The sequence below is a fragment of the Xanthobacter pollutisoli genome (assembly GCF_040044995.1).
Classification (GTDB): Bacteria; Pseudomonadota; Alphaproteobacteria; order Rhizobiales; family Xanthobacteraceae; genus Xanthobacter.
The window spans coordinates 1-56,688 of the sequence record NZ_JBDZDP010000006.1 but is presented as its reverse complement, the minus strand read 5'-3'; the positions used below and the strand labels follow the sequence as shown (position 1 = coordinate 56,688).

Annotated in this window: 54 protein-coding genes (1 of these 54 only partly in view); 29 read left to right on the top strand and 25 right to left on the bottom strand. The window is 67.0% G+C overall.

Annotated features, from left to right (window positions below; translation table 11 throughout):
- A protein-coding gene (locus ABLE93_RS13910; RefSeq protein ID WP_348840432.1) for an ATP-binding cassette domain-containing protein crosses the window boundary here: on the top strand, positions 1-275 show its 3' portion. Its footprint begins 532 nt before the window's first position; 275 of the gene's 807 nt are visible here — the last part of the coding sequence; the start codon falls outside the window, past its left edge; the stop codon is at positions 273-275.
- 6 nt (positions 276-281) lie between these two features.
- Here the strand turns inward: ABLE93_RS13910 and ABLE93_RS13905 are convergent, their stop codons facing one another.
- From ABLE93_RS13905 to ABLE93_RS13885, 5 genes are read right to left on the bottom strand one after another with little or no spacing between them, the layout of a single operon-like run.
- Entirely contained in the window at positions 282-1,127 is an 846-nt protein-coding gene (locus ABLE93_RS13905; protein WP_348840431.1) for a fumarylacetoacetate hydrolase family protein, read from the bottom strand.
- 35 nt (positions 1,128-1,162) lie between these two features.
- Entirely contained in the window at positions 1,163-1,900 is a 738-nt protein-coding gene (locus tag ABLE93_RS13900) for an SDR family NAD(P)-dependent oxidoreductase (protein WP_348840430.1), read from the bottom strand.
- On the bottom strand, positions 1,897-3,114 hold the full coding sequence (locus ABLE93_RS13895; protein ID WP_510183030.1) for an ABC transporter substrate-binding protein: 1,218 nt from the start codon (positions 3,112-3,114) through the stop codon (positions 1,897-1,899). The genes ABLE93_RS13900 and ABLE93_RS13895 overlap by 4 nt, the downstream gene beginning before the upstream one ends.
- A gap of 45 nt (positions 3,115-3,159) precedes the next feature.
- Positions 3,160-3,924: an acetoacetate decarboxylase family protein gene (locus tag ABLE93_RS13890; RefSeq protein ID WP_348840428.1), complete on the bottom strand. Its 765-nt coding sequence runs from the start codon at positions 3,922-3,924 to the stop codon at positions 3,160-3,162.
- 47 nt (positions 3,925-3,971) lie between these two features.
- A complete protein-coding gene (locus ABLE93_RS13885; RefSeq protein ID WP_348840427.1) occupies positions 3,972-5,162 on the bottom strand; it encodes an alpha-hydroxy acid oxidase in 1,191 nt (396 codons plus the stop codon).
- Between the two features lie 286 nt (positions 5,163-5,448).
- Between ABLE93_RS13885 and ABLE93_RS13880 the strand changes: the two genes are divergently transcribed.
- Positions 5,449-6,459 carry a GntR family transcriptional regulator gene (locus ABLE93_RS13880; RefSeq protein ID WP_348840426.1) on the top strand — a complete coding sequence of 337 codons (1,011 nt, stop codon included), beginning with the start codon at positions 5,449-5,451 and terminating at the stop codon, positions 6,457-6,459.
- A 55-nt stretch (positions 6,460-6,514) separates the two neighbouring features.
- Here ABLE93_RS13880 and ABLE93_RS13875 read toward each other — a convergent pair whose 3' ends face one another.
- Both ABLE93_RS13875 and ABLE93_RS13870 read right to left on the bottom strand, forming a co-directional pair.
- Positions 6,515-7,723 carry an ABC transporter substrate-binding protein gene (locus ABLE93_RS13875; protein WP_348840425.1) on the bottom strand — a complete coding sequence of 403 codons (1,209 nt, stop codon included), beginning with the start codon at positions 7,721-7,723 and terminating at the stop codon, positions 6,515-6,517.
- 97 nt (positions 7,724-7,820) lie between these two features.
- A complete protein-coding gene (locus tag ABLE93_RS13870; protein ID WP_348840424.1) occupies positions 7,821-8,600 on the bottom strand; it encodes a 3-hydroxybutyrate dehydrogenase in 780 nt (259 codons plus the stop codon).
- A gap of 598 nt (positions 8,601-9,198) precedes the next feature.
- On the opposite strand from ABLE93_RS13870, the gene ABLE93_RS13865 reads away from it, so the two are divergent.
- The gene (locus ABLE93_RS13865; RefSeq protein WP_348840423.1) at positions 9,199-10,623 is read left to right on the top strand and encodes a sigma-54 interaction domain-containing protein; all 1,425 of its coding nucleotides are present in this window, start codon (positions 9,199-9,201) and stop codon (positions 10,621-10,623) included.
- 15 nt (positions 10,624-10,638) lie between these two features.
- Here ABLE93_RS13865 and ABLE93_RS13860 read toward each other — a convergent pair whose 3' ends face one another.
- The 9 genes from ABLE93_RS13860 to ABLE93_RS13820 form a co-directional block, all read right to left on the bottom strand.
- Positions 10,639-11,781 (bottom strand): MFS transporter, encoded by a 1,143-nt coding sequence (locus ABLE93_RS13860; protein WP_348840608.1) that lies wholly within the window; start codon positions 11,779-11,781, stop codon positions 10,639-10,641.
- A 71-nt stretch (positions 11,782-11,852) separates the two neighbouring features.
- Positions 11,853-12,575: an arsenical resistance protein ArsH gene (arsH, locus tag ABLE93_RS13855; RefSeq protein ID WP_348840422.1), complete on the bottom strand. Its 723-nt coding sequence runs from the start codon at positions 12,573-12,575 to the stop codon at positions 11,853-11,855.
- The gene (gene arsB / locus ABLE93_RS13850; protein ID WP_348840421.1) at positions 12,572-13,627 is read right to left on the bottom strand and encodes an ACR3 family arsenite efflux transporter; all 1,056 of its coding nucleotides are present in this window, start codon (positions 13,625-13,627) and stop codon (positions 12,572-12,574) included. Before arsB ends, arsH begins: the two co-directional genes overlap by 4 nt.
- Positions 13,624-14,064, bottom strand: a complete 441-nt coding sequence (gene arsC, locus ABLE93_RS13845; RefSeq protein WP_348840420.1) for an arsenate reductase (glutaredoxin) — start codon at positions 14,062-14,064, stop codon at positions 13,624-13,626. The genes arsB and arsC overlap by 4 nt, the downstream gene beginning before the upstream one ends.
- A 7-nt stretch (positions 14,065-14,071) precedes the next feature.
- A complete protein-coding gene (locus ABLE93_RS13840; protein ID WP_348840419.1) occupies positions 14,072-14,611 on the bottom strand; it encodes an arsenate reductase ArsC in 540 nt (179 codons plus the stop codon).
- Positions 14,604-14,981, bottom strand: a complete 378-nt coding sequence (locus ABLE93_RS13835; protein ID WP_348840418.1) for an ArsR/SmtB family transcription factor — start codon at positions 14,979-14,981, stop codon at positions 14,604-14,606. The genes ABLE93_RS13840 and ABLE93_RS13835 overlap by 8 nt, the downstream gene beginning before the upstream one ends.
- A gap of 133 nt (positions 14,982-15,114) precedes the next feature.
- Positions 15,115-16,332 carry an extracellular catalytic domain type 1 short-chain-length polyhydroxyalkanoate depolymerase gene (locus ABLE93_RS13830; RefSeq protein ID WP_348840417.1) on the bottom strand — a complete coding sequence of 406 codons (1,218 nt, stop codon included), beginning with the start codon at positions 16,330-16,332 and terminating at the stop codon, positions 15,115-15,117.
- Between the two features lie 89 nt (positions 16,333-16,421).
- The gene (locus tag ABLE93_RS13825; RefSeq protein WP_348840416.1) at positions 16,422-16,841 is read right to left on the bottom strand and encodes a ribbon-helix-helix domain-containing protein; all 420 of its coding nucleotides are present in this window, start codon (positions 16,839-16,841) and stop codon (positions 16,422-16,424) included.
- 119 nt (positions 16,842-16,960) lie between these two features.
- A complete protein-coding gene (locus ABLE93_RS13820) occupies positions 16,961-18,208 on the bottom strand; it encodes an alpha/beta fold hydrolase (protein WP_348840415.1) in 1,248 nt (415 codons plus the stop codon).
- Positions 18,209-18,254: 46 nt separating this feature from the next.
- Between ABLE93_RS13820 and katE the strand changes: the two genes are divergently transcribed.
- Both katE and ABLE93_RS13810 read left to right on the top strand, forming a co-directional pair.
- Positions 18,255-20,411 carry a catalase gene (gene katE, locus ABLE93_RS13815; RefSeq protein WP_348840414.1) on the top strand — a complete coding sequence of 719 codons (2,157 nt, stop codon included), beginning with the start codon at positions 18,255-18,257 and terminating at the stop codon, positions 20,409-20,411.
- Between the two features lie 11 nt (positions 20,412-20,422).
- Positions 20,423-21,130: a DUF6766 family protein gene (locus tag ABLE93_RS13810; protein ID WP_348840413.1), complete on the top strand. Its 708-nt coding sequence runs from the start codon at positions 20,423-20,425 to the stop codon at positions 21,128-21,130.
- A 73-nt stretch (positions 21,131-21,203) separates the two neighbouring features.
- On the opposite strand, the gene ABLE93_RS13805 is transcribed toward ABLE93_RS13810, so the two are convergent.
- Together ABLE93_RS13805 and ABLE93_RS13800 are read right to left on the bottom strand one after the other, a co-directional pair.
- Positions 21,204-22,124 carry a hypothetical protein gene (locus tag ABLE93_RS13805; protein ID WP_348840412.1) on the bottom strand — a complete coding sequence of 307 codons (921 nt, stop codon included), beginning with the start codon at positions 22,122-22,124 and terminating at the stop codon, positions 21,204-21,206.
- 154 nt (positions 22,125-22,278) lie between these two features.
- Entirely contained in the window at positions 22,279-22,776 is a 498-nt protein-coding gene (locus ABLE93_RS13800; protein WP_348840411.1) for a YciE/YciF ferroxidase family protein, read from the bottom strand.
- Positions 22,777-23,202: 426 nt separating this feature from the next.
- Here ABLE93_RS13800 and ABLE93_RS13795 point away from each other — a divergent pair, with 426 nt between their 5' ends.
- The 22 genes from ABLE93_RS13795 (at position 23,203) to ABLE93_RS13690 (ending at position 45,533) form a co-directional block, all read left to right on the top strand.
- On the top strand, positions 23,203-23,805 hold the full coding sequence (locus ABLE93_RS13795; protein WP_348840410.1) for a TetR/AcrR family transcriptional regulator: 603 nt from the start codon (positions 23,203-23,205) through the stop codon (positions 23,803-23,805).
- A 67-nt stretch (positions 23,806-23,872) separates the two neighbouring features.
- On the top strand, positions 23,873-24,370 hold the full coding sequence (locus tag ABLE93_RS13790; RefSeq protein WP_348840409.1) for a hypothetical protein: 498 nt from the start codon (positions 23,873-23,875) through the stop codon (positions 24,368-24,370).
- Between the two features lie 244 nt (positions 24,371-24,614).
- Positions 24,615-25,235: a TetR/AcrR family transcriptional regulator gene (locus ABLE93_RS13785; RefSeq protein ID WP_348840408.1), complete on the top strand. Its 621-nt coding sequence runs from the start codon at positions 24,615-24,617 to the stop codon at positions 25,233-25,235.
- A 109-nt stretch (positions 25,236-25,344) separates the two neighbouring features.
- Positions 25,345-26,970, top strand: coding sequence for an ABC transporter substrate-binding protein (locus tag ABLE93_RS13780; RefSeq protein WP_348840407.1), 1,626 nt, complete (start codon positions 25,345-25,347; stop codon positions 26,968-26,970).
- A 19-nt stretch (positions 26,971-26,989) separates the two neighbouring features.
- Positions 26,990-27,943: an ABC transporter permease gene (locus ABLE93_RS13775; protein WP_348840406.1), complete on the top strand. Its 954-nt coding sequence runs from the start codon at positions 26,990-26,992 to the stop codon at positions 27,941-27,943.
- A 1-nt stretch (position 27,944) separates the two neighbouring features.
- On the top strand, positions 27,945-28,841 hold the full coding sequence (locus ABLE93_RS13770) for an ABC transporter permease (RefSeq protein ID WP_348840405.1): 897 nt from the start codon (positions 27,945-27,947) through the stop codon (positions 28,839-28,841).
- A 9-nt stretch (positions 28,842-28,850) separates the two neighbouring features.
- Complete coding sequence (locus ABLE93_RS13765; RefSeq protein ID WP_348840404.1) at positions 28,851-29,930, top strand: ABC transporter ATP-binding protein; 1,080 nt, start codon at positions 28,851-28,853, stop codon at positions 29,928-29,930.
- A complete protein-coding gene (locus ABLE93_RS13760) occupies positions 29,927-30,943 on the top strand; it encodes an ABC transporter ATP-binding protein (protein ID WP_348840403.1) in 1,017 nt (338 codons plus the stop codon). The genes ABLE93_RS13765 and ABLE93_RS13760 overlap by 4 nt, the downstream gene beginning before the upstream one ends.
- 97 nt (positions 30,944-31,040) lie before the next feature.
- Positions 31,041-32,240, top strand: a complete 1,200-nt coding sequence (locus tag ABLE93_RS13755; RefSeq protein ID WP_348840402.1) for a Zn-dependent hydrolase — start codon at positions 31,041-31,043, stop codon at positions 32,238-32,240.
- Positions 32,241-32,291: 51 nt separating this feature from the next.
- Positions 32,292-32,765 carry a RidA family protein gene (locus ABLE93_RS13750; protein WP_348840401.1) on the top strand — a complete coding sequence of 158 codons (474 nt, stop codon included), beginning with the start codon at positions 32,292-32,294 and terminating at the stop codon, positions 32,763-32,765.
- 147 nt (positions 32,766-32,912) lie between these two features.
- Complete coding sequence (locus ABLE93_RS13745) at positions 32,913-33,695, top strand: DeoR/GlpR family DNA-binding transcription regulator (protein WP_348840400.1); 783 nt, start codon at positions 32,913-32,915, stop codon at positions 33,693-33,695.
- A gap of 169 nt (positions 33,696-33,864) precedes the next feature.
- Positions 33,865-35,418, top strand: coding sequence for a glycerol-3-phosphate dehydrogenase (glpD, locus tag ABLE93_RS13740; RefSeq protein ID WP_348840399.1), 1,554 nt, complete (start codon positions 33,865-33,867; stop codon positions 35,416-35,418).
- Between the two features lie 39 nt (positions 35,419-35,457).
- On the top strand, positions 35,458-36,957 hold the full coding sequence (gene glpK, locus ABLE93_RS13735) for a glycerol kinase GlpK (protein WP_348840398.1): 1,500 nt from the start codon (positions 35,458-35,460) through the stop codon (positions 36,955-36,957).
- Between the two features lie 113 nt (positions 36,958-37,070).
- Complete coding sequence (locus tag ABLE93_RS13730) at positions 37,071-38,453, top strand: ABC transporter substrate-binding protein (protein WP_348840397.1); 1,383 nt, start codon at positions 37,071-37,073, stop codon at positions 38,451-38,453.
- Between the two features lie 4 nt (positions 38,454-38,457).
- A complete protein-coding gene (locus tag ABLE93_RS13725) occupies positions 38,458-39,384 on the top strand; it encodes a carbohydrate ABC transporter permease (protein ID WP_348840396.1) in 927 nt (308 codons plus the stop codon).
- Positions 39,381-40,220: a carbohydrate ABC transporter permease gene (locus ABLE93_RS13720; RefSeq protein WP_348840395.1), complete on the top strand. Its 840-nt coding sequence runs from the start codon at positions 39,381-39,383 to the stop codon at positions 40,218-40,220. Before ABLE93_RS13725 ends, ABLE93_RS13720 begins: the two co-directional genes overlap by 4 nt.
- Positions 40,217-41,269 carry an ABC transporter ATP-binding protein gene (locus tag ABLE93_RS13715; protein ID WP_348840394.1) on the top strand — a complete coding sequence of 351 codons (1,053 nt, stop codon included), beginning with the start codon at positions 40,217-40,219 and terminating at the stop codon, positions 41,267-41,269. The genes ABLE93_RS13720 and ABLE93_RS13715 overlap by 4 nt, the downstream gene beginning before the upstream one ends.
- 1 nt (position 41,270) lies before the next feature.
- Positions 41,271-42,047 (top strand): GntR family transcriptional regulator, encoded by a 777-nt coding sequence (locus ABLE93_RS13710; protein ID WP_348840393.1) that lies wholly within the window; start codon positions 41,271-41,273, stop codon positions 42,045-42,047.
- A 31-nt stretch (positions 42,048-42,078) separates the two neighbouring features.
- Positions 42,079-43,713: an arylsulfatase gene (locus ABLE93_RS13705; RefSeq protein ID WP_348840392.1), complete on the top strand. Its 1,635-nt coding sequence runs from the start codon at positions 42,079-42,081 to the stop codon at positions 43,711-43,713.
- The gene (locus tag ABLE93_RS13700; RefSeq protein ID WP_348840391.1) at positions 43,710-44,702 is read left to right on the top strand and encodes a formylglycine-generating enzyme family protein; all 993 of its coding nucleotides are present in this window, start codon (positions 43,710-43,712) and stop codon (positions 44,700-44,702) included. Before ABLE93_RS13705 ends, ABLE93_RS13700 begins: the two co-directional genes overlap by 4 nt.
- A gap of 92 nt (positions 44,703-44,794) precedes the next feature.
- Positions 44,795-45,190: a YidH family protein gene (locus ABLE93_RS13695; protein WP_348840390.1), complete on the top strand. Its 396-nt coding sequence runs from the start codon at positions 44,795-44,797 to the stop codon at positions 45,188-45,190.
- Positions 45,191-45,203: 13 nt separating this feature from the next.
- Entirely contained in the window at positions 45,204-45,533 is a 330-nt protein-coding gene (locus ABLE93_RS13690; protein ID WP_348840389.1) for a DUF202 domain-containing protein, read from the top strand.
- 63 nt (positions 45,534-45,596) lie between these two features.
- Here the strand turns inward: ABLE93_RS13690 and ABLE93_RS13685 are convergent, their stop codons facing one another.
- The 4 genes from ABLE93_RS13685 to ABLE93_RS13670 are packed head-to-tail and all read right to left on the bottom strand — an operon-like array spanning position 45,597 to position 48,705.
- Positions 45,597-46,613, bottom strand: coding sequence for an ABC transporter substrate-binding protein (locus tag ABLE93_RS13685; RefSeq protein ID WP_348840388.1), 1,017 nt, complete (start codon positions 46,611-46,613; stop codon positions 45,597-45,599).
- 40 nt (positions 46,614-46,653) lie between these two features.
- Entirely contained in the window at positions 46,654-47,490 is an 837-nt protein-coding gene (locus ABLE93_RS13680) for an ABC transporter permease (protein ID WP_348840387.1), read from the bottom strand.
- Positions 47,487-48,299, bottom strand: coding sequence for an ABC transporter ATP-binding protein (locus tag ABLE93_RS13675; protein ID WP_348840386.1), 813 nt, complete (start codon positions 48,297-48,299; stop codon positions 47,487-47,489). Before ABLE93_RS13675 ends, ABLE93_RS13680 begins: the two co-directional genes overlap by 4 nt.
- A 13-nt stretch (positions 48,300-48,312) precedes the next feature.
- Positions 48,313-48,705, bottom strand: a complete 393-nt coding sequence (locus tag ABLE93_RS13670) for a RidA family protein (protein WP_348840385.1) — start codon at positions 48,703-48,705, stop codon at positions 48,313-48,315.
- A gap of 228 nt (positions 48,706-48,933) precedes the next feature.
- Here ABLE93_RS13670 and ABLE93_RS13665 point away from each other — a divergent pair, with 228 nt between their 5' ends.
- Positions 48,934-49,668 carry a FadR/GntR family transcriptional regulator gene (locus tag ABLE93_RS13665; protein ID WP_348840383.1) on the top strand — a complete coding sequence of 245 codons (735 nt, stop codon included), beginning with the start codon at positions 48,934-48,936 and terminating at the stop codon, positions 49,666-49,668.
- An 86-nt stretch (positions 49,669-49,754) separates the two neighbouring features.
- Complete coding sequence (locus tag ABLE93_RS13660) at positions 49,755-50,705, top strand: fumarylacetoacetate hydrolase family protein (RefSeq protein WP_348840381.1); 951 nt, start codon at positions 49,755-49,757, stop codon at positions 50,703-50,705.
- Between the two features lie 309 nt (positions 50,706-51,014).
- Here ABLE93_RS13660 and ABLE93_RS13655 read toward each other — a convergent pair whose 3' ends face one another.
- From ABLE93_RS13655 to ABLE93_RS13645, 3 genes are all read right to left on the bottom strand, one after another.
- Positions 51,015-53,099 carry an ATP-dependent helicase gene (locus ABLE93_RS13655; protein ID WP_348840380.1) on the bottom strand — a complete coding sequence of 695 codons (2,085 nt, stop codon included), beginning with the start codon at positions 53,097-53,099 and terminating at the stop codon, positions 51,015-51,017.
- A 449-nt stretch (positions 53,100-53,548) separates the two neighbouring features.
- Complete coding sequence (locus ABLE93_RS13650; protein WP_348840378.1) at positions 53,549-54,940, bottom strand: GntP family permease; 1,392 nt, start codon at positions 54,938-54,940, stop codon at positions 53,549-53,551.
- A 50-nt stretch (positions 54,941-54,990) separates the two neighbouring features.
- Entirely contained in the window at positions 54,991-56,529 is a 1,539-nt protein-coding gene (locus ABLE93_RS13645; RefSeq protein WP_348840377.1) for an AMP-binding protein, read from the bottom strand.
- Positions 56,530-56,688: the final 159 nt, after the last annotated feature.

Here is a 56,688-nt window from a genome sequence, read left to right as displayed (position 1 = left end):
GCCCCGGCGTGCTGCTGCTGGACGAGCCCTTCGGCGCCCTCGACGCGCTGACGCGCACCGAGATGCACCGGCTGACCGAGCGCATCTGGACCGGGCACGGCTTCACCACCGTGCTCATCACCCACGATGTCGCCGAGGCGGTGGCCCTAGCCGACCGGGTGCTCGTGCTGCGGGCCGGCGAGATCGCCCTCGACGTGGCCGTGGACCTGCCCCGGCCGCGCGAGGAGACGGCGGAGGCCGCGGAGCTGAAGCGCCGCATCCTCGCCGCGGTGTAAGGACCCTCAGCCCTCCGCCACCACCGTCTGGCGCTGGCGGCCGAGCCCAGCGATCTCCAGCTCCACCACGTCGCCGGGATGAAGCCACACCGGCTCCGGCTTGATGCCCATGCCCACGCCGGGCGGCGTGCCGGTGGCGATGATGTCGCCGGGCAGCAGCGTCATGTAGCGGCTGCAGTAGGCGACGATTTCCTTCACTCCGAAGATCATGGTTCGGGTATTGCCGGACTGCATCCGCCGGCCGTTCACGTCGAGCCGCATGTCGAGGTCCTGGGGATCGGGCACCTCATCGGCAGTGACGAGGAACGGACCCACCGGGCCGAAGCTGTCGCAGCCCTTGCCCTTGTCCCATTGCGAGGACTGGAGCTGGAAGGCGCGCTCCGACACGTCGTTGACCACGCAATAGCCGGCCACATGAGACAGCGCGTCCTCTTCCTCCACATAGCGGGCGGTGCGGCCGATAACGACGCCGAGTTCCACCTCCCAGTCGAGCCGGGTGGAATGGCGCGGCTGGATGATGGCATCGTCCGGCCCCGCCAGGGCGGAGAGGGCCTTGAGGAAGATGATGGGTTCGCTGGGCACCGCCATGCCGGCCTCGGCCGCGTGGTCGGAATAATTGAGCCCGATGCAGATGAACTTGCTCATGCCGCTGTAGGGCACGCCGAAGCGCGGGCTGCCGGAGACCAGCGGCAGCGTCTCGGGAGCGAGAGCGGCGATGGCCGCGAGGCCTTCGGGCGAGAGCTCGCGCGGGCCGATGTCGGCGAGGACGGCGGAGAGATCGCGCAAGCGGCCGTCGCGATCCATCAGGGCCGGCTTTTCCGCGCCGGGCATGCCATACCGGCAGAGCTTCATGGGAGAGTGACCTCAAGCTTTCAAAGGAACAGGGCTCACGCCACCGTGGCGCCGGCATCCACCGTCCAGGCGGCGCCGTTGACGTGGGCGGCGTGCGGGGAGAGCAGGAAAGCGACGATGCCGGCCACGTCCTCGGGCCGGCCGTAGGCGGCCGCGCCGGCGCGGCGGATGCCGCCCGCGGCCTTCGCCTTCTCATCGAGAGCGTGAATCATCCGCGTCTCGATGGGGCCGGGCAGCACCGCGTTGACGCGGATGGCGGTGCCCGCCACGTCCAGCGCCGCCACCCGGGTCAGGCCCAGCACCGCGTGCTTGCTCGCCACGTATCCGGCAAGACCCGCCCGGCCGCGCACCGCCGAGGTAGAGGCGGTGTTCACCACCGCCCCCGTGCCCCGCGCCCGCATGCGGGCGAGGACGTGCTTGAGGCCGAGGAACACGCCGCGCACGTTCACCGCCTGCACGGCGTCGAAGGCGTCGTCGGGGTAGTCCCAGATGGGCGCCACCGCCCCCTCGATGCCGGCATTGTTGGCGAAGGCATCGAGGGGACCGAGCCGGTCCTCGGCGGCGGCGACGAACGCCGCCACCTCGGCCGCGTTCGACACATCGGCGGTGAGGGCGAGGGCGCGGCGGCCCGCGGCCTCCACCCGCTCCGCGGTCGCGGCGCACGGCGCCGCGTCGCGGTCCACCACCGCCACGTCGTGGCCCGCCTCGGCGAGCCGCACGGCGATGGCGCGACCGATGCCGCCGCCCCCGCCGGTGACCAGCGCGACGCTCACGACTTCACCAGCGAGCACCCGCCTTCCGACAGCGGCCGCCACACCTGCTCCGGCGGGATGGACTTGACCACGTTGTAATAGTCCCACGGCGCCTTGGACTCGGCCGGGGTCTTCACCTGGAACAGGTACATGGGGTGGATCTTGCGCCCGTCGATTCGGATCGAGCCCTTGCCGAACAGGGGATCGTCAGTCGGCAGGGCCTTCATCTTGTCCACCACCACCACGCCGTCCGTGGCATTGCCGACGGCCGAGACGGCCTTGAGGTAATGCAGGGTCGAGGCATAGGCGCCGGCATGCAGAGCGCTCGGATAGCGTCCGTCGTTGCGCGGGGCGAACCGCTTGGTCCAGGCGCGGGTGCCGTCGTTGAGATCCCAGTAGAAGGCTTCGGTGAACTGGAGGCCCTGCGCCGTCTTCAGCCCCAAAGAATGCACGTCGGTGATGTAGAGCACCGTCGCCACCAGCCGCTGCCCGCTCGCCGGAATGCCGAACTCCACCGCCTGCTTGATGGAATTGATGGTGTCGCCGCCGGCGTTGATGAGGCCCACCACCTGCGCGCCCGAGGCCTGGGCCTGGAGCAGGAAGGAGGAGAAGTCCTGCGTGTTCAGCGGCGCGCGCACCCCGCCGATCACCTTGCCGCCGGTGCGGGCGACCACGTTCTTCACGTCCTGCTCCATGGCATGGCCGAAGGCGTAGTCCGCGGTGAGGGTGAACCAGTTCTTGCCGCCGGATTCCACCACCGCCGTGGCCGCGCCGGTGGCGAGGGCATAGGTGTCGTAGGTCCAGTGCACCGTATTGGGAGAGCAGGCCTTGCCGGTGAGGTCCGAGGAGGACGGGCCGGAGGCGATCATCACCTTGTTCTTCTCCCGGGCGATGGAAGCCACCGCCAGCGCCACGGCCGAATTGGGCACGTCGACGATCATGTCGACGCCTTCGGTGTCGAACCACTTGCGCGCGATGCCCGCGGCGACGTCCGCCTTGTTCTGGTGATCGGCGGCGATGACCTCCACCTTCAGCGGCTTGCCGGCGGCGTTGAAGTCCTCGACCGCCATCTGCGTCGCCACCAGCGAGCCCTTGCCCGTCACGTCGGCATAGAGGCTCGACATGTCAGAGAGCACGCCGATCTTGATGGTCTTCTGGTCCTGCGCGGCGGCGAAGCCGGGCGCGGCGAGAACGAGCGCGCCGGCGGCAATGAGCGTCCGCCGGGACAACAGCATGGTCATGAATTTCCTCCCTTGGCTTTTCTTGTGAGGGTCAGCGACTCAGGGGATGAGCCGCTTGAGGAGCCGGCGGTCCTCCACGGCGAAGCCGCCGCCATAGACGTCGGACACCATGAACTGGGCGGAGAGAATCTCCGGCTCCAGCTCGGTCAGGGGATCGAACGCGCTTTCGTGCAGGTTCATGATCGCGCGGCCCGCGATCGGCGCGGAATAGGCGATGGGCGTGCGCCGGTAGACCACGTCGGCATAGGCCGTCTCCAGCCGCTCGGGATGGGGCAGCCGGCGCACGTGGATCTCGCCGCCGGGCTGCTCCGCCTCATCCACCAGGCGCACCACGGGGGCGGCGGGATCGGGCGTGAACGAGACTTCCGCCAGCGGCACGCCGCGGCGGATCACGGCGCTCTCGATGGTGCCGTTCTCGGCCTCGTCGAAGCGGAAGGTGCAGTCCTTCTTGGTATAGCCGAAGATCTCGCGACCGGCGGCGATGCCCATGGGGTCGGAGCAGTACATGTAGATGTGGGTCTGGGTGAACAGATCTTCGTAGCGCACCGCCACCGTCACCATCAGGTCGAACATGCGCCCCTGATGGACCGCCAGCGTGTGGCCGGGCGAGGCCATGAAGCGGAAGGCGACGCGATCGTTGACCAGCTCGAACGGTGTGTCGGCCAGGAGCGCCGCGACCTTCTTCTGGTCCACGCGGGTCATCACCTCCAGCGTGCGCAGGGCGCATTCCCACTCCACCGGATAGGCCGGCGAATAGGGCGGGTTCACCCCGCTGTTGGGATGCATCTTGTAATTGCCGAACATGGGTCCTCTCCTGTGGTCGGGCCGCCGGATGGCCGGCGTGGATGTCGTCAGGCCGGCGCGACGGCGCGCAGATGGGGCGGGACGGGCGTGGGCGTGTCGAGCAGAGCCCGCGCCGCGTCGCGCGGGTCGGTGATGCCGCAGAGCGCCATGGTGAGGTCCAGCTCGCGGCGCAGGATGTCGAGGCAGGCGGTGACTCCCGCCTCGCCCATGGCGCCGAGGCCATAGAGGAAGGCACGGCCGATGAGGACGCCGCGGGCGCCGAGACCCAGCGCCTTCAGCACGTCCTGCCCGGAGCGGATGCCGCCGTCGAACAGCACCTCGATGTCGCTGCCGGCCGCCTCGGCGATGCGCGGCAGCATGCTGATGCTGGAGGGGGCGCCATCCAGCTGCCGACCGCCGTGGTTGGACACCACGATGGCATCGGCGCCGGTGCGCGCGGCGAGGCGGGCGTCCTCTGGATCGAGAATGCCTTTCAGCACCAGCTTGCGGTCCCAGATGCGGCGCAGCCAGCGCACGTCGTCCCAGTTCAGCGTCTGGTCGAACTGGCCGGAGACCCATTGGGCGAGGGAGGACATGTCCTCCACCCCCTCCACATGGCCGACGATGTTGCGGAAGGTATGCCGCCGCGTGCGCGCCATGTTGAGGCACCAGCGCGGCTTGGACGCGAGATTGACGATGTTGCGCAGGGTGGGCTTCGGCGGCGTCGACAGCCCGTTCTTGATGTCGAGATGGCGCTGGCCCTGCACCGGCAGATCGAGGGTGAGCACCAAGGCGGAGCAGCCGGCGTCGCGCGCCCGCTTGACCAGGCGCTCCATGAAGGCCCGGTCCTTCATCATGTAGAGCTGGAACCAGAACGGGCGGCTCGTGTGGTCGGCCACATCCTCGATGGAGCACACGCTCACCGTGGAGAGGGTGAAGGGCACGCCGAAGCGCTCGGCGGCGCGGGCGGCGAGGATCTCGCCATCGGCCCACTGCATGCCGGCGAGGCCGGTGGGCGCCAGCGCCACCGGAATGGCCGCCGGCTCGCCGAGGAGCCGCGTCGCCTGGCTGCGCTCCGAAATGTCGATGCCAACCCGCTGCCGCAGGCGGATGGCGCCAAGGTCCGCCTCGTTGGCGCGATAGGTGGCGCCGGTCCAGGAGCCGCAGTCCACGTAGTCGTAGAACATGCGCGGCACCCGGCGGCGCGCAAGCTCGCGCAGGTCCGCGATGGACGTGATGGGGGCACCCGGGAAGCTCACGTTAGCCGTCCTGTCGTCTGCCTGCCTGAGGGCGGTGCGTCTGGCGGCGCCGCTCCGAACTGCGATTTTCGATCAAAACGTACATTGGATTCAAAGTACGTTTCTGTTAAAAGCCAAGTGCCGGTCGATGTCAAGCGCGCCGGCGGCAAATGCGCTGTCCCGCAGCCGCTCTTTCACTGGCGGCAGCGGGGCCGCCATGGTTGGTCGGCAGCGTGCTCTTGCGCGGCGGCCGGCCTGTCGGATAGGCGCGTGCCCGGTCCGCATGCGCGAGGGGAGAAGGGATGACATGAGGGGGGTCAGGGCGGGCGAGGCGGCGGAGGGCGCGCAGACGAGCGCCTCGCTTCAGGAGCGCACCTATCTGCAATTGCGGGACATGATCCTGCGCGGGCAGGTGCGGCCGGGCGAGCGGCTGCTGGAGGCGGAGGTGGTGCGCGCCTTCGGCATCAGCCGTTCACCCGCGCGGCTTGCGCTGGCGCGCCTGTGCGAGGGCGGCCTCCTGGAGGAACTGCCCGGCCGCGGCTATCGCGTGGCGGGGGCGGCCGAAAGCGACGGTGCCGGCCTTGCCGTGCTCGACCCCGTGGACCTCTCGGCACCCCGGCAATGGGAGCGCATGTATGAGGAGGTGGAGCAGGAATTGTTCGTTCGCACGCTGTTCGGCTCGGTGCGACTCAACGAACTGCGCCTCGCCGAGCATTTCGGCGTGAGCCGGACGGTGACGCGCGACCTGCTCGCCCGCATGCACGGCGTCGGGCTCGTCGCCAAGGACAGCGCCGGCCACTGGATCGCCGAGAAAATGACGCCGGACCGCATCCGCCATCTCTACGAGCTGCGCTGCCTGCTGGAGCCGGCGGCCCTACGCCACGCCGCGCCTCTGGTGCCGGAGACGGCGCTGGAGGCCATGCGCGCGCGCATCCTCTCCACCCGCGCCGACAAGCCCATCAGCAGCGCCCGCTTCGACGAGGTGGAGACCGACCTCCACATCACGCTCCTGAGCCACTGCCCCAATGCGGAGATCCTGCGCGCGCTGAAGCGCACGCATCTTCTGTTCGGCCCCACGCGCTATCTGTTCGATCCGCTGCTGGGCATCCCCATCCGGCTGATCGTGGCGGCGCTGGACGAGCATCTCGCCATCATCGAGCTGCTGCGCGACGGCAAGGCCGAGGCCGCCGCGCGCGCCCTCGAGACCCATCTTCAGGACGCGGTGGAGCGCTGGCTCGGCCGCTTCGAGAGCACCACCCGCGGCCAGCCCCTCGCCTTCCCGTCGTATCTGCGGCCGGCGGATCCGCTCCCCGCCTGAGGCACGGACCGCCACAGCGGAGGGGCCGGGCCGCAGCCCGGCCCATGCCGACTGCCTACTTCACCAGCGGGCAGCCGCTGTCCTTCGCCGGAATATAGGCTTCCGGCCCGGGGATGGTCTCCAGCAGGGTCAGATAATCCCACGGGCCCTTGGACTGGGCCGGCTTCTTCACCTCGAACAGATACATGTTGTTGAACACGCGGCCGTTCTCGCCGATGGAGGCGTTCTTCATCATCATGTCGTTGACCGGCGTGGCGCGCATCTTGGCCGCCACCTTGTCGGCATCGTCGGTGCCGACGTCCTTCACCGCCTGGAGATAGTGGCGCACAGCCGAATAGACGCCGGCCTGGTTCATGGACGGCTTGCGGCCGGTCTTGGCCTCGAACTTCTTCGACCACGCCCGCGTCTCGTCGTTCATGTCCCAATAGAACGAGTTGGACAGGGTCAGGCCCTGCGCCACCGGCAGGGTGAGGGCGTGGATGTCGTTGATGTTGAGCAGCAGGCCCGCGAGGGTCTGGCCGCCGGCGGGCAGGCCGAATTCGGTCGCCTGCTTCACGGAATTGATGGTGTCGCCGCCGGCATTGGCGAGGGCCACCACCTTGGCGCCGGAAGCCTGCGCCTGCAGCAGGAAGGAGGAGAAGTCGGAGGTGGCGAGCGGCACGCGCACGCCGCCCTTCACCGTGCCGCCGAGCGCCTTCACGGTCTTTGACGCCTCGTCCTCCAGCGAATGGCCGAAGGCGTAGTCGGCAGTGATGAAGAACCAGCTCTTGTCACCCTTGCCCACGAGGGCGCGGGCGGTGGCGGCGGACACCGAATGGGTATCCCACGTCCACATGAAGCCGTAGGGGCTGCACGCCTTGCCGGTGAGATCCACCGAGCCGGGGCCGGACATGAGGAAGATGCGCTTGCGTTCCTTGGCGATGCCCTGCACCGCCAGCGCGGCGGCGGAGTTCGGCACGTCGGCGATCACGTCCACCTGCTCGGTGTCGAGCCATTTGCGGGCGACGCTGGCGGCCACGTCCGCCTTGTTCTGGTGATCGGCGACCACGATCTCCACCGGCACCCCGGCGACGGAATTGCCGAACTCTTCCGCCGCGAGGCGGGCGGCGAGTGCGGAGCCTTCGCCGTTGATGTCCGAATAGACGCCGGCGAGATCGGAGAGGACGCCGATCTTGATTTTGCCGTCCGACACCTGCGCCGAGGCGCCGGTGACGCCCCCCGCCGCAGCAAGACACAGCGCGGCGGCCAGAACCTGAGCTTTCATGTGTTTTCTCCCGCTTGTTATCGTCGTTGCTCCGGAGCGCGTGCGATCCGGTCGTCCGGCCGGGATCTGCCCGGCATTCTCTTGCGTGCCCTCGATTTCAGCGCGCCACATAGCCGCCGTCGACCGAGAGGGCGGTGCCCGTCACGCCGGAACCGGCCGGCGAGCATAGGAATACTACGGCACCAGCGATTTCCTCCGCCGTGACGGGACGGCGGATGGGCTGGTTCTCAAGGAAGACCTCGCGCACCACTTGATCGGGCGACAGGCCGGTGACCTTGGCCTGGTCGGCGACCTGCATCTCGATGATGGGCGTCATGACCATGCCGGGGCAGACCGCATTGCAGGTCACGCCGGTCTCCGCCACCTCGATGGCGATGGATTTGGTCAGGCCGATCAGACCGTGCTTGGTGGCCACGTAGGCCGGCTTGTGCGGCGCGCCCACGAGCCCCAGCGCCGAGGCGATGTTGACGATGCGACCGAAGCGCCGCTCCGTCATGGAGGCGATGACCGCCTTGCTGGCGTGGAAGGCGGCGGAGAGGTTCACCGCCAGCAGCAGGTCCCATTTCTCCTCGGGAAATTCAGCGAGGGCCGAGACGTGCTGGAGGCCGGCATTGTTGACGAGGATATCCACCGGCCCGAGCGTCGCCGTGGCCTCCGCCACCATGGCGCGGACGTCCTGCGGGCGGCTCATGTCGGCGCCGCTGTAGACCACCTTGGTGCCGGACGCCGCAGCGATGGCCGCGCGGTTGGCCTCGATCTCGCCGGCATCGCCGAAGCCGTTGAGCATCACGTTGCACCCCTCGGCGGCCAAGGCCTTCGCGATGGCGAGGCCGATCCCCGAGGTGGATCCGGTGACGATGGCGTTGCGTCCTCTCATGGTCCTGCTGTCTCGCTTGGGTTTCGCCGGGTCGGCCGGCATCTGGATCGGGAAGGCGACCGGCGGCCGCGTGCGCGGCGGCAACCGGCGCGTCTGTTAGGGACGAAGCCGGGGCGCGGCCGTGGCGGGGGTGTCGGTTTGCAGCGTGCGGAGGGCGGGAGCATGCGGCGCGCGCGCCCGCCGCGGCCGGAGGCGCTGAACAGGCGCACAGGACCGGGAGCGACCCATTGGGCCGGCGCCGGCGAAGGCGATCCTTTCTGGCTGCATCTCGATTTGGCGTCCCCTCGGCCCTCAGCCGGCCTCTTGGAGGTCCGGCACGCAAGGGCTCTTGCTTGCGTCGTCTTGCTTGTCGTTCTCGTGAGCAAGCCACGTGCCAGCCCGTCGCAGGGCGAGCAAACCGTGTCGCCACAACGCCCCGGCCGATCGTGCGACCGCAAACGGGGCGACACCCTGTCCCAATGTCTGGACAGCGGCGCGGGGCCCATCGTCGCTGGGTCGGCGTCCAATGCCTTCCCATCGCTGAATCACGCCCCAATGGCGCTGGTCCAAAAATTTGGACATAGTGTCCCTACTTTGGACACCGCCCGGATGCGCCACCATGCAGACCGCCGCCCTGACGGCCGCGCACACGCCCGACGACGACGCGCGCTTCGCCGCCGCGCGGACGCTGCTCATGATGGTGGAGGAGATGATCGACGGCGCCACCCTGGTGGATCGCCATTCCCGCATCGTGTGGCTCAGCGAGGGTCAGCTTGCCCTGCTGGGCGGCCTTACCCTGGACGACGTGGTGGGCCGGGAGATCGAGCGCATCATCCCGCACAGCCGCATGCGCGAGGTGGTGGAGACCGGCCGCCCCCATCCCCTCGACATCATCCAGTACAACGAGCGCTCGCTGCTGGTGACGCGGCTGCCGCTGCGCGACGAGGCGGGCGAGGTGATCGGCGCCGTCGCCTTCGCCCTCAAGAACAGCATTCCCCATCTGCGGCCCATCGCCGAGCGGGTGCACCAGCTCCAGTCGCGCCTCGCCCGCATCGAGCAGGCGCTCTCCACCACGCGCACCTCGCGCTTCAACCTTCAGCACATCCTCGGCGCAAGCCCCGCCATGCGCCAGCTCAACCGTCTGGTGCGGCGCGCCGGAGACGTGCGCTCGCCGGTGCTGCTGCTGGGCGAGACCGGCACCGGCAAGGAGATGGTGGCCCACGCCATCCATGCCGCGTCCGGTCGCGTCAGCCGCCCCTTCGTCGCCATCAACGTGGCGGCGGTGCCGGAAAATCTGCTGGAGGCGGAATTCTTCGGCGTCGCGCCCGGCGCCTTCACCGGCGCCGCCCGCCAGCACCGGCCGGGCAAGTTCCAGATCGCCCACGAGGGCACGCTCTTCCTTGACGAGATCGGCGACATGCCGCTCGCCCTCCAGGCCAAGCTCCTGCGCACCCTGCAGGACGGCGAGGTGGAGCCGGTGGGCTCGAACCAATTGGCGCGGGTGGACGTGCGCGTCATCGCCGCCACCAGCCGGCCGCTCGCCGCCATGGTGGCGGCGGGCACCTTCCGCAGCGATCTCTATTACCGCCTGAACGTACTCTCCATCCGCCTGCCGCCGCTGCGCGAGCGCACCGGCGATGTGGACCTTCTGGCACGGCGCTTCTCCGAGCAGACCGCGTCCACCTTCGGCACCAGCGTGCGGCCGCTGACCAGCGAGGCGGTGGCGCGGCTCGAAGGCCACGACTGGCCCGGCAACGTGCGCGAGCTCGCCAACGTCATCGAACAGATCTATGCCCGTACCGACGGCCCGCGCATCGAGGCCCGGGACGTGGCGGAGGCTCTGGCGCCGTCCGATCTCGCCCCAGCGGCGGAACAGGCGCCCTCCGGCGACCTCGCCCAGGCGGTGGAGCGGCTGGAGCAGTCGATGATTGCCGATGCGCTGGCCCGCTCCGGCGGCAACAAGCGCGAGGCCGCGCGCCTCCTCGGCCTCTCCCGCAGCAGCCTCTATGCCAAGCTCCAGCGCCATGGCGCGCCGGCCGACTGAGAGGGCGGGCGAGGCTCAGGCGTCGCGCGCCCGCCACAGCAGGGCGACGAGGGCCGCCGAGCCGAGCCACAGCGTCACCAGCATCACGAGCACCGCGTCGGCCCCGCCCGTGGCGAGGAGATAGCCGGCGCCCAGCGGCGCCAGCGCCTGCGCGAGCAGCGCCGGCCGGGCGAGCCGCCCGGCGAGCACCGGATAGCGCTCCGCCCCGAGCACGGCGAGGGGCACCGTGCCCTTGGCGATGGAGAAGATGCCGTTGCCCGCCCCATAGGCGGCGAGCGCCACGGCGATGATGGGGAAGCCGGCCGCCAGCAGGATGAGGCCAAGCCCCATCAGCCCCACCGCCCAGCTCATGGTCCACATGGGATGATGCCGGCCGCCGCTGAGCTGCTCCACGATCCGCGCGAGCACCTGCGAAGGGCCGATCAGCGCCCCGACCGTCACCGCCTCCGCCAGGCTGAAGCCGCGCGACTGGAGCAGGGCGAGCACCTGCACCGACATGGCCGAGGCAATGGTGCCGCACAAGGTGCCGATGCCGGCGAGGAGAAGGAACCGCGTCAGGTCCCGCCCGTGAAGGGTCGTTCCCTCGGCGATGCGGGACGCGCGCCGCGGCGCGTCCTCGCCCACCTCCCCCCGGCCGCCCCCGGGGAGGAAGAAGGCCAGCAGCGGGATGCAGACGACAAGCTGGATCGCCGCATAGGCGAGACACGCGCCGCGCCAGCCGAGGTGCAAGGCGAGGAAGGCCGAGAGCGGCCAGCACACCGTGCTGGCGAAGCCGCCCCACAGGGTGAGGAGGGTGATGGGGCGCCGCGCCGCCGCGCCATAGAGATGGCCGAGTGCAGCGAAGGCCGCGTCGTAGAGGCACGCCGCCATGCCGACGCCTGCGAGGCACCAGCCCAAAGCGAAGATCGCAAGGTTTGGCGCGACGGCGAGCACGCCCAGCCCCGCCGCAAGGAACCCGCAGCCGCCCATCAGCACCCATCGCCCGCCATGGGCGCCGATGAGAAGGCCGACGCGCGGCGATGCCAGCCCCGCCATCAGCAGCCCGAGGGAGAGGCTGCCCATGATCCAGGGCAGCGACCATCCGGTATCGGCGGCGATGGGCGCGGCGAGGACCGCCAGCAGATAATAGGACGAGCCCCAGGTGAGGATCTGCACCATGCCGAGGGCCGAGATGAGCCGCAGGTCCGCGCCCCGCCCCTCGGCGGCGGAAGCGGCGGCGGCGCCCGGCGTCACCGTGCGGCCGCGCCGATGGAGAGCCGCGCCTCGAGCGCCGCCGCCGCTTCCTTGCGCTCGCTGTAGCGGTCGGTCAGGTAGGGGGCGATGTCACGGGTGAGGAGGGTGAACTTGATGAGCTCCTCCATCACGTCCACCACCCGGTCGTAATAAGGCGAGGGCTTCATGCGGCCGTCCTCGTCGAATTCCTCGAACGCCTTCGCCACCGACGATTGATTGGGGATGGTGAGCATCCGCATCCACCGGCCGAGGATGCGCATCTGATTCACCGCATTGAAGGACTGGGACCCGCCGCAGACCTGCATCAGGGCCAGCGTGCGCGCCTGGGTGGGGCGGATGGCGCCCAGCGCCAGGGGGATCCAGTCGATCTGCGCCTTCATCACCGCGGTCATGGCGCCATGGCGCTCCGGGCTGCACCAGACCTGACCTTCGGACCACAGGGACAGCGCGCGCAGCTCCTGCACCTTGGGATGCTCGGCCGGCGCATCGTCGGGCAGGGGCAGGCCGGCGGCGTCGAAGACCCGCGTCTCCGCGCCGAGGCGCTGCAGCAGCCGCTCGGCCTCCAGAGTCAGGAAGCGGGAGTAGGAGCGCTGCCGCAGCGAGCCGTAGAGCAGGAGAATGCGCGGGGGATGGCGCGACGGCGCCGCCGGGACAAGCCGGTCGAGGCTGGGGACGTCGAGCAGGGAGGCATCCAGATTCGGCAGGGACGGATCGCTCACGGCAGGCTGCCCGCCGCAGGCTGGGGCCGCGTGTCCGCCTCATACCAGCGTTTGGAGCGGTTCACGATCCAGACCACGGAGAGCATCACCGGCACCTCGATCAGCACGCCGACGACGGTGGCCAGAGCCGCCCCCGACTGGAAGCCGAACAAAGAGATAGCCGCCGCCACGGCGAGCTCGAAGAAGTTCGACGCGCCGATCAGGGCGGACGGCCCGGCGACGCAGTGCTGCTCGCCCGCGATGCGGTTGAGCAGATAGGCGAAGCCGGCGTTGAAATAGACCTGGATGAGGATCGGCACTGCAAGCAGCGCTATGACGAGGGGCTGGGCGATGATCTGTTCGCCCTGGAAGCCGAACAGCAGCACCAGCGTCGCCAGCAGCGCCACCAGCGACAGGGGCCCGAGCCGGCCGAGCAAACGATCCAAGGCGGCAGGCCCTCCCCGCGCCAGCACGCGGCGGCGCAGGAGCTGCGCGGCGATCACCGGAATGACGATGTAGAGCACCACCGACAGCACCAGGGTGCCCCAGGGCACGGTGATGGCGGAGAGCCCCAGCAGCAGGCCGACGATGGGGGCGAAGGCCACCACCATGATGGCGTCGTTCAGCGCCACCTGCGACAGGGTGAAGTGCGGCTCACCCTTGGTCAGGTTGGACCAGACGAAGACCATGGCCGTGCAGGGCGCCGCCGCAAGGATGATGAGGCCGGCGATGTAGCTGTCGATCTGGTCGGCCGGCAGGAGCGGGCGGAACAGCCAGCCGATGAAGAGCCAGCCCAGGAGCGCCATGGAGAAGGGCTTGACCGCCCAGTTGATGAAGAGCGTGACGCCGATGCCGCGCCAGTGCCGGCCGACCTCGCCGAGGGCGGCGAAGTCGATCTTGAGCAGCATGGGCACGATCATCAGCCAGATCAGCGCCGCCACGGGCAGATTGACCCGCGCGATCTCGACGGCGCCGATGGCGTGGAAGACGCCGGGGACCAGATGGCCAAGGGCGATGCCGGCGACGATGCACAGCCCGACCCACACTGTGAGGTATCGCTCGAACGTGCTCATGCGTCTGGCTTTGCAGGGTTGGCGATGGGGCGGCCGGCGGCGTCAACCACCTGCTCGCCGTCTTCCTTGGTGAAGGCGCCGCGCTGGGGTGGCAGCAGGTCGAGCACCAGCTCGGACGGCCGGCACAGGCGCACGCCCTTGGGCGAGACCACGAACGGACGGTTGATGAGGATGGGATGATCCATCATGGCGTCGAGCAGGGCATCGTCGCTCAGCGTCGGGTCGGCAAGGCCGAGTTCGGAGAAGGGCGTGCCCTTCTCCCGGAGGGCGCCGCGCACCGAAAGGCCGGCGCGGGCGATGAGATCCTTCAGCTCCGCGCGCGCGGGCGGAGTCTTCAGATATTCCACCACCTTGGGCTCGATGCCGGCATTGCGGATCATGGCCAGCGTGTTGCGCGAGGTGCCGCACGCCGGGTTGTGATAGATCACCACATCCATGGCGGCCTCACGCCACGTCCGGACGGGACTGCGAGGCGCCATCCATCCGGCCGATCTCGCGCAGCTTCATGCCGAGCGCCAGCTGGTCGAGCCGGGCGATCGGCAGGGCGGCGAAGACCGAGATGCGGTTCCTGAGATAGCGGAAGGCGGCGTTGAAGGCCGCTTCCTTCTCCAGCTCGGACCCCTCCACTGCCGCCGGGTCCTCGATGCCCCAATGGGCCGTCATGGGCTGGCCGGGCCAGATGGGGCAGGTTTCGCCGGCGGCGTTGTCGCAGACGGTGAAGACGAAATCCATCACCGGGGCGTTGGGCTCGGCGAATTCCAGCCAGCTCTTGGAGCGGAAGCCGTCGGCCGGGTAGCCATAGGCTTTCAGCACGTTGAGGGCGAGGGGATTGACCGCGCCCTTGGGCGCGCTGCCGGCGGAAAAGGCGCGGAAGCGCCCCGCCCCGTCCTTCGCCAGAATGCTCTCGGCGAGGATCGAGCGGGCGGAATTGCCGGTACACAGGAACAGCACGTTGTAGACGTGCCCGTTGGTTTTCTCAGGCATGGGCGACCTCGGACATTGTGTCTTGAGAGTCAGGCGCGCAACCGCAGGAGAGGGCGGCGACGGCCGGGGCGCAGACCTCGGGATGACCGCTGCAGCAATCCCTCATCAGGAAGGCAACGAGATCGGAAAGGGCGCCGTAGACGGCGCTGTAGATGATGGACCGCCCGTCCCGCCGCGAGCGCACCAGACCGGCCTGCTCCAGATGAGCTAGGTGGAACGACATGCGCGAGGAGGAGGCGCCGCCCATGGCCTCGCCGATGGCGCCCGCGGGCATGCCGTCCGGGCCCGCCTGAACCAGGAGGCGCACGATGCGCAGGCGCGTCTCCTGCGAGAGGCCGGCAAAGGCAGCGAGGGCTTGGGTTTCGTCCATATCTCAACGTTTCAATTGATATTGAGATATGATCAATAGCGCGGCCGCCCAAAATACGCAATCCCCCCGAGCCGGGGCTCGGAGGGATCGGGCAGAAGACTTGGATGGCGTCCGGACGTTCGCCCGCCGCCGCTCAGGCCGGCGCGCTCTCCAGGAAGAACCGCACCATCTCCCGGCTCGCGTCCGGGCCGCGCGGCTCAGTGTAGGAGCCGGACGGACTTCCACCGGACCACGCATGGCCGACGCCGTGGAGCACCCACTGCTCCAGCAGGCTCCGCCCACTCTCATCGCTGTGGACCTTGCGGGTGAAGCCGACGCCGCCCGGCGCCTCGCCGGTGGTGACCTTGGTGTCGAGACCGCCTTCGGCCTTCGCCTCGCCTGCGACGTGAGCCACCACCTGGGCCGCCACCTGGTCGCCATTCAGCGGATGGACCGTGTTGTCGCGGTCGCCGTGGAAGACGATGGTGGGGACCGCCTGCCCGTCGCCCCGTGGGGCGGCGGGGCTGCCGTGGCGCATGGCGGCAAAGGCGGACTGCACGTCCCGCGCCGCGCCGCAGGCAAGGCCCGAATGCACCCCCACCGCGCGGAAGAGATCAGGATAGGTCGCGCCCATGATGGCCGCCGTCGCGCCTCCGGCGGAGAGCCCGGCGGCGAACACCCGTGCGGGATCCACGGGGAATTCCGCCATGATCTCGCGGGTGATGCCGGCGATCAGCGAGGGCTCGCCGCGGTCGCGCCGCTGGTCCGCGGCATTGAACCAGTTCCAGCAGCCCGAGCCGTTCGCCTCCCGGCTCTGCGCCGGATAGGCGACAAGAAAGGTATGCTCCTCGGCCAAAGCGTTCATGCGCGTGCCGGCGGCGAAATCCTCGGGCGACTGGGTGCATCCGTGCAGCATCACGAGGAGCGGCAAGGGCTGCCCGTCGAAGCTTGCCGGAATGTAGAGCTTGTAGCTGCGCCGGCCCGCCGCATTGGAAAAGCTGCGGTCCTCGAAGCGCCCCGCGCGGGGCGCCACGGGCGCCTCGCGGGTAATGGTGCTCAGGGCGCCCGGCACGCGGTCGCGGGCGAAGTCCATCAGGCCGTCGAGCCACGATCCGGTTGGCGCACGGGCGGGCCCGGAAGACTTGACTGACCCGGCCTCACCGCGGGACGGCGCGGTCCAGGCGTCGCCGGTGGCGGCCGAGGGGGGCACCAGATCGACGAAGGGGCGGCCGCGTTGGTTTGCGTCTTCCGGCGCATCGCCGGACGGCGCGCCGGACAGCCCGTCGCGCAGGATGGCCATGGCCTCCTCCAGACGACCCTGGCGGGTGAGGCGCGTGGCTTCCATGAGGTCGATCTTGGAACGTAACGCCATTGGAATGGCTCCTGTCGAATGGTCGGGCCGGCGCTGAGCGCCGCCCTGCAACGAGGGCCGGGCCGGGGGGCTCGGGATGTGCGATAGGGTCAGAGGATCCGATCGGCCAACGCAGCCTTGACCGGCGCACTCGCCTGCAGGGCGCCGAGCACCTGGAGGGAAGCTATGGTCGAGCGCGCCAGCTCGGCAGAGACGTCCTCGGCGATGACAGCCATCCCGAGGACCTGGATATTGAGCATTTCCCCGGCTTTTTGTGCGGCCTCGAGATCCATGCGGCTATAGCGCCGCAGGCCGAGGTCGAGCTGGTGGCGTGCCAGCGAATTCTTCAGCGCCGCATCGTGGCGGTCGATCTGATTGCGGATGGCGGTGCGGATGAAGTCGGTGCGGTTGGAATAGAACCCCTCCCGCACCAGCAGGTCGATCTGGCCCAGATCCACGTAGCCGAGATTGATGGTGATCTTCTCGCTCTCCGGCGGACGGGATCTCAGCTCGTGGACTTTATCGGCCATTTTCCATCCCCTCACCATCCGTGTGGATGGTAGATGGCCCCTTTTCCCGTCCGCCGCAAGGGCGAGCAAAGGGAAATGTTGCGATGCGGCGCCGGCCCCAGCGCCACAGCGGCGCGGCCTCACACGGCCACCGGGGTCATGACGGGCGTGCGCACGCGACGCTCTTCCATGCCCCGTGCTGCGGACTTGATTGCGGCCATCACCTCCGCCGTCGCGGTTTGATGCACCATATGGCCGGCGCCCTTGATGCGCATGAACGTGCTGCCGGGGATATCCGCGTGCAGCTGGGCGGACTGTTCATCGATGGCGATGATGCGATCGCCCTCGCCGGCGACGATGACGACCGGCATCTTCAAGTCGCCGTAGCGGTCGCTGGCATCATAGGCCGCGGGGATCATCAGAACCGATTCCGCGGCTGCTGCCCGCAATTGCGAGGGGCGCAGTGCCATGGCCTTGGGGAAGGCGGCGAACTTGGCCGGCACCGCCGCCGGACCAAACATCTTGCGCAGCATCGACGGCCACATCAGCCATCCGAGGAGCGGCGAGACGGTGTAGCGCATCGCGTCGCCCACGACCGGGACCGCCGGCCCCGAAAGCGCGATCACGTCGAGGCGGACGTCCGGGTAATAATAGCCCGACGCGAGGATCAGCCCGCCCACTGCTTCGGGATGGTCGAGCGCAAGCCGCGCGGCGACGCAGGCGCCCCAGGAATGACCGAACAACAGGAAGCGCGAGACGCCGAGCCGGCGCAACGCCTTGTGGAAGAGATCGGCCTGCGCCTCGGCGGTCCAGATGGTCGATCGCGGCCGCGCGCTGTGGCCGAAGCCGGGGCGATCGAACACGATGACCCGGTGGGTTGTGGCAGCGAGGTCGACGAGGCCGCTGGAGTGAAGATCCTCCATGGACACGCCATTGCCATGCAGCATCACGAGCGGCTCGCCGGTGCCGCGCTCCCTATAGTGCAGCTTGACGCCGTCCACCTCGATGAACTTTCCCGAGGGAGGATTTTTGCGCTCGGTGTCGCGGGCGATCAAATAATTCGCCACCGCCGCCGCAACGCCTGCCGCCACGGCAGCAGCAACCGCAACCTGAACATTGGAAGATCGTGAAGACGAGGAACCATAAGACATGTCGAGCACTCCTTGAAAGGCATGCTCGATGACTCGGGGATCCTGAGAAATGTCGCAGCGTTCAGGAACGCCCCCTTCGAGATCAAAGTTCCTGCCGCTTCCCGCGCCGCAGCACAACCCACCCAATTCTTCGATGGCCAGCGCTTTCCTCGTCCTCCCGGCGAACGTCGGGTGCGACCCACCCGCGCACGCGCGGTGATTGCTGCCCGCGGCGGAACCGCCCGGCAGGAGGGGCATTGTGAGCACGCACGACGCGCGTGCTCATCCTCAAAGGACAGCAATCATGGCCAAGAACACGAGGGCCAAGAACACGGGGGCCAGGACCACTGGCACCGGGAGCGCCGGCTCGCCGATCGACAAGCAGGCAACCATCCACGATCAAAAGCTGCAGCGCGGGTCCGGCGGCGAACTCCACCAGATTGCGGACGCCGATACGCCGGTGCTCACGACGGCCCACGGCACCCCCATTTCCGATGACCACAATTCCCTGAAGATCGGCGTTCGCGGTCCCACCGCGCTCGAAGATTTCCATTTTCGCGAGAAGATCTTTCATTTCGACCATGAGCGCATTCCGGAGCGCGTGGTGCATGCCCGCGGCTATGGCGCCCACGGCTTCTTCGAAACCTACCAGTCGCTTGAGCAATACACCCGTGCCGACCTCTTCCAGAGGCCGGGTGAACGCACGCCGGCCTTCGTGCGCTTCTCGACCGTGGCCGGCAGCAAGGGATCGGCGGACCTCGCGCGAGATGTCCGCGGCTTCGCGGTGAAGATCTATACCAAGGAAGGCAATTGGGACCTGGTGGGCAACAACATCCCGGTCTTCTTCATCCAGGATGCCATCCGCTTTCCCGACCTCATCCACGCCGTCAAGGAAGAGCCGGACCGGGCGTTTCCGCAGGCGCAGTCGGCGCACGACAACTTCTGGGACTTCATCTCTCTGACCCCCGAAGCCATGCACATGATCATGTGGGTCATGTCCGACCGCGGCATTCCGCGCTCGTTCCGCTTCATGGAGGGCTTCGGCGTTCACACCTTCCGCTTCCTCAACGCGAGGGATGAATCCACCTTCGTCAAGTTCATCTGGAAGCCCAAGCTCGGCCTTCAGTCGGTGGTGTGGAACGAGGCGGTGAAGATCAACGGCGCGGATCCCGATTTCCACCGCCGCGATCTGTGGGAGGCCATCCAGTCCGGCAATTTCCCGGAATGGGAATTGTGCGTTCAGCTTTTCGACCAGGATTTTGCCGACCGCTTCGACTTCGACGTGCTCGATCCCACCAAGCTGATCCCGGAGGAGATCATCAAGCCCGTCCCCGTGGGGCGCCTGGTGCTCGACCGCATGCCGGACAATTTCTTCGCCGAGACCGAGCAGGTTGCGTTCATGACGCAGAACGTGCCACCCGGCATCGACTTTTCCAACGATCCGCTGCTCCAGGGCCGCAACTTCTCCTATCTCGACACCCAGCTGAAGCGCCTCGGCAGCACCAATTTCACCCACCTGCCGGTGAACGCGCCCAAGTGCCCGTTCGCGCATTTCCAGCAGGACGGCCACATGGCCATGCGCAACCCGGTGGGGCGCACCAATTACGAGCCCAACTCCCGGGGCGACGGCCCGCGCGAGGACCCGGCCCGCGGCTTTCGCTCGTTCCGCGAGGAAATTCAGGGGCCGAAGGTGCGACTTCGGGCGGAAAGTTTTGCCGACCACTACAGCCAAGCCCGGCAATTCTTCAACAGCCAGACGGTGCCGGAGCAGAAGCACATCGCCATGGCGCTGACCTTCGAACTGAGCAAGGTGGAGAACGAGGTCATCCGCGAGCGGGTGGTGTCGCACCTGCTCAATATCGACGAGGCGCTCGGCGCGACGGTCGCCGACAAGCTCGGCATGGAGCAGTTGCCGACGCCGGCGGATCCCGCCGTCGCCCCGCGGGACGACCTGCCGGCCTCCCCTGCCCTCAGCATCATTCAGAACGGCCCCGAGAGCTTCGCCGGCCGCAAGGTGGGTGTGCTGGTGAGCAACGGCTGCGACACGGCGGTGCTGAAGAAGCTGCAGGCCGCCGTGGAGAAGGAAGGTGCGACGCTCGAGCTTATCGCCCCCAAGGTCGGGGGGGTCACCGCTGCCGACGGAAGCCGGCTGGTGGCCAAGCACATGATCGACGGCGGGCCGTCCGTGCTGTTCGACGCGGTCGCGCTCATCCTGTCGGAGGAAGGGGCCGAGCGCCTCGCTGGCGAGGCGGCAGCCCGCGACTTCGTGGCCGATGCCTTCGCCCACTGCAAGTTCATCGGCTTCACCGCCGGTTCGGCTGCGCTGCTCGCCAAGGCGGGCGTCGCCAGTGATGCCGATGAAGGCCTGATCCGTCTCGATCGGAACGGCGCGGCGGCAAAGTTCATCGCCGCCTGCCGCAAGCTGCGGCTCTGGGCTCGCGAGGCGAGCGTCAAACTCTAAGGGAGAGACAGATGGCGGTTGAGGATGTCATGCAGCCCCGACGTTCTCGACCGCCATCGGCGGTCGCAAAGGCGCCGTCGGAGCCGAACCGATCCTTCCTGCGCGACAACGGGCTTACCCTCGCGCTCGCAGTGATGTTTGTGCTGTCGTTCATCGGCATGGTGGGCACCGGGGAAGCGGCCAACAACGCCACACGGCTCGAGCACGGCCAGCCTGCGCTGACCCTGCTTGCCTATCTCGCCAGCGGCGAGTTCCTCTCGGCGCTGTTCGAGAATTGGGAGAGCGAATTCCTGCAGATGGCCACCTACGTGGTCCTCACCGCCATGCTCTTCCAGCGCGGATCCTCGGAATCGCGCGATCCCGATACGCCGCACCGGCCGGATGACGCGCTGCCGTGGCGCGAGCGATATCCCCTTCTTGGATGGCTGTATGCCCATTCCCTCGGACTGACGCTGGCGCTGCTGTTCGTCGCGTCCTTCGTCCTGCATTGGGCCTTCAGCATGGTCGCGGCCAATGCGGAAGCGGCGCGCCATGGCGCCGAGGCGGAAACGCTCTTCAGCTATCTCTTCGATGCACAGCTCTGGTTCGAGTCGTTTCAGAACTGGCAATCGGAATTTCTGTCCACAGCCGTCCTGGTGGTGCTCTCCATCTTCCTGCGTCAGGAAGGCTCGCCGGAATCCAAGCCCCTGGCCGCCTCCAATTCCCAGACCGGAGAGTGAGACCGCGCCCTGTCGCCAGGGCGCAAAAAAACCGGCCGGCCTCGCAGGGAGGCCGGCCGGCTTGTACGTCAGATCAACGGCGCTGGCTGAGATAGAGGGTTTCTTCCTCGTCCCGCTGGCGACCACCGAAGGCGGCCGCCACGCCGGCAATGAAGGCACCGATGACCAGCGACAGCGCGCCGAGCAGAGCGAAGGTTGCGCCCGCCTTGCGTGCCGTATCGGCCGCCTGCTTGGCCTTCTCCTTCGCCTTGTCCACCTGAGCGAGCACCTGGTCCACGCGGGCCGTCGCGTCCTGCTGGGACAGGCCGGTACGGGCCGCGACCAGCTGACCGAGGTAGGTCCGGTCACCGGGCGAGACTTCGCCAGCCGCCGCGCTCGCAACCAGGATGCGCGAGGCCTGAGCCGCAGCAGCCGCGTCGCCCTCAGCACCCGGAGCCGTCAGGCGGGCCGGATCCGTGGGGCGGAACAGAGCATCGACGAAATAGGACGTCGCGCCGCTGCTGTCGGAGCCTGCATTGGTGGAGGCACCCGCGGAGGCGCCCATGGCCGCGCCGGAAGCAACCGTCGAGGCAGCCTGAACGCCCGTCCCGATCGCCGATGACATCGCCGAGCCGAGCACGAAGACGATCAGCAGCGTCGCCAGGGCCCAGGCCATGAAGCCATGCGCCGTGTCGCGGAAGAAGGTCTCATCGGTGTGGATGCCAACCCACTTGGTCCGCAGACGGCCGGTGAGATAACCGCCGACGCCCGAGGCCAGCCACTGCACGATGACCAGCCACACGGCAGCCGAGACCGCAAACGTGGTCGCGGTCGCACCCTCATGACCCCAGGGGGACACGATGGTGAGGCCGAGGCCTGAGCCCAGCATCATGAGGATGAAGGTGAGGGTCGCCGCGGCAAGGGCGCCGGCAACGATTGCCCCCCAGCTGACGGCAGACGACGACGATTCGACGGAGGCGGCGGCGCCGCCTCCGACCGGATAGGTTGATGCCATCATCTCCCCCTATCGCATGAACAGCGCGAGAAGGATGATGATCGGAATCGGAACGCCCAGCAGCCACAGTAGAATGCCTCGGCCCATTTTGGCCTCCTGTTGAAAGTTTGCGATGCCAAGCGTGCGGCCACCGGAACGCCCGATGGCCGGAAGATCAGGCCGCCTTCGCCATCTCGTTGGCGGAAGCGTCGGCCAGAGCCGTGAGGGAGGTGTCCGTCATGGACTCTTCGGCGAGGGTCTGATCGAGCAGAGCGGCCGCCTCGGTCATGCCGAGAACTTCAGCCCAGCGCTTCAGCGTGCCGTAGCGCGCGATCTCATAATGCTCCACCGCCTGGGCGGCCGAGATGAGACCGGCGTCGATAGCGGGCGTACCCTTGAACTCCTCGATGATCTCCTCGCCTTCGGCGACGATGCCCTCGATGGCGTCGCAGGTCTTGCCCTGGGCGCGCTTGCCCATGAGCTCGAACACCTGCTGGAGGCGGTCGATCTGGCCTTCGGTCTCACCCTTGTGCTTCTCGAAGGCGGCCTTCAGGTCCGGCGAAGACGCGGCCCGCGCCATCTTCGGAAGGGCCTTCAGGATCTTCCGCTCGGCGTAATAGATGTCCTTGAGCGTGTCGTGGAAGAGGTCTTCCAGCGTCTTGTCTTTGGTCATTGGAGTTGTCCTTTGTCGCGCAACCATCCGCTGCCCGTGCGGCGGCGTTAAAGAGCACGACGAACAACCGAAAATGCAGAAAAAAGTTCCTCTGACACCCTGCACAAGTGCTGTTAAGGCCAAGCTGAAACTTCTGACCGCCAAGGCCAAGACGCCTTGTGCAGCGCACATCTGGCGCTCCAAAGTATTTACGATGAAGAAAGCGATTACCATAGGGAAGCAGGCGTTTTCCGGGCGTGCACCGGCCATCACGCAAGTCGAGCAATCACCCAAGCGAAGATCCGGCGCTCTCGTCCGGCCCAAGGCGTTCCTGCGGGGCATCGAGCGATCGCCCCCGACCAGCGCGGATGCCAGACGTTAGCAGGACGGACGCGACAAAAGACATCCGGAATTGACAGCCTATCTACTAGAAGGTAGACATCAAACATGACCGGCGGCTCCAGCACCTCGACCGACATCCTCGATTGCGCACGCGCCCTGATCATCGCGGGGGGATACAACGGTTTCAGCTATGCCAACATCGCCGAGGTGATCGGCATCCGCAAGGCCAGCATCCACCACCATTTTCCCACCAAGCTGGATCTGGTCTGCACTCTGGTGTCCCGCTATCGCGCCGAGGCGGCGAAGGGGCTCGCGACGCTGGAGCAGGCCATCCCCGACCCGCTGGAGCAGCTTCGTGCCTACAGCGGCTATTGGGAGGCCTGCATCGCCGATGCGCAGCGTCCCTTCTGTCTTTACGCGCTGCTGGCGACCCAGATTCCCGTGCTGCCCGAGCCGCTGGTGCTGGAGATCCGCGCCTATTTTCATGTGCTGTCGGGCTGGCTGACGCAGGTGCTTCAGCGCGGGGTCCAGCAGGGCATTTTCCACCTCGCCGGCGAAGCGAAGGCGGAAGCCGAGATCTTCATGGCATCGGTGCACGGCGCCATGCTGTCCGCGCGCGCCTACGGCGATCCCCGCGTCTTCGGCGCCATCGTCAATCCGATGATCCAGCGGCTCGCGTCGCCTCCCGCAGTTGGCGCGCGATCCTGAGATCGGGCGGCGCAGCATCCCCATTTCTCCGCGGCCGCCCGGCCGTGCCTCCATGAAGGAACACAGGATGTTTGGCATCTCACCCCTGGGCTGGGTCCATACGCTGGGGAGCCTCCCGGCCATTCCCTTCGCCATCTACATGTTCGCCCGCCACGGGCGGATCGTGCCGCGGTCGCTGCCGGGCGCCTTCTATTTCGTGGCCATGCTGATCGGCGCGCTCACCGTATTCCTCGTGGCGCACCAGCCGATCAGCAACGTGATCGGCGCCGCCACCCTGGTGCTGCTGCTGGTGGGCTTCGGCATCGGATGGCTGCCCTGGCTCGGACGCGCCGCGACCTATATCGAGACCATCTGCCTGAGCCTGACGGCCTTCCTGTTGATGGTCCCGACCGTGAGCGAGATCCTGCGCCGCGTGCCCGACGGCCATCCCATCGTGACCGATCCCAAGGCGCCGCTGCTGCTGGGCGCGCAGGCCACGCTGCTCGCCATGCTCATCATTGGCGTGACCGCGCAGGTCATCCATCTGCGCCGGCAAGGCCGGGCGCTCCGCGCGCAAAGCGCCTGAGAAACGTCCGTCGGTTTCGCCGCGTCGGACCAAGGCACCCTCGGCGTCGGCCGGTCGCGCATCGACCGGCCGACTCAGCCGGGCATGCGGTGAGCCCGAAGGTCTGTGGGCTGCCGCAATCAACCTAGCCAGCCGCATTTCCGGCCGAAGCCACGCCCTTTGATCGCGCACCGATGCTCGGGCACAAAGAGCCTTGCACCGCGCGTATAGATATGACACTCATAGTGCCATGAGTAGCTCTTCGGTGTCACAAAAGGCTCGGGTATCCCTGCGCGACGAGCAGGCGCGGGTGACGCGCGAGCGCATTCTTGAGGCGGTCGGCGCGATCTTCGAGCGGGAGCCGGACGCGGCCTTCTCGTTCGACGATCTGTCGAAGGAGGCCGGTGTCGGCCGGCGCACCATCTTCCGCCACTTCAAGGACAAGGACGAGCTCCTCGACGCCTTCCTGTCGCGCACCAACGAGCGGCTGGGCGTGCCCGTGTGGCCGACCTGCGAGGCCGACCTCGTCGATCTGCCGCCCGATCTGTTCGAGGCCCTGGAGAAGAACAGCGGCACGGTTCACGCCCTGAACGTGTCCGTCGCCGGCCGCGAGGTCCGCCTCAGGGACAACGCCGCCCGCCAAGCCGCCTTCCGCAAGAGCCTGAAGGCCGCCAGCAAGGGCCTGAGCCCGCAGGAGAAGGCCTATCTGGAAGCGGTGGTCCACCTGCTCTTCACCACCTCGGCGTGGCAGATCATGAAAGACCACTGGAACCTGCAGGGCCGCGATGCCGGCAAGGCTTCGGCCTGGGCCATCGGCATCCTGCTCGATGCCATAAAGAACAAGAAGACCAAACTCGAACTTCTGAAGAAATCCGACCCGGACTGATCCAGTCCCAACGGCGACGCACAAACATTTCCGCAAAGACGAAGCAATCGTCACGGACACCCGCGCCGTCAGCAGCAGTCAAAAAACATCCCCTTCCAGGAGACCGAACATGCGCGTAACCCGGCGCTCTGCCCTGAGGCTGTTGGCGAGTGGCTCGCTCGGAATTGGCGCTGCCGCGCACGGCGACATGAGCGCCTTCGCGCAGCCAAAGCCCAGCACCCTCCGCGTCGCCATGAGCGTCGGCGACATTCCCCTCACCACGGGCCAGCCGAGCCAGGGCGTCGAAGGCATCCGCTTCATGGGCATCACCGTCTATGGCGGGCTGACGCGGTGGGATCTCTCGAAGAGCGATGCCTCGGCGCGCATCATTCCCGAGCTTGCGGAGAGCTGGGACATCGACCCGCAGGACAAGCGCGTGTGGCGCTTCAAGCTGCGCCGGGGCGTCAAGTTCCACGACGGGTCCGAGTTCACCGCCGACGCCGTCGTCTGGAACTTCGACAAGCTCCTGAACAAGAGCGCGCAGCAGTTCGACCCGGCGCAGGCGAGCCAGGGCAGCCTTTACACGGGAAGTCTCGCGGCCTGGCGCAAGATCGACGACTATACGGTCGAGATCACCACGCGCGTGGTGGATTCCGTGCTCCCCTACGGCCTGGCCAACGTGTTCATGTCCAGCCCCGCCCAATGGGAGGCCGTCGGCAAAAGCTGGAGCAAGTTCGCCGAGCAGCCCTCCGGCACCGGGCCTTGGAAGCTCACCTCCTTCAAGCCGCGCGAGCGCGCGGAGCTGGTGCGCAACGAAACCTATTGGGACAAGGCGCGCGTGCCGAAATCCGAGCGTCTGGTGCTGCTGCCGATGCCGGACGCCAATGCGCGGGTCGCCGCGCTGCTCTCGGGACAGGTCGACTGGGTCGAGGCGCCGCCGCCCGACGCGATCCCGCGGCTGAAGCAGAGCCGGATGCAGATCTTGACCAACGTCTATCCGCACGTCTGGCCCTACATGCTGAGCTTCGAGGACGATTCGCCGTTCAAGGATGTCCGCATCCGCAAGGCGGTGAATCTCGCCATCGACCGCGAGGGCCTCGTCAAGCTGCTGGGCGGGCTGGCGGCGCCGGCGAAGGGCATGGTCAACCAGGGGCACCCCTGGTTCGGCAAGCCCACGTTCGACATCGTCTTCAATCCCGACGCGGCCCGTGCGCTCGTCAAGGAGGCCGGTTACAGCGAGGCAAAGCCCCTCAAGGTCAAGATCATCATCGCGCCCTCCGGCTCTGGGCAGATGCAGCCCATGCCGATGAACGAGTTCATCAAGGAGAACCTGCGCGACGTGGGAATCGACGCCGAGTTCGAGGTGATGGACTGGGAGGCCCTGCGCACCCGTCGCCGCCTGGGGGCCGGTGCGCCCGAGAACAAGGGCCGCGGCGGCATCAACAACAGCTGGGCCTTCTGGGACCCGGACATCGGTCTCATCGGCCCGTCCACCGAGTTCATGAAGGCCACCGGGTTCAACTGGGGCAACTACCGCAACCCCGAGGCGGAGCGTCTCGGCAAGGCGGCGAAGGAGGAATTCGATCCGGCGAAGCAGGATGCGCTTCTTTCCCGCCTCCACGAAGTCATCGTGAACGACGCCATGTGGATCTGGGTGGTGCACGACCTCAATCCGCGCGCCCTGGCACCGGGCGTCAAGGGCTTCGTCCAGGCGCAGAGCTGGTATCAGGACCTCACGCCGGTGACCGTCAACTAGAGCGAAGACGAGACCGCGCATGTTCATCTACACCTTGCGCCGTATCCTCTATACGGTTCCCATCGCCATCGGCGTCTCGATCGTCTGCTTCGCGCTCATCCACATCTCGCCGGGCGATCCGTTGTCCGCTGTCCTGCCCGAGGGCGCATCGCCGGAGATGATCGCCCAGGTCCGGCAGGCCTACGGCTTCGACCAGCCGCTCATCGTGCAATACCTGCGCTGGCTGGCGCTGGTGGTGCAGGGCGACTTCGGCATCTCCATCGTGAACCGCCGGCCGGTGCTGGATGAAGTGATGACCGCGGCGGCCAACACTTTGATCCTCGGTGGGGCCGCGGTTCTGCTGGGGTTCGCGGTGGGAACCGCCATGGGCATTCTGGCCGGCTACACCGCAGGCACCGGCAAGGACAAGGTGGTCACGGCGGCCGCCATCTCCGGCGTCTCGATCCCGCACTATTGGCTCGGTATCGTCCTCGTCATCGTCTTCGCGGTGAACCTCAACCTGCTTCCGGCCACGGGCATGGGCGGCAGCGGCACCGACGGCTTCCGTCTCGACTGGGAGGGCATCCGCCACATGATCCTTCCGGCGGTGACCCTCGCCGTCATCCCCGGCAGCATCATCGCCCGCTCGGTGCGCGGAACGGTGGCCGACGTGCGCAAACAGGAGTTCGTGCAGACGCTGACTGCCAAGGGCCTGCCGCCGGGACGTATCTTCGTGCACATCATGCGCAATGCGCTACCCTCCGTGCTGGCGATCATGGGGCTTCAGCTGGCGCAGCTGCTCGGCGGGTCGATCCTGGTCGAGACCGTATTCGCGTGGCCTGGCACCGGATTTCTTCTGAACAACGCGATCTTCAGCCGCGATCTTCCGGTGCTTCAGGGGACCATTCTCACGCTCGCGATGATCTTCGTCGCCGTCAATCTCATCATCGACATCGTCCAGGCGATGTTCGACCCTCGCATCAAGCGCGCCTGACATGAGCGACGTTGCAACCACCAAGGCGGACATCGCCATCGTCGGCCGCCGGCCGCCCTCACGCAGCTTCTGGAACAATGTGGGGCGCCGCATCGTGCGCGATCGCGTCACGATGATCTGCGCGGCGATCATCCTCGCCATCGTCCTCGCCGCGCTCTTCGCGCCCTATGTGGCGCCGGCGGATCCGTACCGCACCAGCATGGCGCGGCGCCTGCTTCCCGTCGGCGCGCCGGGCCACCTGCTCGGCACCGACGAGCTCGGACGCGACATCCTCTCGCGCCTCATCTACGGCGCCCGCCTGTCCCTGGTGATGGGCATGGCGCCGGTGGTGATCGCCACTCTGGTCGGGGGCCTCCTCGGTGTCGTCGCAGGCTATGCCGGCGGCTTCAAGAACATGGTCATCATGCGGGTGATCGACATCTTCTATGCCTTCCCGTCCGTTCTGCTCGCCGTGGCGATCGCGGGCGTGCTCGGAGCGGGAGTGGGGAACACCATCTTCTCGCTTGTGCTCGTCTTCGTGCCGTCGCTCGCGCGGGTGGCGGAAAGCATCACCATCCAGATCCGAAACCAGGACTATGTGGAAGCGGCGCTCGCCACGGGCGCATCGGACTGGAGCGTGGTGCGCCATCACATCATCCCCAACGTGACCGGCCCGATCATCTCCTACGCATCGAGCCTCATCAGCGTCTCCATCGTGCTGGCCTCGGGCCTGTCCTTCCTGGGCCTCGGCATCACCCCACCCGAGCCGGAATGGGGACTGATGCTGAACGCGCTGCGGCAGGCGATCTACGTGGCCCCGATGAATGCGGTCATTCCCGGACTGATGATCTTCGTGACGTCGATGTGCTTCAACCTCATGAGCGAGGGGCTGCGCGCCGCGATGGACGTGAAACAGTAGAGCCCGCCCATGCCCCTTCATTCCGACATGGCCACCGCGCACGGGCGGGACCTGCCGCGCCCTGCCAGCGAGGACGCCGGCCGAGCTGGCCGGCCCATTATCGCCGTCCGCGCGCTGCGCAAGCATTTTCCCATTGCAGGCGGCCTCCTCGGCCGGCCGCAGGCGTGGGTCCAGGCGGTGGACGGCATCGACTTCGCGGTGGCTCCCGGCGAGACGCTGAGCATCGTCGGGGAATCCGGTTGCGGCAAGTCCACCACCGCCCGCCTGCTCATGCATCTCATCGTCCCGGACAGCGGGCAGGTGGAGTTCGAGGGTGAGGTCATCGGCGAGCGCCAGGGCATCAGCGTGCGCGACGTGCGGCGCAGGATGCAGATGGTGTTCCAGGATTCCCATGCATCGCTCAATCCCCGCCTGACCATCGAAGATTCCATCGCCTTCGGGCAGCGGGCGGCCGGGGTGGCAGACGCCGCGGCGAAGGCGCAGGCCCGCCGCAGCCTCGACATGGTAGGACTGACGCCGTCCATGTTCGCGCAGCGCTATCCGCACGAGCTCTCGGGCGGGCAGCGCCAGCGGGTCAACATCGCCCGCGCCCTGGCGCTGGAGCCGCGCCTGCTCATCCTCGATGAATCCGTGTCGGCGCTGGACAAGTCGCTTGAGGCACAGATCCTCAATCTTCTGGAGGATCTGAAGACAAGCCTCAACCTGACCTACATCTTCATCTCGCACGACCTCTCCGTGGTCCAGTACATCAGCGACCGCGTTCTGGTCATGTATCTGGGTAAGATCGTCGAGATTGCCCCCGTGGCCGACATCTACGGCGCGCCAAGCCATCCCTATACGCAGGCGCTGCTCGCCTCGCGGCCGACGCAGAACCCCCGCCTGCGGCGCAGTGCGCCGCCTCTCACTGGCGATCCCCCGAACCCCATCTCGCCGCCCAGCGGCTGCCGGTTTCGCACCCGATGCCCGCTTGCCAAACGCATCTGCGCGGAGCGCGAGCCGTCCCTCGCGCCGGCGGTGAGCCACGGCGGCCATCTGGTGGCGTGCCATGCGCGCCATGGCGGCTCGAACTACGAGGCGAGCGCAGCGTGACGAGCGAACCGTCCCACTCCAAGAGCCCGGTCGTGCTGGTGGACGACCTGCGCGTCCGGTTCGTGTCCCGCGACCTCGACCTGCCGGTGGTCAGCGGCGTGTCCTTCGCCCTGCACCCGCACGAGACCCTGTGCCTCCTGGGCGAATCCGGATCCGGCAAGAGCGTCACCATGCGCGCCTTGATGCGACTGCTGCCGGAGACGGCCCACCTGTCGGGTCGCATCGTCGTCGACGGCCAGGACGTTCTCGCACTGGACGAACCCGGGTTGCGCGCCCTGCGGGGCAAGAGCGTGGCGATGATCTTCCAGGAGCCGATGACGGCGCTGGATCCCGTCTTCACCGTCGGACGGCAGATCGCCGAAACCGTGGTCTGCCACGAGGGCGTGTCCTACGGCGCGGCCGACCGGCGGGCACTGGAGCTGCTGGAGATGGTGCAGGTGCCCTCGGCCAAGCGCCGGCTGGCGGCCTATCCGCACGAACTGTCCGGCGGGCTGCGCCAGCGCATGATGATCGCCATGGCCCTCGCCTGCCGCCCCAAGGTGCTGCTCGCCGACGAGCCGACCACCGCCCTCGATGCCACGGTGCAGATCCAGATCCTGTTGCTGCTGCGCGAGCTTCAGAAGGAGCTGGGCATGGCCACCATCGTCGTCACCCACGATCTCGGCGTGGCCTGCGAGACCGCGGACCGGGTGGCGGTGATGTATGCCGGGCGCTTCGTCGAAACGGGGCCGGTCGAGGCGCTGATGGAGGCCCCGCGCCACCCCTATACGCTGGGCCTTCTGAACGCCACCGTGCACGGCCAGTCCCGCGGCGCGCGTCTGAAAACCATCGTCGGCGCCCCGCCCGACCTCGCCGCCCTTCCGCCTGGATGCAGCTTTGCGCCCCGCTGCGGCGATGCCTGGGACACCTGCACCGCCGAGACGCCGCACGCCCGCATGTCCGGCGGTCGGATGGTCCGGTGCCACAAATACAACGAGGCCGGCCTGGACCTGCTGTCGGCGACCGCCCCCTAGGCCCTCCAGCATCACGCACCCGCGCAAGTTCGAGCTCGGCCATCACCCCCCGAATGCGCACTCCGCTTGGTCCGGGGGCGCAATGGAAACGCACACGATGACACTTGATACCGAACGCTTTTTGCAGGACCTGGACACGCTGCGCCAGATCGGCAGGTTCAACGACACCGGCGTCCATCGGCCGACCTTCAGCGACGACGACATGGAGACGCGCCGCTGGCTCGCGCGCGAGATGGAGGCGGTGGGCCTGGAGGCGACGATCGACGGCATCGGTAATGTGCTTGGCCGCAACCCGGGGCCCGGCCCCTTCGTCCTCGTCGGCAGCCACCTGGAGACGCAGAACTACGCCGGCTGGCTCGACGGCGCGCTCGGTGTCGCGGCAGCCCTGGCGCTGGCGCGCGCCGGCATGGCCGTGGACGTCTGCGCCTATTGCGACGAAGAGGGCCATTTCGGCGATTTCATCGGCTCGCGCAGCCTCATCGGCGAGTTCGACGACAACGACATGGATGCTGCCCGCAACCGTCACGACGGGTCCCCCCTGCGCGATGCCCTGAGGCGGGTCGGGCTCGATGGCCTTCCGCGCCTGCGGCTCGATCAGGCGCGCTACAAGGGCGCCTTTGAAATGCACATCGAGCAGGGCACGCAGCTCGAGCGCGCCGGCGAGCGCATCGGCGTCGTCACCGGCATCGTCGGCATCCGCCAATGGAAGATCATCGTGGAGGGCAAGCAGGATCACACCGGCGGCACCACCATGGTGGAACGCAAGGATGCCGGCCTGTCCGCCGTGCGCGTCCTCGCGGCCATCGACACCGAATTTCCCCGCGTCTGCGGCCCGCGCAGCGTATGGACGACCGGCAAGATCGCGCTCGAGCCCAATTCCCCGCAGATCATTCCCGGGCGGGCGGAGCTCTATTTCTCGTTCCGCGATCTCGATCCCGACATCCTCGACGCCATGGAAAAATGCCTGCGCGCCATCTGCCAGGAGGCCAACCGGCGGGAACGCTGCACCGTCTCCCTTCAGGCCATCGGCCATTCCTTGCCGTCGCCCTGCGATTCCACCATGCAGGCGGCCCTGCGCGAGGCCGCGGACGAGCTTTGCCCCGGCAAGTGGCAATCCATGCCGAGCGGAGCCATTCACGACAGCCAGATCCTCGCCCGGGCGCTTCCCGTCGGGATGCTGTTCGTGCCGTCCATCGACGGCATCAGCCATCACTATCGCGAGGACACAGCGCCCGACGATCTGCGCCTCGGCCTGAAGGTGCTGGCGAGGGGCGTCGAGCTGCTTCTCGCGCGCTGATCCTCTGCGCGATCCCGCCGTGAGAACACCACCGCCCATCCGGAGGCCCCGATGAACGATATCGAAGCCAATCTTGCCCTGCTCGGGATCACCCTGCCCTCCGGTCCGGCTCCGGTGGCGAACTATGTCCCCTCGGTCATCACGGGCACGCTGCTCGTTGTTTCCGGCCAGATCTGCTTCGGCGCCGACGGCCGTCTGGCGGAGGCCCACAAGGGCAAGCTCGGCGCCGACGTCTCCGACGCAGACGGGCGCGAAGCGGCGCGCCTCTGCGCCATCAACATCCTGGCCCAGGCGAAGGCCGCGCTGGACGGCGACCTCGGCCGGATCAGGCGCTGCGTGCGGCTCGGCGGCTTCATCAACGCCGCCCCCACCTATGCCGGCCTCGCCGCGATCATGAACGGCGCCTCGGACCTGATGGTCGAAGTCTTCGGCGAGCGCGGCCGGCACGCCCGCTCCACGGTCGGCGTCGCCGAACTCCCCGCCGACGCGGCGGTGGAGGTAGAGGCGATGTTCGAGATCGGGTGACCGGTGTGCGCGACCGAGGTCTTCGTTAGCGCCAAGCCCCTCATCCGCCCCGCCGTCGGTGGAGCCGGCTTCCGGCACGTTCCCATTGATCGGGTGGGCGAGGGTTGCCATCGTGCAGCGACGAATGTCGTCGGCGGGGTGTCAGGCGTGCTTGCGTTGAACGATCGTCAGAACACCATCCTGTCCCTTGCCCGGGCCAGCGGCCACGTGGATGTGGAGGATCTTGCCGTCCGCTTCGGGGTGACGCCGCAGACCATCCGCCGGGACCTCAACACCCTGTGCAGCAGCAATCTGCTGGCGCGCACCCATGGCGGGGCCGTCGTGTCCTCGTCGGTTGAAAACCTGTCCTACGAGGCCCGGCGGCAGATTGCGGCCCCGGCCAAGCGCGCCATCGGCGCGGCGGCGGCCGCGCTCATCTCGGACAATTCCTCCCTCTTCATCACCATCGGCACGACGACGGAGGAAGTGGCGCGCGCCATCACCACGCATCGCGACCTTCTGGTGATCACCAACAACATCAATGTCGCCCTGAGGCTCTACCCTTTTCCCGAGATCCGCGTGATGGTCGCCGGCGGTCAGGTGCGCCACTCGGATGGGGCCGTGGTGGGGCCGGCGGCCGTCGACATGATCCGCCAGTTCAAGGTCGACACCGCCGTCATCGGCGCCTCCGCCATCGACGAGGACGGCTCGCTGCTGGACTTCGACCCGCTGGAGGTAACGGTCGCGCGGGCCATCATGGACAACGCCCGCCGCGTGATCCTGGTGAGCGACAAGAGCAAGGTCGGGCGCGTCGCGCCGGTCCGCCTCGGCCACCTCTCCCAGGTCGCCGCATTCGTCACCGACCATCTGGCATCCGATCGTTTGCGCGCCGTCTGCGCCGCCCATCGCGTCCGCCTCGTGGAAGCGCCACCGGAAAACGAAAATCGCTGATCCATTGATTTTGAAAGATATATCCCCCCAATAATGTTCGTCGTTTTCGATTGCGAACATCGCATCGTTCATTTTAGCCTGACCCCCGACCACGGATGCCCGGCTGGCTTAGGGCCGGCGCCGCACGGCGCAGACGACACGCGCGCATTGGGGCGCGGAGGCATGTTCAATGGAAGGACGCACGTCCACGCAGGGGTCGGCGGCTGAACACAGTCCGTTCGATATCGCCATCATCGGCGGCGGCGTGAACGGCTGCGGCATCGCGCGTGACGCGGCCGGCCGAGGCTATTCGGTCTATCTGTGCGAGCAGGGCGATCTCGCCGGCGCCACCTCCTCCGCCTCCACCAAGTTGTTGCATGGCGGCCTGCGCTATCTCGAATATTACGAGTTCCGCCTGGTCCGCGAAGCGTTGACCGAGCGCGAAGTAATATGGCGGATCGCACCCCACATCGTGCGTCCGTTGCGCTTCGTTCTGCCCTACCGCCGAGGCATGCGGCCGTGGTGGATGCTGCGCCTCGGGCTTTTCCTCTACGACCATCTGGGTGGGCGCAAGCTGCTGCCTGCCACCCGCGCCCTCGATCTGGGGCGCGATCCGGCCGGAGTCCCCCTCAAGGCCGAGCTGCGCACGCGCGGCTTCGAATATTCGGACTGCTGGGTGGATGATGCCCGGCTGGTGGTTCTCAATGCCTGCGACGCGCGGGCGCGCGGCGCCGTCATCGAGACGCGGGCGCGGGCGGTAGACATCGCGCGCGCGACGGATGGCTGGGCGCTGCGGATCGAGGACGCGCAAACGCGCCAGCGCAAGGAGGTGCGCGCCCGCGTCCTCATCAATGCTGCCGGGCCGTGGGCCGATCGCCTCGTCGGCGAAACGCTCCCGGCGCTCGCCGGGCGCCTGCGGCTGGTCCAGGGCTCCCACATCATCGTGCCGCGCCTGTTCGATCACGACCGCTGCTACATCTTCCAGAACCCCGACGGCCGGATCGTGTTCGCGATCCCGTATGAGGAAGATTTCACCCTCATCGGCACCACGGACCACGATTTCCACGGCGATCCCGGCGCGGCGAAGATCACCCCCGACGAGACCGAATATCTCTGCGCCGCCGCCAGCGAATACTTCTCGCGCTCCATCTCGCCCGCCGACGTGGTGTGGAGCTATTCCGGCGTGCGGGCGCTCTATGACGATGGCGCCAGCGCCGCCCAGGCGGCGACGCGGGACTATGTGCTGGAATTGAACGATGCCGGCGGCGCGCCCCTCCTGTCGGTGCTGGGCGGCAAGATCACCACCTATCGCCATCTCGCCCTCGACGCGCTGGACAAGCTCAGCCCCCATCTTGGCGCAGCGGCGGCGCGGGGCGCCGATTGGACCGGGACGGCGCCACTCCCCGGCGGGGATTTCGCACCCGGCGCTACGGCCGAGCTGGCGCGCGATCTCCAGCGCGGCCGATCCTGGATCCGCCCGGGCGACGCAGCCCGGCTGGCGCGGACCTACGGCACGCAGGCGGAGGAGGTTCTCGCGGCGGCGGACGCCGATCCCGGTGCCCGGCGGGTGTTCGCGGCGGGCCTGACCGTCGCCGAGGTGCGCCATCTGATGCGTGAAGAGTTTGCGCGCACCTCGGAAGATGTGCTCTGGCGCCGCACCAAGCTCGGCCTTCGTTTCGCGCCCGAGGACGTGGCGGCGCTCGAAGACTTCATGGCCAGCGAACGAAAGCGCGCCGCCGCCTGACGCCAATCAGGCCGAAGAACAAGAATGGGGAGGACGCGTGTGGAGTCGCATATACTTGTCATCGACCAGGGCACGACGTCGACGCGATCGATCGTCTTTGATCGCACCTTCGCGCCCGTGGCGTCGGCGCAACGGGAATTTCCGCAGCATTTTCCCCACCCGGGCTGGGTCGAGCACGATCCCCGCGATCTGTGGGAGACCAGCCTTGCCACCATGCGCGATGCGCTCGCGCGGGCGGCGCTGACGGCCTCCGACATCGCCGCCATCGGCATCGCCAACCAGCGCGAGACGACCCTCCTGTGGGACCGGCAGACCGGAGAGCCCATCGCGCCCGCCATCGTCTGGCAGGACCGGCGCACGGCCGACCTGTGCAGCCGCCTCAACGGGGAGGGCTGCGAGTCCCTCGTGGCCGAGCGCAGCGGTATTTTGATCGACCCCTATTTCTCGGCAACCAAGATCGGCTGGCTGCTGGACCACGTTGAAGGCGCGCGCGCTCGGGCGGAACGGGGGGACATCGCCTTCGGCACCGTGGACAGCTTCCTGCTCTGGCGGCTCACCGGCGGCGCGGTCCATGCCACGGACGCGACCAACGCCTCGCGCACCATGCTGTTCGACATCCACTCGGGCGCATGGGACCCGGACCTCCTGCGCCTGTTCGACATCCCCGCCGCCCTCCTGCCCGATGTGCGCGACACCGCCGGTGCGTTCGGCACAGCCAGCAAGTCGTGGCTCGGACGCGAGGTGCCTGTGCTCGCCGTGGTCGGCGACCAGCAGGCAAGCCTCGTGGGACAGGCCTGCTTCACGCCGGGGCTGGCGAAGGCGACCTACGGCACCGGCGCCTTCATGCTGCTCAACACGGGGCAGGCCCGGCCGCGCTCACGCCACCGCCTCCTCACCACCATCGCCTATCAATGGGACGGCAAGCGCGCCTACGCGCTCGAAGGCTCCATTTTCTCCGCCGGCTCCACGGTGCAATGGCTGCGGGACAGCCTGGGCATCATCTCCTCGGCGGCCGAGAGCACGCGCCTCGCGGCGGAGGCGGACGACGACCAGGCGGTCTATCTGGTGCCCGCATTCACCGGACTGGGCGCACCGCACTGGCGCAGCGACGCGCGCGCCACCCTCAGCGGCCTGACCCGCGGGACAACGCGCCGCGAGATCGCTCGTGCGGCGCTGGAGAGCGTCGGCTACCAGACCCTCGACCTTCTGGATGCCATGCGCGCGGACATCCTCGAAGCCGGGCTCGACGGCGCCGATACCGTGATCCGGGTGGATGGGGGCATGTCGGACAGCGACTGGACCATGCAGTTCCTCGCCGACGTTCTGGGCCATCCGGTGGACCGTCCCGTCGTGCGGGAGACCACCGCGCTGGGTGCGGCCTTTCTGGCCGGATGGCGCGCGGGCCTCTACGGCGGGCCGGAGGAATTCGCCCGCAGCTGGCACCTCGACCGCCGGTTTGCGCCGGCGATGCCGGCGGACCGCCGATCCAGCAAAATCAAGGGCTGGCAGCACGCCGTCGCGCAGGCGCTGCACGTATAGGCCTGACCTTCGGGGGACGTGGAAGAGGGATGTCCGCCCGGTTGACAGGTTATGACGTCACGTAGTTTGTTATGACAATAGGCCGGACCCATATCGGCCAGGAGGAAACGCCAATGACTTCTGTGAAGCCCACGCGGCGTCACGTGCTGCAGGCTGGCCTTGCCGCCGTCGCTTTCCCCGCTCTCATCCGCTCCGCCGGGGCGCTGACCGCAGATCTCGCCCCCTACACGTCCGCGAAGATCGATTGGCGCCAGGCGTCCGGCGAGCAGATCACCGTGGCGGTGATCCCGGCGAGCTATTTCGACAATCTGATCGCCCTCTCGCCGCAGTTCGAGGCGCTCACTGGCATCAGCGTCCGCTTCGAGAAAATTCCGCCCGCGCAGATCCGCCAGAAGGCCGTCATCGACCTCACGTCGAAGGCCGGCGGATATTCGACCCATGCGGCCGACCCCATGTATTACGCGCTCTATGCCGCGAACAAATGGGTCGAGCCGCTCGATCCCTATCTGAAGGACGCCGCGCTCACCGATCCCGCCTGGTTCCAGCCCGACGACATCATTCCCGCGTGGCGCAACGCCAACGTCGTCGATGGCAAGCTGTATGGGGTGCCCTACGACGGCGAGGTCACGGTTCAGGTCTATCGCAAGGATCTCTACGACGCGAAGGGCCTCAAGGCAGCGGATACGCTGGAGGACTTCGTCTCCAACGCGGCGGCGCTCAACGATCCGGGAAACCGCCTGTGGGGCACCGCCCTGCGCGGGGTCGCGGGGGCCGGCCAGAATGTCTACATCTATTCTTCGCTGTTCCGCGAATTCGGCGGCGACTGGTTCCCGGGCGGCAAGTTCCGCGTCAACGGCCCGGAGGCCGAGGCGGCGCTCGCGTGGTATGTGGACGTGATGCGCAAATATGCGCCCACCGCGGCCCAGAACTGGAACTGGCCCGACATCGCCGACGCCTTCTCCCAGGGCACCGTCGCGAGCTACATCGACGCCAATACCTCGGCCTCGGTCATCACCAATCCGGAAAAGTCCAAGGTCGTCGGCAAGATCGGCTTCGCGCGCTGGCCCAAGGGACCGACCGGCAAGCGGGTGTCATCCATCTGGAACTGGGGCTTCCCCATCAATGCCGCGCTCCCGGAGAAGCGCAAGAAGGCGACGTGGCTGTTCATCCAGTGGGCTGCCTCGCTGCCCACGCAGGCGCTCACCTCCTATCAGTTCTCCGGCCCCGCCAAGCGGTCCGGCGTGAACCGGCTGAGCCTCTGGAAGAACCCGGACTACGTGAAACTGATGAACAGCTTCGGCGACAATTTCGTCGCCACCACCCTCGAGGCGCTGGAGCAGGACACGGACGTCAACTGGCGTCCGCGCGTGCCCCAGTGGCCGGCGATCGGCGATACCCTCGCCACCGCCATCCAGCAGGCGCTGGTGGGCCAGGCCACCACCAAGGCCGCCCTCGACGAGGCGCAGCGCCGCCTCGAGCCGATGATGCGAGGCTGATGTCGTGACGAAAGCCACCACCCTGGGCGTTCCGGCCGGGGGTCGCGCCGATCCTGCGCGGATGATGGAAGGACGGGAGCGCCGCTTCGCGGCGGCGCTGCTCGCGCCCGCCTTCCTCGCCCTGATGGCGACCACCACCTTTCCGCTCCTGCATCTGGGCTGGACGAGCCTGCACAGGATGGACCTCGCGATGCCGTACATGGACGGCTTCGTCGGGCTGGACAATTACCGCGAGCTGTTGGGCGATCCCCGGTTCTGGTCGGCCCTCGGAGTGAGCCTCGTCTATACGTTTTCCACCGTGATCCTGCAGGTGGCGCTCGGGCTTGCGCTGGCGCTGCTCGTCAACGGCATGCGCCGCGGGCAGGCACTATTCCGCATCGTGGCGATCCTGCCCGTGGTGCTCTCCCCCGCCGTGGTCGGCATGGTGTGGCGCACCTTCATGCTCACCCCCGAATTCGGCGTGGTTGACTATCTGAGCATGACCGCTGGTCTCGGCAGCCACAACTGGCTCGGAGACCCCTCTCTCGCACTGCTCTCCGTGGTGGTGATCCACACCTGGCAGTGGACGCCGTTCGCCTTCATGGTTCTGCTCGCCAGCCTCGCGGCCCTTCCCGAGGACATCTACGAAGCGGCACGGATCGACCGCGCAAGCCCCTGGCTCTGCTTCCTTCGCATCACCCTGCCGTTGCTGCGGCCGGCGATCGTCATGGTCATCATCATGCGCACCATGGTGGCGCTCACCGCGTTCGCGGCCATCTTCACCGTCACAGGCGGCGGACCCGGCACCGCCACCGAGATCCTCAATCTCTACGCCTACCGCAAGTCCTTCACCGAATTGTCCATGGGCTACGGCTCGGCGCTCGCGGTCGCCCTGCTGATCTTCACCCTCGTCGTCACCGGCGTCCTCTTCGCACTGCGGAGGGCGAAATGAAGGGCAACAAGCTGCGCCTCGCGCTGCTCCTGGGCGCGTCCGGCCTGTTCCTGCTCGCCTGGATCTTCCCGATCTTCTGGAGCCTCCTCAACGCCTTCAAGAGCGAGCAGGACGTGCTTGCCTATCCGCCTAAGCTGATCTTCACGCCGACGCTCGCGGCGTTCAGGGATGTGCTGTTCGGCCCCACGTCCATCGTGCCGAACCTCATCAGCAGCTTCATCATCTCCATCGGCACCACCGTCGTGACCATGGTGCTCGCGATCCCCGCCGCCTACGCGCTCGCCCGCCTGCGCGTGCCGGGCAAGAAGTGGTCGGGCTTCTACGTCCTCGCCACGCAGATGCTGCCGCCGGTGGGCATCATCATCCCCTACTTCCTGATCCTGCGCGACATCGGCTGGATCGACACCTATCAGGGCATCATCCTGATCTATCTGTCGTTCTCGCTGCCCTTCGCCATCTGGCTTCTGGTGTCCTATTTCGAGGATCTCCCCTTCGAGATGGAGGAGGCGGCCTTCCTCGACGGCGCGAGCCGCCTGATGACCCTGTGGCGCATCATCCTGCCCCAGGTGCGCGGCGGCGTGGCGGTCACGGTGGTGTTCGTCTTCCTCAATGCGTGGAACGAGTTCCTGTTCGCCGTGGTGCTGTCCGGAAACGTGGTGCGTCCCGTGACCATCTCCATGTTCAACTTCGTGTCGGTGGAACAGACGCTGTGGTCGAAGCTGGCGGCCGTCTCGGCGCTCGCCATGCTGCCCGTCATCATCCTCGGCATCATCGCCCAGAAGCACATCGTGAAAGGCCTGACGGTCGGCGCCGTCAAGGGAGGAGGACGCCGATGACCGCGCGCGGACGGGTTCAGCTCGAGAAGATCGTCAAGAAGCACGGGGCATTCGAAGCCCTCAAAGGGATCGACATCGAGATCCAACCCGGCGAATTCTTCGCTTTGCTCGGGCCGTCGGGGTCCGGCAAGAGCACGACGCTGCGCATTCTCGCCGGCCTCGACGCGCCCACCTCCGGCCGCATCCTGCTGGACGGGGAGGACGTGACCGGAGCCGATGCGCGCGCCCGCGACATCGCCATGGTGTTCCAGAGCTATGCGCTCTACCCGCACATGACGGTGGGCGAGAACATCGCGTTTCCCCTGGAGATGGCGAAGACGCCGAAGGCCGAGATCGCTCCGGCGGTGCGCGAGGCGGCCGCCAAGGTGAAGATCGATCATCTTTTGGACCGCAAGCCGGGGCAGTTATCCGGCGGCCAGCAGCAGCGCTGCGCGCTGGCCCGCGCCATCGTGCGCAAGGCGCGGCTGTTCCTGCTGGATGAGCCGCTCTCCAACCTCGACGCCATGCTGCGCCTCGCCACCCGCGTCGAGCTCAAGAAGCTGCAGCGCTCGCTCGGCGTCACCGCCGTCTATGTCACCCACGATCAGGAAGAGGCGATGACCCTGGCCGATCGCATGGCGGTGTTCCGCGAAGGCGAGATCTGCCAGATCGGCCGGCCGGCGGACGTGTTCGCCGCGCCCAACTGCATCGAGGTGGCGGCCTTCATCGGCAGCCCGCCCATGAACCTCATCACCACCCGCACCACCGACGGCGGCGTGCTCATCGGCGGCCGTCACGTGCCGGTGGCCGCCCCCCTCGCTGCTGGCCGCGCGGTGGTGGTCGGCGTCCGCCCGAGCGCGGTCAGGTTCGATCCGGCGGGCATCCCCGTCAGCGTGGACGTCGTGGAGAACCTTGGCGACGCCGCCATTCTCGACCTCACCCTCGAGGGCACGCCGCTGCGCGCCCGCTACGATCGCTTTCCGCTGCCCCGCGAGGGCGAGACGATGGCCGTGTCGTTCGCCCCCGAAGACATCCACCTGTTCGACCCCTCCACCCGCCGGCGGATCTGACATGCTCGCGCCCATGAAAGGCAGGGCCGCGCGCGAGGCGCGCGCGGCCAAATCCGGCGGAGCCGGAGCGCCGCCCCTTCATATCCAGGTCCGTGAAGCCATCCGCAGCCAGGTGCGCGAGGGCAAGCTGATCGACGCGGACGGCCGCCTGATGCCCGAGGCCGAGCTGGTGAGGCATTTCGGCGTGAGCCGGATCACCATCCGCCATGCGATCCAGCCGCTGGTGGAAGAGGGCATGTTCGCCCGCGAACGCGGCCGGGGCACCTTCCTGAAGTCGAACGAGCCGGAGAACTGGCTGGGCCGGCTCATGGGCTTTTCCGAGACCATCCGGGACGCCGGCTTCGAGCCGGGCGCGCGCATTCTCCACCAGGGCATGACCAACGCCCACGATGACGCCGCGCGCGAAACGCTGCATGAGCGGGCGGTGTGGGAGCTGAAGCGCGTGCGGCTCGCGGACTCGACCCCCATCGCCATCGAGCACGCCTTCTACCCGCCCGATATCGGCCTCGAGCTGGAGAAGCAGGACCTCGTCTCCATCCTCATGTACCGGGTGTTCGAGGAGGAGCTGGGGCTCAACATCAAGGAGGCGAGCCAGAGCATCTCTGCGACCCTCGCCGACGAGGCGACCGCCGGCCTGCTCGGGATCGCGCCCGGCGACCCGCTGCTCGCGATGGAGCGCCTGACCATCTCCACCGACGGGCGACCGTTGGAGCTGCTGCGCTCGGTCTACCTGCCCACCTATTTCCGCTTCACCATCAATCTCACGCGACGGGCGTGACGGAAGTCGCGCCGCGCCCCTGGAGCCATGCATGTCCGACACGCCAGCCACCAAGCGCCCCAACATCGTCCTCATCCTGAACGACGACATGGGCTTCTCCGACATCGGCTGCTACGGCGGCGAGATCGAGACGCCCAATCTCGACCGGCTGGCGGCCAGCGGCCTGCGCTATTCTCAGTTCTACAACACCGCGCGCTGCAGCCCGTCCCGCGCCTCTCTGCTCACCGGCCTCCATCCGCACCAGACCGGCATCGGCATCCTCACCTACAGCACCGGGCCGGAAGGCTATGCGGGCAATCTGAACAAGAACTGCGTGACCATCGCCGAGGTACTGCGCAAGGCCGGATACCGCACCCGCCTGACCGGCAAGTGGCACGTGGCCTCGAACCTCACCGAGCCCACGGACACGTGGCCGCTGCAGCGCGGCTTTGACGAATTCTATGGCACCATCATCGGTGCCGGCAGCTTCTACTGGCCCAATACGCTGACCCGCGGCAATGCGAACGCCGAGCACGAGGCCGTGGAAGATCCCAACTTCTTCTACACCGACGCCATCAGCGACGAGGCCGCAGCGTTCATCCATCGTCAGGCGAAGGACAATCCCGGCGAGCCCTTCTTCCAGTACGTGGCCTATACCGCCCCGCACTGGCCGCTCCACGCCCACCCGGAAGACATCGCCAAGTACAAGGGGCGCTTCGATGCCGGCTGGGACGCGCTGCGCGAAGAACGCCTGGCCCGCATGATCAAGGCCGGGCTGATCCATCCGAACTGGAAGCTGACCGACCGCGATCCCACCCAGCCGCCGTGGACGCAGGCGGAAGAGCGGGAATGGCTCGCCCGCTGCATGGAGGTCTATGCGGCCCAGATCGATCGCATGGACCAGGGCATCGGCCGCGTGCTGAAGGCGCTGGAAGACACGGGGCAGATGGACAACACCCTCGTCATCTTCCTGTCCGACAACGGCGCCTGCGCCGAGGACATTCCCGAAGACGTCTCGCCCCAGGCGCTTGTCGAGGACCTGATGATCGCCCGGGCCGAGACCCGCGATGGCCAACCCGTCCGCTTCGGCAACATTCCCGAGATCATGCCGGGCGCCGAGGATACGTATCAAAGCTACGGCGTCGCCTGGGCGAACCTCTCCAACACGCCGTTCCGGCTCTACAAGCACTGGATCCACGAAGGCGGCATCGCCACGCCCCTCATTCTCCACTGGCCGGCGCGTATAACGGCCGGCGGCGAGCTGCGGCACGTTCCGGGCCAGCTGCCGGACATCATGGCGACCATTCTCGACGTGACCGGCGCCGCCTATCCGCAGACCCATGAGGGCAACACCATCCTGCCGTGCGAAGGCGTGAGCCTCGCGCCCTCGTTCCCGCAGGACGGCGAGCGCACGGTGCCCATGTTCTGGGAGCACGAGGGCAATGCCGCGATCCGCGTCGGCCCGTGGAAGCTGGTGCGCAAATATCCCGGCCCCTGGGAGCTCTACGACATGGAGGCCGACCGCACGGAGCTTCACGATCTGGCCGCGGACCACCCCGAGCGCGTGAAGGACATGATCGCGCTCTACCAGGCCTGGGCCGAGCGCTGCGGCGTGATCCCGCGCGAGAAGATCCTCGAGCTGATGAAGGCCCAGGGCGGGGCCGCCTTCTGGGAGGAAGAGGAGTGACACGGGCGCCGGAGGCGCGGGCGGCAGGCGAGGCCGGCACGTCGCCGCGCCCGTGCTGCTGCGCGAGCCGCACCGAAGAGGCGGCGCAGCCGATCCCCTCGCCTCCTCCGGCATCGCCGCGCAGCTCCGGCGCCGCGTTTCGCTGGATCGCTCTGCCGGGCGGCCGCTTCCTGATGGGGACATCCGGCACCGAGGGCTTCGCCGGCGACGGCGAGGGACCGGCGCGGCAGGTCACTGTGAGCGGGTTCAAGGTTTCGGCCTATGCGGTGACCAACGCCCAGTTCGCCGATTTCGTCCGCGCCACGGGCTACGTCACGGAGGCGGAGCGCTTCAACTGGTCCTATGTGTTCCACGCCTTGGTGCCGCCGCAGACGGCCGCCCGCATCGATCGGGTGCCGGTGGAAGCGCCCTGGTGGCTGCCGGTGCCGTTCGCCTACTGGGCTCAGCCGGAAGGCCCCGGCACCACGGTTCTGGATCGGCTGGATCACCCGGTGGTGCATGTCTCCTGGAACGATGCGATGGCCTTCTGCACCTGGTCGCGCACGCGTCTTATGACCGAAGCGGAATGGGAATATGCCGCGCGGGGCGGACTGGACGGCAAGCTCTATCCGTGGGGCGATGACCTTGCGCCCGGTGGCCGGCATCGCTGCAACATCTGGCAAGGCACCTTCCCGGATCTCAACACGGCGGAGGACGGCTATGTCGGCACCGCCCCGGTCCACGCCTTCGAGCCGAACGGCTACGGCCTGTTCAACGTGGCGGGCAATGTCTGGGAATGGGTGCGGGATGCCTTCACCCCCGACTATCACCGGGTCACCGCCGGTCACGACCCGTTCCATGACGGGCCGGGCGCGGGCCGGTCCATGCGCGGCGGCTCGTATCTCTGCCACAGCTCCTATTGCAACCGCTACCGGGTCGCGGCCCGCACCTCCAATACGCCGGGCAGCAGCAGCGGCAACATCGGATTTCGCGTCGCCGACCTGGAGTAATACTTCTCAATCATCGGAGACATCGAATTACCCGATCGCCCTGCATCTGTATTGCAGACACTTCGACCGAACACGGTGCCAGAGAGCAAAAAATGCCGTACCGTTCCGCCGATTTGCGCACCGACGCGCCAGATCCATCGCGCCTCAAGTGGTGGCAGCACGGCGCGCGGCCGGACTATCGCTTCTCGCTCGCCAACGAGAGAACATTTCTGGCCTGGATCCGCACGGCGTTGGCGCTGATCGCCGGTGCGGTCGGGATCGACCAGTTCGCCTCGCACCTTGGGCCACTCCCACTGCGGCTTGCACTCGCGCTCGTTCTTTTCGTGGCCGGAGGCCTCCTGGGCGGCATGGCGTACCCGCGTTGGGCACGGGCCGAGCAGGCCATGCGCCACGACGCGGACCTGCCCATCAGCGCGCTCATCCCGCTTCTGGCGGCCTTCACCGCCACCCTCGCCGTGGGGCTGGCCTGCCTCATCCTGCTGATCTGACGGGGTTCGTCGGATGAAAGACCCGGGCCTGCAACGAGAGCGCACGGGGCTGGCCTGGTCGCGGACGGGCTTCGTGATGATACTGGTTGCCCTGCTGTCGGTGCGCGGCGGCGTTGCCCATGCCTCCACCGCCCAGCTTGTCGCGGCGTTCCTGCTCAGCGGGACGTCCGGGGTGCTGCTTTATCGTGGCCACCAACGATCCCGCTACGACGACGACCGCGACGATGTCGTCGCCGTCCCAAGCCGCCGGCTGGCGATGTTCACGGGCAGCGTGGTTCTCACGGCAGCGCTGCTCCACGCCGCCTCGGTCCTGCCCCGGCTGCTGCCTGCGCTCGGCGGCTAGGCCGGCAAGCTAAGCGAGGGCGTCTAGGAAGCCCGGGGCGGCTCACGCCTGACCCTGCCGCCCTCAGTTCGACGCCGAAGCGTCGAACACTTCATTCAGGGTGAAGCTCCGCTTCAGAAAGCCGTTCATCTCAAGCACGGCCTGTGTCGCGTCGAGTTCAGCCTTTGTGACCGCCCCGGTTGTGGATACAGCGGGCTTGAGCCTGCCGATGGCGTCCACCAGAACATCGTCCCCGAGGCTGCCGAGCACCGGCTTGACCACGGCGGCAACTTCCTGGGGACTCGACTGAGCAATGAAATGCGATGCCTTCAGATAGGCGGCGCGGGTCGCGCGGACGAGTTGGGCGTTGGACCGGATGAAATCCAGCGTCGCCCAGAGACCCTCCATGAGGAAATAAGGCAGCCGGGGATCTTCGCCTTTGGCATTGTCCACCAGCGTGAAACCCTTGCCTTCGCGCACCAGCTTCTCGCCCATGGGCATGGAAATGTACATCACGTCGATGGCGCCGTTGTCGAGTGCGGCTGCCAAGGCTGGCGGCCCGCCGATGGCGACGACCTTGGCATCGGTATCGGGATTGAGGCCGGCCGCGGCAAGGTTAAACCGGGCGAGTTGCCAAGTGAGGGCGCCCGCCCGGGTGACACCGATCCGAAGGCCCTTCAAGAGCTTGATGCGCGGCTCGAACGGCAATTCTTGGTGGAACCCGACTTGCTCTGCTGCTTTCTTGGAGATGGTCGCATTGACGATGCAGCGATTAAGCAAAGAGGCCACGCAGACCAGTTTCTGCCCCTGCTGCAAGGCCGGCAGAACCTGCGCTCCGTCGTTCACCGTGAATTCTGCATTGCCCGCTAGCACCAGTTGCACGTCGGGGCCGCCACCGCCGGTGTCGATGAGCTTGGCGCCGAGGCCCTGCTCCGCGAAGAAGCCCTTCTGCTCGGCCACGTAACTCTGGATATAGGCGAGCGATGTGACCGCATGCGTCACCCGTAGCGTCTTCGTCGCTTGGGCGCGGGCAGGGAAGGCAAGCAGTGGCGCGGCGGCGGTTCCGGCAAGCGTGAGGACAAGGCGGCGGCGATTGAGCATCGAAGTCTCCGGCAACGGCGGGGCGGGGAAGCAAACGGTCTTACGCCTGAGGCCCTTGGGCACGCACCTCTCGCGCCTCGGGCCGCCAGGAGAGAAGGCGGGCTTCCAGGGCGTTCAGCGCCGCGTTCATAGCGACGACGATCGTCATCATGACGATCAGGCCGGCCATGGTGCCCGTGGTGTTGTAAAGCGAGGTCTCCATTTGGATCTTCCAACCGAGACCCGCCGAAGAGGCGACGAATTCCCCGATGATGGCACCGATCAGCGCATAGGGGATCGATAACTTGATGCCGAGGAAGATGTAGGGCGTCGCCGCCGGCAGGATCACCTTCAGGAACAGCTCTGTCTCGCTCGCCCCCATGACCCACGCCAGGTCCGTGAAGCGGCGATCGACGCTGCGGATGCCAGCGTACGTATTGTAGAAGATGACGAAAAACACGAGCGTGAAGACGAGCACGATCTTCGGCAGCATGTCGATGCCGAACCACACCACGAAGAGCGGCGCGAGGGCGACGCGCGGAATGCCATTCATCGCGACAAGGAACGGGTCGAGCACCTCCGCCGCGAAGGGCGCACGGGAGAGCCACATGCCGGCAGCCAGACCAAGCACCGTGCCGGCCGCGAATCCCGACAGCATAGCGCCCATGGTGAAGGCGAGGTGGTGGAAGAAATCGCCTGAGACGATCCAATCCCACAGATAGACGGCGATCAGGCTCGGCTTGGATACCCAGAAGGTGGCGAAGAGGCGGCCGGAGCCGAGCTCCCACAAGGCCAGCAGTGCCACGACGAGCACAAGGCGGGCGAGGCGTATCTTGGACGCGCGCGACAGGCGGCGGGGGACCGGAGCGGCTTTAGGTTCCATCGTAACTACGCTCATTGGGAAACGCCTCCGGCGGAAATTTCCTCGGCGAGTTCGTCGCCCAACCTTGAAAGAAGATCGCGGTAGACCGAGTCCTCGTGGAGGTGGCGCACGTTCCGGGGCCTGGGAATCGGCACGTCGTGTACGGACTTCACGCGGCCGGGCCGGGCAGTGAGCACCATCACGCGGTCGCCGAGTGCGATCGCCTCCGGCAGGTCGTGGGTGATGAAGATGACCGTCTTGCCTTCGTCGGCCCACAGCTCAAGCAGCTGGTTCTGCAACAGCAGCCGGGTCTGTGCATCGAGCGGGCCGAAGGGCTCGTCCATAATGATGAGGTCGGGCGAGAAGGAGAGCGCGCGCACGATGTTGCCGCGCTGTCGCATTCCGCCCGAAAGCTCATGGGGATAACGATCCGCGAAGTCCCGCAGGTGAACCTTGGCGAGATAGTCTAGGCTGATGCGGCGGCGCTCCGCCTCAGGCACATTCCGCAGCTCTAGTGGAAACTCCACGTTTTCCCGCAGCGTGCGCCACGGATAGAGATTGTCGTTCTGCATGACGTAGCCGATTCGGCGGCGGTCGATGCTGCGGGAGCCGTTGAGCAGGATGTCCCCCCCGCTCGGCTGCTCGAGCCCGACGAGGAGGTTGAGCAGGGTTGACTTGCCGCATCCGCTCGGCCCAACCACGGTCAGGAACTCGCCCGGCCGTACGGAAATCGAGAGGTCCTTGAGGGCCGTCACACGGCCGTGGCCTGCGTCATAGGTTTTCGAAACCTGCCGGAATTCGAGTACCGACAGGCCGCCTTGGCTTGGGAGATCGCGGTCAAGCATGGCGCCCTCCGGTTCAGGCGAGCGCCACGGCTTCGATTTCGATGTCGAACTCCCACGGCCACGAGGCCACGGTGCAGAAAGTGCGCGCCGGCGGCTCGCTGGGGAAGTATTCCGCGTATATCTGGTTGATATCATTGAAGTACGCGCTGTTCACGGCGAAAATAGTCGTCTTCAGAACCTTGTCCATGGAGGATCCGGCAGCCTCCAGAGCAGCCTTGACGTTTTCAAGGGATTGACGGGTTTGGACCAGGATGTCCCCGCGCACGAGTTCCCCGGTTTCCCAGTTGACCGGAGGAAGGCCCGAAACGAAGACGAGGCCGCCGCCGCTGACTACCGCGGACAGGGGAATCTTCCGGGCCTCGATGGCATCGCTGAGCTTGCCAACGCGATAGGTCTTCTTCGTCATGTCGTCCTCTGGGTGAACGTGGCCTCAAAAGAGAGCCATTTATGATCCTTTATGGGACCATAGAAGTGCGATTTGTTCCTCACGTCAAGTCGGACGCCTCCGCCCTTTTGCAGGAATTTCAAGCGCGCCCTGCTCCGATTACGGGCAAACACTTAGTTTGTGCCGATTTTGGCGCCGTGCTATAAGATCGAGACCGTAGACCCGATTTGTCCCATTTGGTTCCCCTTCATGCTCAGCAGTCCGCCAGAAAACATTCGAGACCGATCCCGCGAAGCCGCCCGGGAAATCCGGCGGTTCATCGAGGAAGGCATCGCGAGCAATGTTCTGAATCCTGGCGACAAGCTTCCCAACGAGCGCGATCTGGCGGAGCGCTTCGGGATCGGCCGCAACAGCGTTCGCAAGGTGTTGATCGCCCTTGAGCAGGAGGGGCGAATCGAGCGCTCGGTGGGCCGAGGGACATTCGTGGCGGGCACGCTGACCAATGCGGAGTCCGCCCCCGCCGTAGGAAAGTTCTTCGCCACAATCTCGCGCACCGCGAGCCCGCTCGACCTGATGGAGTTCCGGCTCGCCGTCGAACCTTCCATCATCGAGAGCGCCGTTCATCGCGCGTCGAGTGCAGATATCGATCTGATGCAAGCCGCGCTCGATCGCTCCCGGACCGCGACTACGTTGCAGGAGTTCGAGACCTGCGACGAGGACCTTCATCGGGCCATTGCCGCGGCATCCCGCAACCCTTTGTACATCGCGGCCGCCGACATCATCACCGGTGTTCGCGCCGAGGCCGAGTGGGGTATGCTCAAGAAGCGCACCCTGACCGGCGAACTGCGCCGCCTGCACACGAGCGAACACGAGGAGATCGTGGCCAGCGTCCGCCGCAGGGACCCGATGGCAGCGCGGTCTGCCATGGTGGCGCACCTGGTGAATGTGCGGCGTATGATGTTCCCCCAAATTGAACCAAAATAGAACCATTGTCGTTTTGATCGTATTTGGTCTTGATATATATCCGAATTGGTCTCATGCTTCCGTCCCGATCTCGACGGAGGCCCTCCATGAAATTCGTCTGTTTTGAGCGGGACGGAACGCGCAGGCTCGGTATTCTGACTGCGCGCGAGGTCGTCGATCTTTGGAGTCTGGGGGCGAGCCATGCGCTGCCCCAGGCGGCCCGTTCGGATCTCGCCGCTCTCATCCGATCTGGCCGTGCAGCCCTGGACGCTGTGCGCGAGCTTGCGGAAACCGCGCCCCCTGAGGCGCGATTGCCCCTGTCCGACGTCAGCATTCTTGCCCCCCTGCTGCCGTCGACCATCCTCTGCGCGGGAAGCAACTATCATGACCACAACAGCGAAAAGGCGGGCACGCCGATCAGCGGAACAGAGCCGGAGTTCTTCGTGAAGACCTCGGATTGCGTCATTGGGCCCAATGCGGCAATCCTTTTTGATCCGATTCTGACCCGCAAGCTCGACTGCGAGACCGAGCTGGCGGTCGTCATCGGCAAATCAGGGCGGCACATTCCGGTGGAACGCGCGCTCGAGCACGTGTTCGGCTACACCATCGTAAACGACGTGACCGCCCGAGACCGTCAGGTGCGCACCAGCCCGACCGGCTTTACTTGGTACGAACTCGGCCGCGGGAAGGCGTTCGACACCAGCGCGCCGCTGGGGCCGGTGGTCGTAACGGCCGACGAGATCGGCGATCCACAAGCGCTCGCCCTGCGCACCCGGATCAACGGTGAGCTGCGCCAGTCGGCCTCAACCGCCGACATGATATGGACGTGCGCCGAACTCGTGCACTTCTTCTCCATCAACTTCGAACTGAGGCCGGGGATGGTTATCATCACGGGCACGCCGGCGGGCACGGCCTGGTCCACTGATGGCGAACTGGGCGGGCGTTGGAAGGCCCAGCCCGGCCTCGTCCCGGCGAAGCGATACTGCTTTCCAGGCGACGTTATCGAGTGCGAAATCGACGGGATCGGAACTCTCGTCAATCACGTTTCCGCGGCCTGAAGCGCTCTCAACGGCATCGCCCCCCGCCGAAAAAAGCAACCCGTCATGAATTTAAAGCTTACGTGAACTCATCACGCTTCAAAGAAAAAAGTGTTCACCCTATCCAGCGCGCCTATGTAGCCAAGCGTCGCGGCGAAGGTGAAAGCGGGCGGCACATCGCCAAAGTCATGGGCGTCAGCACGGCCACCACAGGTCGCATTGCACCCACTCCCTAAGGGAGTGGCTTGGGCACACCAGTGGGATACGTCCCCGGTTCGCCGGATGCGACAATATCCGATGACCTGTGCAGGAATGCAGGATCTTCCGCCGCTACTGCCACATGCCTCGCAGACGGGCGCCCACGTCGATCCTGACGTTTCCGACCGTGCCGGTCCTGGCGTCCTCGGAAGCAGCCTTCGGCCAGGACACATGCTCGAAATGCGGGAGAACAGACTTCGGAATGAAACGCGTGCGCGCCGCGTAGACGTGCCGGTCTCCCCTGACAGGCTGGCCGTGGACGAAGAAGCGCTGCGGCGTGACGAGGTGCAGGGCGTCCTTCGCCCGCGTCATGGCGACGTAAAGCAGGCGCCGCTCTTCCTCCAGCTCCTCGGTCTGGCCTGCACCGAGATCGCTTGGAATGCAGCCGTCGACAACATTCAGGACGAAGACGGACTTCCACTCCTGCCCCTTGGCCGAATGGATGGTGGAGAGGATGAGGTAGTCCTCATCCAGCGTCGGCACACCCGCCTGATCGCTGGTGGCATCCGGCGGATCGAGCGTCAGCTCGGTCAGGAACCTCTCGCGTGAGCCATATCCCGCCGCGATCTGCTCCAGTTGCGTCAGATCGGCAGCGCGCATGCTGGCATCCTCATGGATGCGCTCGAGATGCGGCTCGTACCAGAGCCGCGCCAGCTCGACCTGCGCGGGCCAGGTCGCATGGGAAATCCCCTGCAGCATCGCAACCAGCTGGCTCCACGCCTCCCCGACCTTCGCGGGCGCCTGCACGTCCGAGAGAGCAGCGATGGGGTCCGGCTGGTCGGCGACCCGATCGAGGATCTTCTGCGCGGAGGTTGGGCCGATGCCGGGCAGCAGTTGCAGGAGGCGGAAACCCGCGATGCGGTCGCGGCCGTTCTGCGCAAAGCGCAGGACTGCCAGCAGATCCTTCACATGGGCCGCATCGAGGAACTTCAGTCCGCCGAACTTCACGAACGGAATGTTACGGCGGGTGAGCTCCACCTCCAGCGGCCCGGCATGGCTGGAGGTGCGGAACAGCACCGCCTGCTGCTTCAGGGCCGTGCCCACTTCCCGGTTTTCCAGGACGCGGTCGGCGATGAAACGGGCCTGCTCCATCTCGTCGCGCACGCTCACCAGTTCCGGCTTCTCGGCGGACGCGCGGTCCGTCCAGAGGTTCTTGGTGAAGCGCTCGCTGGCAAGGCCGATGACGGCGTTCGCAGCCTCGAGGATCGGCTGGGTGGAGCGATAGTTCCGCTCCAGCGTGACCACCTCTGCGCGCGGGCGGAAGTGGTCCGGAAAGTCGAGGATGTTGCGCACCGTCGCCGCGCGGAAGGCATAGATGGACTGGGCGTCGTCGCCGACCACCGTCAGCCCGTAGCCATCCGGCTTGAGGCCGAGCAGGACGGAGGCCTGCAGGCTGTTCGTGTCCTGATACTCGTCCACCATCACATGGTCGAAGCGCGCGCTTATGTCCCGTGCGATCGCCGGCTCGGTGACGAGCTGCGCCCAATAGAGCAGAAGATCATCGTAATCGAGCACGTTCTGCGCCTGCTTGGCCTCCACATAGGCGCCGAAGAGCTGCTTCAGCTCGTCATGCCAGCCGACGCACCACGGAAAGGCCCGGGCGAGAACGTCAGGCAAGGGCCGGGTGGAATTCACCACGCGGGAATAGATGGCAAGGCAGGTGCCCTTGGCGGGAAAACGGGATTTCGTTTTCGAAAAGCCAAGCTCGTGGCGAACGATGTTCATGAGGTCGGCCGCATCCTCCCGATCGTGGATCGTGAAGGCGGGATCTATCCCCATCTGCTCGGCATAATCGCGCAGCAACCGGGCGCCGATGCCGTGAAACGTGCCCGCCCAGGTCAGGCCATTCGCCAGAACTCCACCCCGTTCAGCCAGCACCTTGTTGCAGATGCGCTCCACGCGCCTCGTCATCTCGGAGGCGGCCCGCCGCGAGAATGTCATGAGCAGGATGCGTCCTGGGTCGGCGCCCGCCACGATCAGATGGGCGACACGATGAGCAAGGGTGTTGGTCTTGCCCGAACCGGCGCCGGCAATGATCAGAAGGGGCGATGCGGGCCGCCCGGCACCCGCGGTCACGCCATGCTCGACCGCGCGCCTCTGCTCGGCATTGAGCCCATCCAGATACGCCGCCGCCGCCCCCACTGATCCCAATCCCATGGCTCAAGGTAGGCAACCAGACTCGCAGATTCTGGTTTTGTTCGCAACGTGGGCGCGCCGCTCGAGCGTGGAGCGAACCTGAACCCTCAGCCTCTTCAAACAAGGGGTCGACCAATGAAAAAGGGTGGTCCTCCTCCGCCAACAAATTGCAGCCAGTTGCACCGGCAATCGAGCTACATCCGCCGAGCTCATTTGGACTAAACCGCTGCCGCAGAAACCGCCCTGCATAAAGGTTGTTCGTATGTTTTCGATGTGTCGCCCGGCATCGCCGTCGCCATTCGCCAGCCGGTCTCCAAAAGGAAGGCGAGGACATGAAGCCGGAAGAAGGGACAAGGGCGCGACCGGCAGTTCCGCCGCTTCGCCTAACCCGAGATAAATCGCCGCTTCCCAGCGTAAGCGGCGTTCGCATGGCCGCCCGATGCGGCCGGTGGCCCGAGGGCAGCGAAGGATTAATAGATACCGGTCAGGGCATAAAAGGCGATGACGATGAACACCGCCGCCGTCTTGATGAGCGTGATGGCGAAGATGTCTCCGTAGGCCTGCCGGTGGGTGAGTCCGGTCACCGCCAGCAGCGTAATGATGGTGCCGTTGTGCGGCAGCGTATCCATGCCGCCGCTCGCCATCGACGCGATCCGGTGCAGCACCGCGGGTGGGATATCCGCCAGCCGGGCCGCCTCCATGAACTGCGTTGAAAACGCCCCAAGCGCGATGCTCAGTCCACCGGATGCGGAGCCGGTGATGCCGGACAGGGTGATGATGGAAAGCGCCTCCTGCAACAGGGGAGACGTGATCGCACTGGTGGAGGCGGCGATCACCATGAAGCCGGGCAGCGTGGCGATCACCGCGCCGAAGCCATATTCGGAGGCGGTATTGACCGAGGCGAGGAGCGATCCACCGACCGCCACCTTGGTCGCATCGGCGAACTTGCGCTTGATCGCCGGGAACGCCAGAGCACAGGCGAGCAGGATGCCCACCGCCAGCGCGAACTGCGCCGCCCACACCCCGGTGACCGAAGAGACAGCGATTTCTATGGGCGCCTTCAGGCCCGGCAGGGTTGCCGTGATCTTCGGGCCATAGATGGCGGGGATGACCTCGGTAAAGATGACGTTGAGCGCCACCACTGCAAGGAGCGGGATTGCCGCCACCCAGGCGCTGGGGAGGCGCTCAGTTTCCACGAGCTCGGGTTCGTTGAGGTGGCCGGTGCCGTAGCCCTCGCCGTTGGCCATCGCCCGCCGACGTCGCCATTCCAGATAGGTCAGGCCACCGCCCAGGATGAGAGCGGCGCCGAGCACGCCGAGAACAGGCGCCGCCCAGGCCGTGGTGCCGAAGAAGGTCGTGGGGATGAGATTCTGGATCTGCGGGCTGCCCGGCAGGGCATCCGTGGCAAAGCAGAAGGCGCCGAGGGTTATGGTCGCGGGGATCAGGCGCTTCGGGATCGCCGACTGCCGGAACGTTTCCGCCGCGAATGGATAGACGGCGAACACCACGACGAAGACAGTCACGCCGCCATAGACCAGGATGGCGCAGACGACCGCCAGCGAGAAGATCGCCCGCTCGCGACCGGCGAGGCCGATGACGGCCGAGACGATGGCGCGGGAAAAGCCGGAAATCTCGATGACCTTCCCGAACACGGCGCCCAGCAGGAAGATGGGAAAGTAAAGCTTCAGGAACCCCGCCATGCGATCCATGAACACGCCGCCGTACGTGACTGGCACCAATGACGGATCCGTCAATGCGACGGCGAGGAGAGCCGCGATGGGGGCGAACAAGATGACGCTGAAGCCCCGATACGCCATGAAAATCAGGAACGCCAGGCTGGAGATGCAGATAAGGACGGCCATGTGTGCCTCTGGAGTCTTCTGATAGTTTTGTCGTTATGAAGTAGCCCGCTTCAGAGCTGCCGGAGGGCACTGCGCTGGAGCTTTCCGGACGCCGTGCGCGGCAGTTCCGGAAGGAAAGCGATCTCTCGGGGGTATTCGTGCGCGGCGAGACGGGTGCGCACGAATGTCTGGATGTCGCTGATCAACTCCGGACCGCCTTGTGCACCGTTCTTCAGCACAACGAAGGCCTTCACGATCTGGCCGCGATCTGCATCCGGCACGCCGATAACCGCCGCTTGCGCAACAGCGGGGTGCTTCTCCACCGCCTCTTCCACTTCCCCCGGGCCGATCCGGTAGCCCGAGCTCTTGATCAGATCGTCCGAGCGGCCGCGGAAATAGAAGAAGCCTTCGTCATCACGGATGGCGAGGTCCCCCGTCACCAGCCAGTCGCCATGGAACTTGGCCTCGGTTGCCGCGGGATTGTTCCAGTATCCGACGAACATCACCGGATCTGGTCGGCGTACCGCAATGGTGCCAAGCGTGCCGGCGGGAACCTCCTGTCCGTCCTCATCTATCAGCGCCACCGCGTGGCCCGGCACCGGCCGCCCGAGGGAGCCGACCCGCAGGGACGAGAGTCCCGCACAGTTCGAGAGCACGAGATTGCATTCGGTCTGGCCGTAGAACTCGTTCACTGGCGCGCCCAACGCCTCCTGGCACCAGGCAGCGGTTGCGGGTGCGAGCGGGTCGCCGCCGCTGCCGATGGTGCGCAGTGCCAGGCGCGCCGGCACCTTTGCCTCGCACAGCTGGCGCAGCGCCGCCGGCGGCATGAACAGATTCCGCACGCCGTGAGTCGTCATCAAATCAAGCGCGTGCTGTGGATCGAACTTGCGCGGGCGATGCGTCACCACCGGGACCCCGCTCAGCAGCGAGACGAACAGGACGTTGAGCAGGCCGCCGATCCAGGCCCAGTCGGCGGGTGTCCAGATCCGGTCGCCCGGTTGCGGGAAGAATTCGTGCGGCATCGCAACGCCGGGAACGTGGCCCAGCAGGAAGCGGTGGGCGTGGAGGCATCCCTTGGGATTGCCGGTGGTGCCCGACGTGTACATCATCATGGCGGGCTGATCGGCCCGCGTTTGCACGGGCGTGAAGGCGGACGCGGCGCGGGCAAGCTCGGTCTCGAAACCGGCGCTGCAACCGGTGGCGCCGCCCACCGAGAGAACCACCTTCAGCTCCGGCAGCTCCGCCACGAGACTTTCCAGCTTCTCGGCGTTGGCGATGTTGGTGACGACCGCGGCAGCGCCGCTATCCGCCAGCCGGTATTTCAAAGCGTCCACCCCGAACAGTGTCGACAGGGGAATGGAAACGAGGCCCGCGCGCAGAGCTGCGAGATGGGCGATTGCGGCTTCCGGCGACTGTTCAAGCAACACCGCGACGCGATCGCCCGTCGTCAGCCCACGCGCCAGCAGCACGTTGGCAAGGCGGTTCGATGCATCGCGCAAATGGACATAGGTGTACGGATGGACGCTGCCGTCCTGCGCGACATGGATCAGCGCGACCTTGTCGGGGTCCGCGGCGTGGCGATCGCACATCGCCACGCCCATGTTCAGCATGTCCGGAACAGCCCAGGAAAATGAACTGTAAAGTGTGTTTCGGCATGGAAGATTGACCCCGTTGTGAGGGGGATCGGCGTGTAATTTTGACCCCCCTCTTGGCTCATGGTCCGTCGTTTTGTTGCGACGGGCGGGCTGGGGATGAAGGGCGTGGATACG

Bases quoted from the DNA above. Each gene is read 5' to 3' on its own strand.
- ABLE93_RS13795 (WP_348840410.1), top strand. From the start codon at position 23,203: ATGACCGGCGGCTCCAGCACCTCGACCGACATCCTCGATTGCGCACGC.
- ABLE93_RS13860 (WP_348840608.1), bottom strand. From the start codon at position 11,781: ATGGTGCAGATCCTCACCTGGGGCTCGTCCTATTATCTGCTGGCGGTC.
- ABLE93_RS13775 (WP_348840406.1), top strand. From the start codon at position 26,990: ATGTTCATCTACACCTTGCGCCGTATCCTCTATACGGTTCCCATCGCC.
- ABLE93_RS13670 (WP_348840385.1), bottom strand. From the start codon at position 48,705: ATGACGAAGAAGACCTATCGCGTTGGCAAGCTCAGCGATGCCATCGAG.
- ABLE93_RS13770 (WP_348840405.1), top strand. From the start codon at position 27,945: ATGAGCGACGTTGCAACCACCAAGGCGGACATCGCCATCGTCGGCCGC.
- arsC (WP_348840420.1), bottom strand. From the start codon at position 14,064: ATGGATGTGGTGATCTATCACAACCCGGCGTGCGGCACCTCGCGCAAC.
- ABLE93_RS13685 (WP_348840388.1), bottom strand. From the start codon at position 46,613: ATGCTCAATCGCCGCCGCCTTGTCCTCACGCTTGCCGGAACCGCCGCC.
- ABLE93_RS13690 (WP_348840389.1), top strand. From the start codon at position 45,204: ATGAAAGACCCGGGCCTGCAACGAGAGCGCACGGGGCTGGCCTGGTCG.
- ABLE93_RS13705 (WP_348840392.1), top strand. From the start codon at position 42,079: ATGTCCGACACGCCAGCCACCAAGCGCCCCAACATCGTCCTCATCCTG.
- arsB (WP_348840421.1), bottom strand. From the start codon at position 13,627: ATGAGCACGTTCGAGCGATACCTCACAGTGTGGGTCGGGCTGTGCATC.
- ABLE93_RS13890 (WP_348840428.1), bottom strand. From the start codon at position 3,924: ATGTTCGGCAATTACAAGATGCATCCCAACAGCGGGGTGAACCCGCCC.
- ABLE93_RS13765 (WP_348840404.1), top strand. From the start codon at position 28,851: ATGCCCCTTCATTCCGACATGGCCACCGCGCACGGGCGGGACCTGCCG.
- ABLE93_RS13715 (WP_348840394.1), top strand. From the start codon at position 40,217: ATGACCGCGCGCGGACGGGTTCAGCTCGAGAAGATCGTCAAGAAGCAC.
- glpD (WP_348840399.1), top strand. From the start codon at position 33,865: ATGGAAGGACGCACGTCCACGCAGGGGTCGGCGGCTGAACACAGTCCG.
- ABLE93_RS13825 (WP_348840416.1), bottom strand. From the start codon at position 16,841: ATGGCCGATAAAGTCCACGAGCTGAGATCCCGTCCGCCGGAGAGCGAG.
- ABLE93_RS13905 (WP_348840431.1), bottom strand. From the start codon at position 1,127: ATGAAGCTCTGCCGGTATGGCATGCCCGGCGCGGAAAAGCCGGCCCTG.
- ABLE93_RS13870 (WP_348840424.1), bottom strand. From the start codon at position 8,600: ATGAGAGGACGCAACGCCATCGTCACCGGATCCACCTCGGGGATCGGC.
- ABLE93_RS13695 (WP_348840390.1), top strand. From the start codon at position 44,795: ATGCCGTACCGTTCCGCCGATTTGCGCACCGACGCGCCAGATCCATCG.
- ABLE93_RS13865 (WP_348840423.1), top strand. From the start codon at position 9,199: ATGCAGACCGCCGCCCTGACGGCCGCGCACACGCCCGACGACGACGCG.
- ABLE93_RS13720 (WP_348840395.1), top strand. From the start codon at position 39,381: ATGAAGGGCAACAAGCTGCGCCTCGCGCTGCTCCTGGGCGCGTCCGGC.
- ABLE93_RS13655 (WP_348840380.1), bottom strand. From the start codon at position 53,099: ATGGGATTGGGATCAGTGGGGGCGGCGGCGGCGTATCTGGATGGGCTC.
- ABLE93_RS13800 (WP_348840411.1), bottom strand. From the start codon at position 22,776: ATGACCAAAGACAAGACGCTGGAAGACCTCTTCCACGACACGCTCAAG.
- ABLE93_RS13810 (WP_348840413.1), top strand. From the start codon at position 20,423: ATGGCGGTTGAGGATGTCATGCAGCCCCGACGTTCTCGACCGCCATCG.
- katE (WP_348840414.1), top strand. From the start codon at position 18,255: ATGGCCAAGAACACGAGGGCCAAGAACACGGGGGCCAGGACCACTGGC.
- ABLE93_RS13730 (WP_348840397.1), top strand. From the start codon at position 37,071: ATGACTTCTGTGAAGCCCACGCGGCGTCACGTGCTGCAGGCTGGCCTT.
- ABLE93_RS13805 (WP_348840412.1), bottom strand. From the start codon at position 22,124: ATGGCATCAACCTATCCGGTCGGAGGCGGCGCCGCCGCCTCCGTCGAA.
- ABLE93_RS13660 (WP_348840381.1), top strand. From the start codon at position 49,755: ATGAAATTCGTCTGTTTTGAGCGGGACGGAACGCGCAGGCTCGGTATT.
- ABLE93_RS13820 (WP_348840415.1), bottom strand. From the start codon at position 18,208: ATGCCCCTCCTGCCGGGCGGTTCCGCCGCGGGCAGCAATCACCGCGCG.
- ABLE93_RS13665 (WP_348840383.1), top strand. From the start codon at position 48,934: ATGCTCAGCAGTCCGCCAGAAAACATTCGAGACCGATCCCGCGAAGCC.
- ABLE93_RS13780 (WP_348840407.1), top strand. From the start codon at position 25,345: ATGCGCGTAACCCGGCGCTCTGCCCTGAGGCTGTTGGCGAGTGGCTCG.
- ABLE93_RS13895 (WP_510183030.1), bottom strand. From the start codon at position 3,114: ATGCTGTTGTCCCGGCGGACGCTCATTGCCGCCGGCGCGCTCGTTCTC.
- ABLE93_RS13710 (WP_348840393.1), top strand. From the start codon at position 41,271: ATGCTCGCGCCCATGAAAGGCAGGGCCGCGCGCGAGGCGCGCGCGGCC.
- ABLE93_RS13750 (WP_348840401.1), top strand. From the start codon at position 32,292: ATGAACGATATCGAAGCCAATCTTGCCCTGCTCGGGATCACCCTGCCC.
- ABLE93_RS13835 (WP_348840418.1), bottom strand. From the start codon at position 14,981: ATGGACGAAACCCAAGCCCTCGCTGCCTTTGCCGGCCTCTCGCAGGAG.
- ABLE93_RS13830 (WP_348840417.1), bottom strand. From the start codon at position 16,332: ATGGCGTTACGTTCCAAGATCGACCTCATGGAAGCCACGCGCCTCACC.
- ABLE93_RS13875 (WP_348840425.1), bottom strand. From the start codon at position 7,723: ATGAAAGCTCAGGTTCTGGCCGCCGCGCTGTGTCTTGCTGCGGCGGGG.
- ABLE93_RS13755 (WP_348840402.1), top strand. From the start codon at position 31,041: ATGACACTTGATACCGAACGCTTTTTGCAGGACCTGGACACGCTGCGC.
- ABLE93_RS13790 (WP_348840409.1), top strand. From the start codon at position 23,873: ATGTTTGGCATCTCACCCCTGGGCTGGGTCCATACGCTGGGGAGCCTC.
- ABLE93_RS13645 (WP_348840377.1), bottom strand. From the start codon at position 56,529: ATGCTGAACATGGGCGTGGCGATGTGCGATCGCCACGCCGCGGACCCC.
- ABLE93_RS13680 (WP_348840387.1), bottom strand. From the start codon at position 47,490: ATGAGCGTAGTTACGATGGAACCTAAAGCCGCTCCGGTCCCCCGCCGC.
- ABLE93_RS13840 (WP_348840419.1), bottom strand. From the start codon at position 14,611: ATGCCTGAGAAAACCAACGGGCACGTCTACAACGTGCTGTTCCTGTGT.
- ABLE93_RS13675 (WP_348840386.1), bottom strand. From the start codon at position 48,299: ATGCTTGACCGCGATCTCCCAAGCCAAGGCGGCCTGTCGGTACTCGAA.
- ABLE93_RS13650 (WP_348840378.1), bottom strand. From the start codon at position 54,940: ATGGCCGTCCTTATCTGCATCTCCAGCCTGGCGTTCCTGATTTTCATG.
- ABLE93_RS13880 (WP_348840426.1), top strand. From the start codon at position 5,449: ATGAGGGGGGTCAGGGCGGGCGAGGCGGCGGAGGGCGCGCAGACGAGC.